Origin of the sequence: Streptomyces sp. NPDC001093, assembly GCF_040298985.1 — a bacterium.
In the GTDB taxonomy this organism is placed as follows: domain Bacteria; phylum Actinomycetota; class Actinomycetes; order Streptomycetales; family Streptomycetaceae; genus Streptomyces.
This window is the reverse complement of record NZ_JBEPBF010000003.1, coordinates 154,780-208,849: the sequence shown is the minus strand read 5'-3', so window position 1 is coordinate 208,849 and position 54,070 is coordinate 154,780. Positions and strand designations below refer to the sequence as shown.

Below are 54,070 nucleotides of genomic sequence, written 5' to 3'. Positions count from 1 at the left end.
CGGCCGCAGACCAACGGCAAGGTCGAACGCTTCAACCGCACCCTGCTCGACGAATGGGCCTACCTGCGGCCCTACGCCAGTAACGACGAACGCACGGCCGCCCTGGCAGACTTCCTGCACACCTACAACCACCACCGCTGCCACACAGCACTCGGCGGCCACCCACCGATCAGCCGTGTGAACAACGCTTCAGATCAATACACCTAGGCTCTGAGGTTGGGGCACTCCCTGACATGGGGGCCCACGACCAGTAGTCGTGGAGCCCCCATGTCAGGCCCGCGGATGCGCGCCTGTGATCAATGGTGGTTGGAGCTGAATCTGTCGTCGATGTCTGGGATCCAGAAGCAGATCTCCAACGTCTTCAGGCGGTCCCAGTGCCGCACACGGCGCCCGTGTCTGACTGCTGCAGTCAGGCTCACGAGTAGCAGTGCCGCGCAGCATCCCGCCAGCACACGATCGGATCCTACGACGAGCTCGATCACCGCGATGAAGAGCGCGAACACCAGGGCGAGGGCCGAGTTCCGCAGCATCAACGCGACGCCTTGAAGCCGAGTGATCTCGCCCGCTGCCTCCTTGTTGTGGAGTTCCACCGCAGCCAGCAGCAGAGATGTGTCAGTGCGCACGAAGGCTCGGTCCCGGGACTCGGGCACTCTGGCCACGAAATCGAGACGAGCGTCCTCGACACTCCAGTTCCAACGCGGTGCCACCTTGTCCAAGAGGGCACTCAGCGGATAGGCGAGATGCCCCAACAGGTAACTGGCAACGCCGACTCCGACCACCTGTAGCGCTGACGGTGCCGAGGCCAGACTTGTGAGATCGATGATCTGCAATCGTGTGAGCACGTAAATGATCAAGGATAGGTGTAGTACTCCTGGTATCCCGTAGGTGAACAGATCGAAGAAACCCACAGCTAAGGTCACGAAGCTCCCCCTTGACCCTCCAAGGCCCCTGACTCTAGTGAGTAGAGGCCGGGCGTGGTTCTGATGAGTCGAGAGCTTCCCTGCCTGGCCATGATGCGAAAGCGCCGCGAGCACCGCTCAAGTCGAGCATGGACGAGCACGCTCGGTTCGAGGGGGCCCGAGGTCGCCGCCCGCGCCCAACCGCGAGCGAAGACGGCATCAGTCGGCTCAACTGCCGTGAGAACGTGACGGTGGCCCGTACCCTGCTCGACCATGCCGCTACCGAGCTGGGTCCCCGCCCCTTGGACGCCTTCCACTTCACCAGCGCCCTCACCCTGGGCCTGGAAGCCCTCCCCGTCCGCCACCGCCCCGCCACCCACGCCGCCCTGACCGCCGCCGGGTACACCGGAACCGACCTGTGGCGGTACATGCACCGCATCCTCCCCGCCGCTGAACTGCCCCGCCTCACCCACTACGACACAGAACCCGCCACCCCCGACACCCGCCGCCTCCTCGTCACCGAGGACGGCAACACCCTCGCCGACGCCACCATCGGAACGCCCGTACAGGGCACCGGGGTTCTGTGGTGGATCGGGGTTGAGCCCGCCGCACGCGGCCGGGGACTCGGCCGCGCCCTCCTCGGCACCGCACCGGACGCGCTCCACCGCATGGGCGCCACGGACGTGATCCTGTTCGTGGACGACGACGCGCCCCCGCGCGACGACCGGGACCGGACCGCCGCCAAAGCTCTCTACGAGTCGTCAGGATTCGAAGAAATCGACCGTCTGTACTCATTCACCATGTGAGTCGGGGGTTGCGCGAGACCGTCGGCGAGATTGATGGTCTGCGGGGGAGTGCCGGTTGCACCTCGTCGTCTGGGCGTCAGTGGCGCAGGTGCGGTGACCTGGTCGTTGACGCTGACGGGTGGTGCTCACTCGTTGCTGGCATGAGTGACGAAGGGCCATGTCATTCTCACGCCGACCACCAGGTCGTCGCCACCGTGCTGCGCGACCCGGCTCGGCACATCGGGCAGGTCTACGAGCTGACCGGGCCGCGCTCGTTTGACATGACGGACTGGCCGCGGAATTCTCTCGGGCGCTGAGCCGACCGGTGTCATAGGTTGACGTGCCGCCGGACAGGTGGGAGTGATCGAGACGGCAGAACGAGCGCGCAACGGGTATGTCGTCCTGGACGAGTTCGGCTTTCCAAGCCGCAGCCGAAGTAGTTCTTGCCGTAGATCAGCGTCTGGCCGGCTGGGCGGCGACGAGGTCCCTGACGTCGCTTCAATCAAGCCGAACTGTCGCTCGTCCACGTGACACCAGTCCCGTAGGCGATGAAGTTCACGCTGCTGTACCCACCACCACCGCCCGGTGGATGAGCGGGGGAGGTAAAGCCAACGCCCAGTACCGCGTCATAGCCAAGGTTGTACGCCTCGATCAGGAGGGCTTCGTAGGCGGCGTCCATCGAGGAGCGCGCGGTGCCCCAAATGACTTTGACCTGTGTGAACGGGCGCGAGTCATGGCAGAGTGTGCTAGCTGTGACGGTTGCCAGTGCCCTTTCACGAAGCTCTCCGGCCGCCTGCCGCCTCTTGCGTGCGTTGTCCATCCACTTCACGATCCGATTCTGAGCGTACTCAGTTCAAATGTCACGACCAGAGATCGGCAACACCTGGAGCCGATCATCTAGACGTCGCGTGAGGGGACACGGGCTGCGAGTTCGGCGGCGAAGTGGGGGCCTGGGCGCCCCAGTCGTGATCGGTCGTGCCGAAGTGCTGCAGGACGTCCAGCAACTGGTGCGCCTCCGTGAGAGTGAGAAGCGGCAGGCGCGGCTCGTAGGCCTCTGGGGCTCCTTGCGCGGTGTTCCGGCACGCCTGTTGACGAGAGGAACTCCGTATGTCTGAGCGTAACGCGAAACGCCGGCCCAAGCGCCCGTTCAGCCGGGTCAGGCGAAGCGCCGAAACCATCCGTCATCTGCGGAAACGGATCGGCCTGCAGGAGCAGAACCTGCTGGGCGAGTTCATGCAGGGAGCGGCGTACAAGCTCGGCAGTGGTGCCGTGAGCCTGATCATCCTGTGGTGGGAGACCCGTCACTGACGTCAGGGGCAGCCGACTCAGGCGAGCCTGCCGTGCCTCAGCAAATCCGCCGTTCATGGGAAGGTCTTTCGCGAGGGCAACTCGCTCGACCTCCTTGCTGGAGGTGCGCCGTGCCCGAGGCAAGCTCTTTACGGGCCTGGGGGAAATTGAGCTTCGGGCGTGCTGGGCTGGTGGGTGATCAGCAGGTGGTGTCGCGGACGAGGACGAGTTCGGTGCTCGTCCGTCGGTGGGTGGCCCGCTGCGCGGATCGGTCGGAGACGAGCGAGACGATCGCGAGATGGGTCTCGGTGTAGGTGTCGCGGCGTCCGTGTGGCCGTCTCCATGTCCGCCAAGGCCGTAAACCGGTGGACAGCTCTCCGGCTCTGGGTGAGCATCACCGCGATGAACAACGAACCTCTCTCCGCCCCCAAACGCGTCCGTTTCGTCGAGCTCAGTGCAAAGGCACTGCGGGCGCTTGCCGACGGTGACCTCGCTGGCGGCAGCGCCGAGGCCGGGGTCGCCCTTGACGAACACTTCGTCGGTGAGCGAGCCCGCTGGATCTTCGGCTACCGCGCCGACCAGCTCGCCAAGGACCCCTCTGCCGCGCCCTGGATCACGCGTGCCGCGGTGTCCGAGCCGGACGGGGTCGTCGTTGGCGACGCCGGGTTCCACGGGCCGCCGGATGAGGCCGGCATGGTCGAGGTTGGCTATACCGTCGTGCCCGGGTACCGCCGCCAGGGCTATGCCCGCGCCATGCTGAGGGCGTTGCTCGTCAGGGCCGCGGCCGACCCCGACGTCAGGACCGTGCGCGCCAGGATCGGATCCGACAACACCGCCTCCCTGGCGTGCATCGAGGGCTTCGGCTTCACGCGCATCGGCGAGCAGGGGGACGAGCGCGACGGAATCACGATCATTTTCGAGGTTCCGGCAGACGCCATTCAGGCCGGGTAGCTTTACGGTCTCGGCGGACATGGTGATCGTCCCGGTCGGGCCGTGACATGAGAAGGGCCGTACGGGTTGGGTGAGTTGTGAAGCTGACCTGGGCCCGTACGGCCTGTTCCCATCCTGCCCTGTCCGGCGTCTCACGCGCACATTCCGGCGAGTTGTTCGCCGAACTCGCCACGGCATGGGAGGCTGCGCGGCAGTCCGCGCTCCGCGAGGCCCGGGGCGGGGAGCGTCGGAGGGCGGAGGGTGCCGGCAGAAAGCCCAAGCTGGTCTTCCTCGATCGGCTGCTGGTCACCCTGGTCCATCTGCGCCATCAGTTGCCGCATGTGGTGCTCGCCGAGCTCTTCGAGGTGGATCGCTCCACCGTCTCCGCGGCCATCCGCCAGGTCCGCCCGCTGCCGGCAGCCCGTGGTTTCGCTGTGCGCGACCGGCCCGGCCTGCGGCTGAAGACGCTGGAGGACGTCTTCGCCTACGCCGAGGCGGAGGGCGTTGAGCTGCGGCTCGACGGGGCCGAGACCCAGGTCCGCCGCCCGCAGGCCGACCGTCCTGGGCGCCAGGCGTTCGTCTCCGGCAAACGCAAGCAGAACACCATCAAGACCACCACGTTCAGCGACGGCCAAGGCCGCCTGCTGCTGTCCGGCTTGGTCCGCCCGGGCCGGATGCACGACCAGACCGCCGTGCGGACCGAGAGCATTGCCGAGCAGTTCCGCACCCGTCCCGGGGTGAAGGCGAAGGTCGATTCCGGCTACCTCGGGCTGGCCAAAGAGTTCCCCGGCCAGGTCAGCACCCCACCGAAGAAGCCCAAGGACGAGGCGTGCGACGGTGACAAGCATGCCTGGCGCGAGACACGGCGACGGCAGTCCTCGGCGAGGATCTGTGTGGAGCACACCAACGCCGAACTCCGCCAATGGGCACCCCTGCGCCGTTTCACCGGACGCCGCGATACCTACGCCGAGACCCATCTCGCGATCGCCTCACTCGTCTCCGACCGATCCGCGCAGCGGGCCACCCGCCGCCGGACTAGCACCGAACTCGTCCTCGTCCGCGACACCGTCCGCTGATCACCCACCAGCCGAACCCAGGCCAGCACGCCCGAAGCTCAATTTCTCCCCAGACCGCCGTTGTCGACGGTCGTGTAATTCCCCACCAGGTGCACCACCCCCCTCACGTTCGAACGAGGCCGATGCCTCTTGCGGCTGGCGATTCGCATGTGGTTCGCTCCGGTCGGCTCAGCTGATAAAAGCTGGCTCGCGCCCCGTCTCGTGCCGCAGAATTCTCGACGTGTCAGACACGAGAACTACCGACGAAGAGACGCCGGACGGGCTGCTGGGCTGGTGCCTGGTGGCCAACGTCGCGCGAGAAACCGCGCGTGGCGAGAGCGGCCTCGACATCCAGCGCGGGACGAAGCACTTCCCCGCAGGCGCCCTGCTGTGGATCCCGCCCATGCGCTGGGACCCCGGCGACGGTCGCTGGCCTGTGGTGGGCCGGCACCGAGGCAACGGCCGCCGGTACGTCAACATGGTCGTGCGCGCGGATGACCTGGAGAACTTCCGGGTCAAGGGTGTCTACAGCGAAGGTCTGGTGCGCAGCCTCAACGGTCACGAGCACGACCCGGCCGCCCCCCGGACCCTGCAGAACCCGTGGTCCCGCGAGCGAGCCCAGAGCTGGGCGGACGGCCGGAACCAACTCCGGGAGGGCATCCTCATCGACGGCCAACGTCACCCGCGGATCTCCGTTCCCAACCCTCCGCCGGCAGAGCTCCAGGTCGGCGGTGAAATCCTGCACCTCGCCCACTACGGCCCCAGGGGGCCCCACTACAGTCGCATGCCCCCTCCCGTGGAATGGGTCCCCGCGACCTGAGCGGGGCGTTCGAACGTCAAGGCGGGGAAGGTGACGCCGCTGGTGGGGAATTACGTGACGTTCCACAGCCGCAGTCGAGGCGCGGGGGAGTGGCGGGATCGGCGGACCTCAGGCGCAGCCTGCCGTTGCGGTCGGGGGCCGATACCGGGAGTCGCTACAGTGCCGCCAGGGCGCCTTGCTGCGGGGTGGCATCAGCCGGGCCGATGCGTCCGGCGGGCAGCACAAGCCTGCACTCCACGGCGGCCGGCCGCGGACTGATCGCCCCCGTAACAGCGTCCGTCGGTCGACCCGCGCCGACCACCACAGGAGCGCGACACCGGCTACCGGCAGTGCGGCATCGATGAGCGCGGGCGCGCGGTGGCCGAGTCCCGCGCTGATCACTACTCCGCCGGGCCAGGCGCCGAGGGCGTTGGCGATGTTGAGGGCGGACTGAATCATGGCCGCGCCAAGAGTCACGGCGTCTCCCGCGGCTTTCATCAGCCGGAATTGGAGGTTGGTGACGAACACCGCGCCCGCCGCACTGATCAGGAACAGCAGCGGCAGGGCCCACCAGCCGTAGGGCACAACCGCCCAGAAGGCCCCCATCAGCACGGCCGAGCCGGCGCCGGCCAGCAGCAAGGACCGGTATACGGACCAGGAGGCGAGTTCTCCGCCGACCCACGTTCCCACGGTCATGCCGACGGGGCAGCCTCATCGCCCTTGTTACGTACTCGCCCCACACGGAGACGCGGGTAGGTCCCGATACGCCTCTTCACCTGGAAGTGCCTCCGACGGGTGCGGGAACAATGGCCTCAGCAATCCCTATTCTCGCTGGTCATGGGAACTTTCTGCTACGTGATCACGTGCTGGACAGCTCACCTCGTGAAAGCGCGAGGCTAGTCGGCGCGGCCCGTCGCTGCCACGGCCACACCCAAACCGATCATCGCGAAGCCGCCCGCCCCGCCGACCATCGACAGGCGGCGGTCCGAGCGGGCGAACCAGGAACGGGCCGCCGAGGCACCCAGTCCCCACAGGGTGTCCGTGATCATGCCGATGGCCACCGGGACCAGCCCCAACACCATCATCTGGAGGGGGACTCGGCCCGCCGAGTGGTTCACGAACTGCGGTAGCACCGCCGCGAAGAAGATGAGGCCCTTCGGATTGGTGAAGCCCACGAAAATTCCGTCCAGGACCGTGCGCAGATCGCTGCGCCGCTCACCCGCGGGGGCCTCCATGTCCGTCGCGCGCATCTCCTTGCGGTGCCGGAAAGCTTGCACGCCGAGGTAGACGAGATAGGCGGCGCCGGCCAGCTTCACGCCCGTGAACATCGCTGCGGAAGTCTCCACCAGCGTGCCCAGGCCCCACGCCACAGCGGTTACCAGGAGGTACGAACCGATCAGGTTGCCAAGGACGGTCGCGAGCGCCGTGCGGCGGCCGTGTGCCAGGGCCCTGCCGATCACGAACAGCACGCTTGGCCCCGGAATCACGATCACCACCAGCGACATCGCCGCGAACGCGAGAATGCTCTCCGTGGACACCATGCGTTTGCCACCTCCTGGATTGCCTTTCAGAGGTCATACAAACAGGTGGCGGACCGCTCGCTCTAGCCTCGCGCTTGCACGAGGCAGGGCGTCCTCCAGGTGAAGAGGCGTATCGGGACCTGCCCGCGTCCGCGTCGAGAGCGGCGGCTGCGGGGTCGTGTCCCAGGCCGGCGGTGGACTGCTGGTGGAGACGGTCCGCAAGTCCGGTCCCGATCGGGCGAAACACGCCGCAATCACGTGCGCATCAAGCGCATGTTGCAGGACTGCGACCCGGACTCCGTCAGCGCGGAGGAATGGAACGAACGTCGTACACAGAACGTCCGGCGGCACACCGGGGACGGGGACCGCTAGAGGTTGTCCCGTATGGGGCGTGAGTTATCCGGTGAGGGCCAGGTTGTGGAGCCGGGCGATGCCGAGCATGGCCTGGTGCACGCCGTGGCCCTTGAGCCGGCAGTCCCGCAGGGGCAGATTGCCGGGTGCGGTCATCGTGCTGATCTCCTTCGGGCTTCGACACCTCGAAGATCAGCCGGTGGCCGTTCATCTATGCGGGCATCATCCCGACGCCGGAGCAAACCCCCGGATCAGGTCGAACCCGTACACCATCTCCATGGACGCAACCCACCCGTGCTCACCCCTCCCGTGCTGACTTGGTGCTGACTACGCTCCGTTGTACTCGGACATCTTGTGGCTGATCGGATCGGCTTAGCACCGTTGCGAAGCCGGCCCGGCTTCGACGCCTGGCTCTGCGGCCACGGACAAGGCGCTGCGCCTGGGCGTGGTGCGCGTTCGTCCTGGCAGATTCTTGGTCTCCTTGTGGTACACGACCTCACCCGCTTCTGACCTTCCGGGCGGGTGTGCTGCAGCTCCGGCGTCGGCACCGTTGTCCTCGGGTTCTCCGCCCTGCGCCCTCGCGTCGAGTGCTCGGCAAATCGGGCCGGGGTCCTTGGCGACCAACAGTCATAAGCTTCGCCCCTGCAAAGTCGAACGCTTTCCGGGAGGTGTCTGAGGCGATGCCTGCCCCCGCCGAGGGGCGCACGGGCTTCTCGTCCGCAGGCTGTTCATGGTCGCGGAAGCTGCGACCTGTTCCGCCTGATGGACGCTGCCGACCGACATCGTCCGCCCCCTGCAGGCCCGCGAGGTGCGGGTGGACCGCGAGACGCTCGCTCTCGGGTACGCGGGCGTGTACTCCGGTTTCCTGCGGCGCGCCGTTGCCGCGGCACGCCGTCACGGTTTGGACGCCCGGGGCGATCCTTGTCGAAGCCGGCCGGCGCCGGATGGTCGGTGGCCAGGCGGGCATGATCACGGACATTGCGCTCGACCTCGCGGCGGTCGGTTGCGCCGACTGACGCGAGTGATCGGTGCGGTGGCTGTGGCGGCCCGGCGGGGCCGGTGCCACCGCTGTCCACGTCAGAGGACGGACGGCCATATCAGCGGCTCGTGTCGGCGTCACCTTCGTCATTCGGAGGGCCTTCCTGTCTCCTGTCGCCCGGAGGGGAGCCGTCCCCGTGCTCTTCCAGCAGCTCGAGGAGCGCGGCGTCCGCTCTTTTCTGGTCTTCCTTCGTCAGCTCGACGGGTGCGTTGTTGTAGACGGTGTAGCGACCTGGATCGATGATGTTGGCGGCCCTCAAGATGAACGTCAGCAGGGGGCGCCACCCCTTGCGGTGGCCGACCCGAACTTGTAGCTGGGCCTTGTAGTCACGGGCCTCCGGGAGGAATCCGGAAAATGGTGCCTCGAACTCTAGGAAGAGTTGTTGCGCTTCTCTGCCGGGCACGACGAATCCGGCGGGCAGCTTCGCCTCCTCGTCCGGCCCCGGTTGGAGGCGGGACGGGGAGGATACCCACAGGAGTGGCAAATGAGAGGCGGGCTCATCGGGGAAGGTCAGGATGAGGTCCTGCACGACGATCGGTTTGGGACCGGTGTTGTGCAGGACGAGCGGCAGTCGTAGGCGTGCCGTGGAACCGTGGACGATCGCCGCGAAGGAATGAGGTTCCCACGCCTGCAGGCGTCCCTGTCGGGCGTTGAGCCACCAGAACGACGCGACGGTGAAGAGCAGTGCGCAGGCTGATACCACACTGGCGCCGGTAAGCGATGAGGACGCGATCTGATCCGCCGCGACCATCAGCGGAACCACAGATTCAGTCTGCCAGCCCCGCCGTGGGCTCGCTAACAGGACGAGTGGCCGCCAACGGTCTCCCGGAACGGGTCAGAGGCCGGCGAGGAGTACGAGATACCAGGCGACCAGGGCCGCGCATGTCACCGCGGGGAGGAGCTTGGGCAGCCCGTCGCCCTTGCGTACGTGCGTGGTCACGGCACCGACGAGCAGCATCAGCAGCCCGATACCGGCCAGCCCGCCGCACAGCGGTACGACCGGACCGAGGGCCACGCCGATGGCGCCCGCCAGCTCCAGCCCGCCGATGACCCGGTAGGCCGCAGTGGTGAAGCCGGCGTGGGCGGCCAGCTCGGGCATCGGACCCAGGGCCAGAATCTTGGCCGCGCCCAGCAGGGCGAAGATCAACGCGATGAGACAGGTCAGCAAGGCGGAGAGGATCACGAGACGCCTTCGGGGGTGTGCGGACGACGGGCCTGGCGGCGTTCGGCGCCCAGGCCGGCGAAGTAGGCGATCAGTTCGGGGTTGTCGACCGCGGAGGGGTTGAGGACCTGCTCGGCGGGTGCGCCCTGAAGGAGGCGCTTGACCGGGACCTCGAGCTTCTTGCCGGTCTTCGTGTGCGGGACGGCCGGTACGGCGAGGATCTCGTCGGGGACGTGGCGGGGTGAGGCGCCGGTGCGGATCGCGTCGCGGATCTTCTCGCACAGGGACTCGTCCAGACCGACCCCGTCGGCGAGGACCACGAAAAGCGGCATCCAGTAGCCGCCGTCGGGTTCCTCCGCGCCGATGACGAGGGCCTCGGCGATCTCAGGGAGGTGTTCGACGATGTCGTGGATGTCGGCGCTGCCCAGGCGTACGCCGTTGCGGTTGAGCGTGGCGTCGGAGCGTCCGTGCACCATCACCGAGCCGTGGGAGGTGAGGGTGATCCAGTCGCCGTGCCGCCACACGCCCGGATAGGCGCTGAAGTAGGCGTCGCGGTAGCGGCTGCCGTCCGGGTCGTTCCAGAAGTACAGCGGCATCGACGGCATGGGCCGGGTGACGACCAGTTCGCCGACCTGGTCGACGACCGGCCGTCCCGTGCCGTCGTACGCCGCGAGCGCCACGCCGAGGTTGGGAGCCGACAGTTCACCCGCCCACACCGGCGTGGTGGGGGCGCTGCCGGCGAAGCCGGAGACGACGTCCGTGCCGCCGCTGGTGGAGGCCAGCTGGACGCCTGCGCCGACGTGGTCGCGGACCCAGGGGTAGGCGGATGCGGGCAGCGCGGAGCCGGTGCAGCCGATGACGCGGACAGACGAAAGGTCGTGCGTGCGGGGTTCGACGCCCAGTTTGGCCATGGCCAGCAGGTACTGGGGGCTGGTGCCGAAGACGGTGACCTTGTGGCGGGCCGCCAGCTCCCACAGGACGTCCGGGCGCGCCACCGGCGCGGGGCTGCCGTCGTAGGTGCAGGTGGCGGCGCCGGTCAGCAGGGTGGAGACGACCAGGTTCCACATCATCCAGTGGGTGGTGGTGTACCACAGCAGGCGGTCACCGACGCCCAGGTCGCAGTGCAGGCCGAGGATCTTGAGGTGTTCCAGCAGGACGCCTCCGTGACCGTGGACGATGCCTTTGGGCAGCCCGGTGGTGCCGGAGGAGAAGACGATCCACAGCGGGTGGTCGAACGGAACCGGGGCGATGGCGAGGTACTCGGCGCGGCCGGCCGCGTCCTCCCAGGGAACCGTCAGCCTCGCGGCCCGGGTCGCGGGCCACGCAAGGCCCAGGTGATCCACGAGGACCGTGGCCTTGAGCGTGGGAAGGGCGGCGGCGAGGTCGAGGGAGGCTGCGCGACGGTCGTGGCGGGTGCCGTTGAAGAGGTAGCCGTCCGCGGTGATGAGCACGCTCGGTTCGAGCTGGGCGAAGCGGTCGGCGGCGGCCTTGGGTGCGTAGTCCTGGCCGCACACGGACCACACCGCGCCCAGGCTGGCGGTGGCGAGGAAGGCGATGACGGCGTGGGGGGTGTTGGGCAGGTAGCCGACCACCCGGTCGCCCTGTCCGACGCCCAGGTCGCGCAGGGTGGCCGCGACGGAGGCGACCTGGGCGCGCAGCTGTCGGTCCGTGATCTCGTAGGCGGCTCCGGTCTCGTCCAGCGCGGTGATCGCGGGGGCGTCCGGGTGCAGGTTGGGCAGTGCGTGGTGGGCGTAGTTGAGGGTGGCGCCGGGGAACCAGCGGGCGCCGGGCATGGCTTCCTCGGCCAGCACCCGCTCGTACGGAGTGGTGGCGTCGATGTCGAAGTACTCCCACACCGCGGCCCAGAATCCTTCCAGGTGCGTGACGGACCAGTGGTGCAGGGCCTGGTAGTCGGTCGGGTCCGGAATCCCTTCGGCGCCCTGGTGCCGGGCGGCCCAACGGGCAAAGTCCGCGATGCGGCTGCCGGCGGCCGCGTGGGGGTCGGGCGGCAGGAAGGGCTCCGGACAGGGCGTGGAGTGCGGGGTGGTCATGGTGTGGTGTTCCTCGTCAGGGTGCGGGCCGGGCTTCGGCGGGGCGGCGGGCCGTGTGCAGCAGGGGAGCCCAGGCGGCGGCGTCGGTGAAGTCGCCGGTGCCGGTGGGGACGGTGTCCATCACGACGCGGTCGGGGCGCAGCAGGACGGCGTCCGCCCGGCCGCGTGCCAGCCAGGCGGCCAGCGTGCCGTCGTCGTCCAGGTCGCCGACATGGATCACGGATGCGCCCAGGGCCGTGGCCACGCCCGTCATCCGTGCCGTGGGCGGCAGGGCGGTCAGCACGGCGAAGGAGTCCCCGAGTATGTCGTCGAGGCGCTCTCGCCTGCCGTCGACGATCACCCAGGGTTGCGGGCAGAAGGTGCCGGCCAGTGAGCGGCCGGTCAGCCGGGGGCGGCGTCGTACCAGCGGATTGGCGGCCAGGGCGGGGCTGAGGTCGCGGCTCACCGCCGCGATCACGCCGGGGATGCGGCAGGCCGCGCCCACCACGGCCCGGCGGATGGCCGCACCGCGGTCCTGTCCGCCGGTCATGGCCCAGCCGACGGCGACCGCGAGACGGATCATGTGGCGGGCGTGCGGCTTGCGCTCCTGCTCGTAGGTGTCCAGCAGCCGTTCGTCTGCGCCCTGCTGGAGGACGCGGGCGAGTTTCCAGGTGAGGTTGCGGGCGTCGCGCAGGCCCGCGCACAGGCCCTGCCCGATGAAGGGCGGGGTGAGGTGGGCGGCGTCGCCGAGCAGGAAGACGCGTCCCCGGCGCCACCGGTTGGCGAGGCGGGCCCGGAAGGTGTACTGCGCCTGCCGGATCACCTCGAAGTCATCGTCCTGCGACCCGTCAGACGGCAGGTCCACCCAGGGGGCGACGAGCCGGCGCAGGCGTTCCAGCCCCTGCGGGCCGTCCAGGGGCTCGCCCTCGGCCAGCCGGAACTCCCAGCGGTAGCGGTCCTCGCCAACCCGCATGTAGGTGGCCGGGCGGGTGGGGCAGCAGATCTGCTCGGCGCCTTCCCAGGTGCGCACCGGAAGGCTGGTGCGGACGTCGATGACCCGCCAGCTCTCCTCGAAGTGCAGGTCCTCCCAGACGGCGCCGATGGCGTCACGGGTGATGCTGCCCGCTCCGTCGCAGCCGAGGACGGCATCGGCCCACAGGTGCTCCTCCTCGTCGCTGCCGTCACGGCGGAAAGTGACCCGGACCGGACCCGTCGGAGCGTGTGATCCGTCGGTGTCCTGGGTGACCGACACGACCTCCAGCCCGCCCCACAGCTCGCACTCGGGGCGGCGCTTGAGGGCGGCGCGCAGCAGGCGTTCCAGCTCTGGCTGGTCGAACATGCTGGTCTGCGGGAAGCCGTGGTGGCCGTGCAGGGAGCGCGGGAACTCGGCGATCACGCGGCGCCGGGGGTCCAGCAGCCGCAGGCCCGGTGCCGGGCGCGCGACGGCGGCGAACTCCTCGTGAACGCCGACGCTCTGGAGGATCCGGCGGACCTCGTCGTCCACGACGACGGCTCGCGGCAGGGGGTAGATGTCGCTGTGGCGTTCCAGGAGCACGCTGGGCACTCCGCGCTGGGCAAGCAGGAGCGCGGCGGTGACCCCCACGGGCCCCGCGCCGATGATCACCACCGGCCTTCGGCTTTCGGCGCTCACCTCGCGTCCGCCACAGGGGTCCGCTGCTCGCCGAGGTCGATCCGCCCGTCCGGGGTGGCGATCGTTGCGGTCACGACGTCACCTGCACGCAGGTAGAGGGGGTTCTTTTCCTGCCCCTTGAAGAACGCCTTCCACTTCACCGCGGGAGGGAGCAGCGCACTGATCTTCGCGACCGGTGCGGGCGGAGCCTTCAGTGCGGTGCCGCCGGGGGTGCCGGTGAGCAGCAGGTCGCCTGGGTCGAGGGTCTGGAAGCGGGCGAGCAGGGTGAGGGCCTGGGCGGGCCGTACGATCATGTCGGCGAGGGTGCGGTCCTGGCGCGGTACGCCGTTGACGTTCAGCCGCAGCCGCAGGTTCAGCAGGTGGGTGAAGTCGTCGGGCTCCAGCAGTGCCAGGTACGGACCCGTCGGCGTGAAGGTCGGGTAGGACTTGCTCTCGTAGAACTGGGTCTTGGTCAGCTGGACGTCGCGGGCGCTGACGTCGTTGGTGAGGACGAGCCCGGCGACGTACGAAGGAAGGTCCTGCTCCTTCACAACTGTGCCCACCGGGAGCGTCGCGCCCATGACGAGGCCGAGTTCGACTTCGTAGTCGAGGAAGTTCACGTGTGCCGGGCGGACGATCGTGTCGTGCGGGCCGCTGACCGATCCGGACGCCTTGCGGAAGAAGGTGGGCGGTATGTCGCCCGTGAAGCCCGAGTCCTTGGCGTGGCTGCGGTAGTTGACCATTTGGGCGACCACCCGGCAGGGGGTGGTGACCGGGGGCAGCGCCACCAGTTCGGCGACGGGTGTGCCGCTCTCGCCGGAGGCGGCGGCCTCGCGGACGGCGGCCCGGTCGGCGAGCAGTTCGGCGGTGGTGACCGCCTTGGTCTCGATGCGGACGGCGCGCTCGTTTCGGACGGCCCACCAGCCGTCGGGGGTGCGCAGCACGTTGGTGCTCATGAGCTCATCGCTTTCATCAGGCCCAGCAGGCGTGCGGGGTCGAGTTCGTTGTCGTCGCGCAGGGCCGTCATGACCTCGCGGAGCTTGGCGGGGGAGGGGTTGGTGCCCAGGAAGTCGCGGGTGACGGGCGGCCCCCACTGGGCCAGGCCGCTCGCCGACATGGGTGCCCAGCCGGGTTCGAGGTCGCAGGCGAAGAGGTCGCCGTCGGCGAAGTGCTCCAGCATGAAGCGGTCGGGGTCGCGCCAGTAGTCGAAGAGTTGGCTGCCCTGGATGTGCCGGCCGATTCCCCAGCTGCGCTGGTAGCCGCGCTCGGCGAGGTACTCGCCGCCGGCGGCGATCGCGTCGAGGTCGGTGACCTGGTAGGCGGAGTGGACGTAGCCGGTGCCCGGCCCGAGGTGCAGGGCGAGGGTGTGGTGGTCGACGGCCAGGCTGCCCTGGTCGCAGCGGATGAATGCCATGGTCGGCCCGCGCTGGCGTTGCCCGTCGAGGAACAGGAAGTCGGACACGATCATGCCGAGGGTGTCCAGGTACCAGTCCAGGGTGCGGGTGAACGTCCGTGTCTCCAGCACCACATGGCCGAGGCGCTGGATGCGGGACGGCTCACGGGGCGGGCGCTGGGTGGTGTTCGTACGACGGCCTTCGATGCCGGTGTTGAGGATCACCGGCTGCTGCTCGGGCAACGCGGGCAGCGGTTCGGCGCAGTGCACCACCCGGACCGGGAGTCCCGAGGGATCGAACAGGGCGACCGACCGGCCGCCGCCGGGGACGTCGATGTCCCGGACGGTGTGTCCGACGGCGGCGGCCAGCCGGTCCACATCGGTCCGTTCGGCCGCGCGGAACGCGGGCCCGAGGAAGCGGGAGGCGCGGCCGCGCCGGATGACCATGCAGGGCGAGCCCGCGAACGTGCCGCGCAGCCACAGCTCGTGATCGGTGCGGGCGGCGATCGCGAAGCCGAAGTCGCGGGCGAACACCTCGGCCCGGTCCAGGTCCGGCTTCTCGAACTCCAGCCAGGCCAGATCCGCCACTTTGATCACGGGATTCCGGGCTCGTCCGGGGTGCTCACCGCGTAGGGCGCCCTGCTCACTGTGGAGGTCTTGGTGGGGCGTCAGAGGACCGCCCTTGTTAACGGGGATGTGGGACATGGTGTCCTCCAAGCAACACTGCCGTAATGAGGAAATCATCAACTCTGTCGTTTCTCATCGTCAATAGGTGCAGCACAAATAATTGAGGATCTCATCAGTAATGGCAGGATCATCGTCGCGGCGGTTACACTGGGCCGTATGCCGACGTCAGCCCCGCCCAAGAACCGCTTCGAGCGCCGCCGCGCCGAAACCCGTCACGCGCTCGTCCGGGCGGCGCGGCAAATCCTGGCGGAGACCGGGGACACGAGCGCGAGCATCCAGGCCATCGCCGAGCGCGCGGACGTGGGTTTCGGCTCCTTCTACAACCACTTCGAGTCGAAGACGGAGCTGTTCGACGCGGCGGTGACGGACGCCCTGGAGGAGTTCGGGCAGGTCATCGACGCGCGCGTGGTAGGCATCGACGATCCGGCCGAGCTGGTCGCGGCCGGCTTCCGGCTCACCGCCCGGATGGCCGACTCCCACCCGGAACTCATGCGGATCCTGCGCGACCGCGGCTTGGTCCACATCCACTCCGACCGCGGCCTCGCCCCACGCGCCCTGCGCGACCTGGAGATCGGCATCGCCTCAGGCCGTTTCACCTGCGGCAACGCGACCACCGCCCTGTCGGCCCTGGGCGGCACCCTGCTGTCCCTGGTGGCTCTCCGGCTGGACCGCCCGGACCTCGACGGCGACGAGGCCGCCTCCGACCTGGCCGAGATGGTCCTGCGCATGCTCGGCCTCGCTGCGGACGACGCCCACGAGGTCACCCGTCGCCCGCTGCCCGATCTCGCCCGATGACCTCCTGCACCTGAAGCGCGGCCCTTTGTGGTGCTACGCCGGCGGCGACGAGGAACGCGGTTGCCGCGGCCTCACCGGTGGGGTCCGCCCACGGGCATGCGGCGTTCTCCTCGGCGAGGGCCAGCATGAGTGCCTCCAGTGCTTGGGCGAGGACGGGTGCTGGAAGGTGGTCCGCGAAGACGCCTTCGCGCTGACCGCGCCGTAGGGTTACGACGGCTTCTGCGCGGGCCGGCGCCAGGATGGTGCGGATCTCGTCCTCTCCCAGATGGCGCCGTCTCAAGGCGATGAGCACGCGATAGTGGTCGCCCACCGTCCATGCCGCCAGCACCATCCGTGTCATCGCCTCGACCGGGTCGGCATCCGCGGTACGGGCTCCGGCGAACGCCTGCCGGAGTTCATGGCCTGCTTCCTGTGTCAGGTCGGCGATCAGCGCATGCCGGCTGGGGAAGTGTCCGTAGAGGGTGCGCCGGGCGACGCCGGCCGCCTGAGAGATGCTGTCGAGACTTGCGTCGGGGTCGTCGCGCAGTTTCCGCCGAGCGGTGGCGAGAATGCGTTGACGGTTCGCGCGAGCGTCGCTGCGCTGCGGTGCGCGGCCCGGGGCGTCGGTCGTCTGCATGGTTCTGTCTCTCCACGGTTGCCGGAAAGCCGTGGGCGCCGGTGTTCCCTCAGGCACCGGCGCCCACTCACCCCTGCCCAGGGTGGCTTGTCGTCCTGCTGACGGGCGTCAGGGGACGAGGATGAGGCGGATCGGGTCGCCGATCTTGTTCTCGAGACGGTGGACGGCGTCGGCCGCGTCGATGAGCGGGATGTGGTCGGTGATGGAGGGGGCGAGGTCGAGGCGTCCGGCCGCGGTCAGCTGTACCAGTTCGGAGACGGACTCGGGGAAGCCGCCGTAGTGGCCGCGCACCTGCTTCTGCAGGTAGTTGAAGGTCAGGCCCTCGGTGATGGTCAGTGGCCGGGGTGTGATGCCCACCAGGATCAGGGAGCCGCCCAGGCCGAGGACGGAGGCGGCCTGGTCGCGGACGGCGGGGACGCCGGCGCAGTCGAAGGCGAAGTCGAGGCCGCGTCCGCCGGTGGCTGCGTGGATCTGGTCGGCGAAGTCGGGGGCTGCCGGGTCGAGCGCGAGGTCCGCGCCGAAGGCCAGGGCACGCTCGCGGGCGCTGGGCAGCGGGTCGACGGCGATGATCGGGGCGGCGCCGACCAGGCGGGCGAGGCGTACGTTGTGGGCGCCGACTCCGCCGACTCCCCAGATGCCGACGGACTGGGCGGCCCGGACGCCCGCGGTGGCGACGACGGCGGCGTAGGGGGTGGAGACCGCGTCGGGGATGATCGCGGCCTGGTCGAAGGGGAGGCTGTCGGGGATGGGGATGAGGGTGTCCTCGCGGGCGATGACGTACTCGGCCCAGCCGCCGTCGTAGTCGATGCCGGCGGTGAGCATCTGGGTGCAGGGGCGGTGGCGCACGCATCCGGCGCACGTGCCGCAGGTCTTGCCGGCCTCCAGGGTGACGCGGGTGCCGACGGGCAGGCCGCGCTTGAGGTCGGGGCCGAGCGTGTGGATGACACCGGAGACCTCGTGGCCGACGGTGATGGTGTCGGAGGTGGCGAACAGCGGGACGAGGGAGCCGTCGAGCAGGTGGACGTCGGAGAGGCAGACGCCGGCGGCCTTGACCTCGATGAGGACCTCGCCCGGGCCCGGCACGGGGATCGGGACCTCTTCCACGGCGAACTTCTTGCTGTCCAGGTGGAAGCGTCCGGCGAGCATGGTGTCCATGAAGATCTGCTTTCGGTGAGCGGCACCGCCCGGCGGTTCGGGCCGGAGGGTGCCATGTGGTGTCTGGAGGGCTTGTGGTGGCCGGGAGGCGTGGGGGGTTGCAGGACGGGGCCGCACGCCTCCCGGCGGCTGAGGGGCACACGCCTTGACGGCGTGCGACGGTCAGGCGAAGACGTCCTGCTGGTAGCGCTCGTCCGCTTCGAGCCGGGCGAGCCACTGCTGGGCGGCCTCGTCGTCGCAACCGGTCTTCTGGCGGTGGATGGCGGCGAGTGCCTCGCGGACGGCGGGGGCCATGCGGCGGCCGTCACCGCAGACGTAGATGTACGCGCCGTCCTCGATGGCCTGCCACACCGTGTCGGCCGCATTCGCGATGGCGTTCTGCACGAACCGGGCCGGGTGGCCGGTCACCGCGGAATAGGCGGTGTGGATCCGCGCGATCCCGGCCTGCTCCCAGTCCTGCATCTCCTGCTGGTAGAAGTAGTCGTGCTCCGGGTGGCGGCAGCCGACGAAGACCTGCGACGCGCCCACCTGGGTGCCGTTCGCGTGCTGGGTCGCCCGCTCCTCCAGGAAGCCGCGCAGCGGCGCGATGCCGGTGCCGGGGCCGATGAGGATCAGCGGCGTGGCGGGGTCGGCGGGCGGGGCGAACGTCGGGGAGGGGACGCGGACGTAGCCGTAGACGACGTCTCCGGGCTCGAGGCCCGCGATGTACGCGGAGCAGGTGCCGCGGTACTGGCCGTCGCCGGACAGGGCCGGGCCCTCCAGCAAGCCGACGGTCAGGCGCACATGGCGCGGGTTGGCCGACGGGGCGGAGGAGATGGAGTAGAAGCGCGGGCGGATGGGGCCCATCATCTCCAGGAACACCGCCAGCGGCAGCTCGACGGCCGGGAAGCGCTCCAGCAGGCCCAGCACCGAGATGCGCTTGCCGAGGATCTCCTTCTGGTAGCGCTCCTCGGCTTCCTGGGTGTCGGCGGTGTACGCCTGGAGCTGCGGCCGGGTCCACGGGCACTCGGTGTGCTCGGCGAGCGTCTGGATCTGGGAGCGGGTGGCCACGTCCTGAAGCTCCAGGAACTCGGTGAGCAGGATGCCGGCGGTGACCGGGGTGCCGACCGGCAGGTGGGTGCGGCCACCGGCCGGCTGGTCGAGCCGGAGCACCTGGTCGTAGTCGACGCCGAGCCGCCTCAGGGCGCGCTCCACCAGGGCGAGTTCGTTCTTGGCGAAGACGGCCAGGTGGTTGCCGGTGTCGTAGGTGACGCCGTCGGGCAGCTCGAAGGTGATGGACTTCGCCGACGGGCGCGGCGGCTCGATCTGGAAGTCCCACAGTCCGGTCGCGTCGGCCACCAGCTCCTCGTTGGCCACCACCGTGAGCGCGTACGCCTGCTCGGAGACGATGGCGGGACGCACGTCGGACTCGGTGAGCAGCTGGACCTCGTAGCGGGGGCCGCTCGCCTGGGAGGTGTCGGCGGCGTACTCCTCGGCCAGAGTGGCCCACAGGGTGTTCATCCACCGCGTGGCCATGCCGTCGAAGTCACCTGCGGCGTCCGCGATGCCGCGCTCGACGACCGGCGTGGCGCCGGCCGCCAGCAGACCTTCCTCGATCCGCTTGGGGAACGCCTGGTAGGTGGCCACCCACTGGGTGTTGCCGGCGCCCAGCAGCGCGTACCGCACGTTCGCCAGCGAGCCCTCGGGCAGCCCGGCGGCGAGCAGGTCGTCGAAGCGCTGGGCGTTGTCGGGAGCCTTGCCGTTGTAGCTGGCGGCGACGACGGCGAGCAGTCCCTCGGTGGGCAGGTTGTCGCCCAGCTCGTCCAGGCTCACCAGCGTGGTGCCGAAGCCGGAGCGCTCGCCGCGGTCGGCGATGGTGCGCGCCAGGTCCTCGCAGGAGCCGAGGCTGGAGCCGTAGGCGACGGTCAGGTTCACCCCGACACCGCTGACCGCTGCCTGGGCCTGGGTGTCGCCGGGCTGCAGGTCCGCGGCGCCGAAGACGGTCCGCTGGTGCTCCTGACGGCGCCGGACGATCAGCTCGAAGTTGCCGGGCTTGCGCGTCAGCGCCTCCCGCACGTCCATCGCGTAGTCGCTGGTGTCCGAGAACTTGAACTTCTGCAGCACCAGTGTCAGGGCCAGGCGGGCCTCGGTGAGCGCGAACTGGCGGCCGATGCAGGCACGAACGCCGTTGCCGAACGGCTTGTAGGCGTGCGGGTGCTGCTGGACGCGGTTCTCCGGCAGCCAGCGGTCGATGTCGAACTCGTCTGGACGGTTCCATGCCTTGGGGTGGGTGTGCAGCGGGCCTTCAAGGATGCTGACCCGTGTGCCCTTCTTCAGCTCGTAGCGGCCGCCGATGACGGTGTCCTCGATGGGCGCCTTGGCGATCATCGGGATGGGAGCCCACAGCCGCAGGGTCTCCTCCAGGATCCGCGGGATGACGTCCAGCTGCATGATCGTGTCGTAGTCCGGCACGGTGTCACCGGGCAGCAGGCGGTCCACCTCGGCGTACGCCTGGGCCAGGACGTGCGGGTTGCGCATCAGCGAGTAGGTGGCGAACGACAGCAGACCACTGGTGGTCTCATGACCGGCGATCAGGAACGTCAGCACCTGGTCACGCACGTTGTCGACGTCCAGCCGCTTGCCGGTCTCCGGGTCGGTGGCCTGAAGCATCAGGCCCAACAGGTCGTCCTCACCGCTGCCCTTGCCCTCCTGGCGCTCCTTGATCACGCTCTCGACCAGCTCGCGCATCACCTGGATGTTCTCGCCGTACTTCTTGGCATCGGCCCTGCGCAGCTTGGTCATCATCGGCAGCTCCTGAGAGCGCCGCATCGACTCGGTCAGCGCGCCCAGCATCGCGTTGAGGAACGGGTGCAGCTCCTCCTTGTCGAAGGAGTCGAACCGGTAGCCGAACCCCGACAGGGCGATGGTGTCCAGCGTCAGGCGGGTGTAGTCGTCGGTGATGTTGACCGGCTGACCCTCCCGGCGCTCCCACTTGCCCGCCAGGTTCTGGGCGATCTCCAGCATCTGCCCGAAGTAGTTCCTCATGGCGCGCTGGCTGAAGGCCGGCAGCAGGATCCGGTGTGCCCTGCCCCATTCCTCTTCGTGCTGGTGGGCGGTGAACAGGCCGGCGCCGGCGAAGTCCCGGATGTGGTGCAGCGGCGTCTTGTCGATCTGCTTGAAGAACCGCGTCTCGTCGCTGACCTCGGCCACCAGGTCCGGGTCGTAGACGAAGACCTGCTCGATGCCGGCGATGTCCATGCCGTAGATGCCCTCGGGGAACTGCTTGGACAGCTCACCGAAGTACTCCACCGGGTTGGTGTCGGGGATCTGCGGCGTGTGGCCGAGGAGGGGGATCCCGCGCGGGGACCGGATGGGGTGAAGGTCGTTCGCGGAGTGCGTGGTCATGTCTTGCTCCTCTGCGGAGGGGGGAGGGGTTGGGCAAGGGCGCGCTGCGTAGGTCGATGCCGTGGCGCCGTACGGAAACATACGCTGTATGGAATTGGAACCATACGTGGTACGGAAAGTGGAGTGCAACCCCGGGAGTCCAGGTAACGCTGTGGTGAAGCTCATTTCCATACCGTGTACGGAACTGGTACCGTACGAGGTATGGAAAAGAAGGTGAGACGTCCCCCGCGGGGAACAAGGAAGAGAGACGTGCCTCTGACGGAGGCCGGGATCTATACCGCCGCCCTGCGGCTTATCGACGAGGACGGCGTCGAGGCGCTCACCATGCGCAAACTCGCCACCGAGCTCGACGCGAACCCGATGTCGCTGTACCACCACGTGCCGAACAAGGAAGCCGTGCTGCGCGGCGTGACGAGAATGGTCGGAGCGCAGTTCCGCACCGTGACACTGGAGGACGCTCCCTGGCAGGAGCGGATCCGTCTGCTCGCCACGGACTTCCGGACCCTGGCGCACCGTCACCCCAAACTGCTGGCGTACTCGTTCAGCCACCAGCCGGACTTCATCCAGCCCAACGACCCGTTCTGGACCGCCCTCACCGCCATCGTGGCCGCTGCCGGTGTGCCGCAGTCAGAGGTCTCGGAGATCGCCGCGCTGATGGTCGCCGTCGTCATCGGCGTCCTCACCGCGGAACTCAACGGCGCACTCCACCAGTGGTCGACCCTCAAGCCCCACGGCCCTGAAGCCGACGAAGACGGGGCCGCGGACGCACACCCTGGCTCTACGGGTGCGGCCCCCGAAGGCCCTGACCAGGACCACATGTTCCGTCTCGTGATGGACACGCTGATCACGGGCCTGGAAAGCCGCCTCACCGCCGGTCGTGACGGCTGGCACGCCGGCCATTGAGCCAGTCAGCCTGAGACGCTGCGCCCCAGGCGCTGGCGGCTGAGGCGCGCCCGCAGTCGGGCGATCTCAGGCTGCGACACACGGGAGCCACCCCGTCACATCGGGTGAGACCGCCCGGCGGGGCGGCTCCACATCCAGCCTCTACACGGCAGCCGTATGCCGACGCTGAACCGTGCAATGACCATGGTCGTTGGCTTGTTCCTGGTCTCCCTCCTGAGGGGGGAGACCGTCGGCCTCGTCGAGCTGAATCACCCACGTCATCCGTTCACCGAGGCGGCTACGCCGCCGAGTGCTCCCGCCCGTGAGCGCGAAGTGTCGCCCCGTATCGGATGAGACCTACCCGATCTCTCGATCCGTTCTTTTCTCTCTTCCTCCATCGCCCATTCGCTTCCTCCATCGCCCATTCGCTGTCCGGAGGGCTGCCCCCATGTCCCAGAACGCCACCGTCGCTGCTTGCGGCGCCGAGACCGCAGCTGAGAATGTGCCCGACCTGTCGCACCGGCGTCGCTGGTGGATTCTGTTGGTCATTTCCCTGTCGATGCTGATGGGTGTCCTCGACGGCACCATCGTGAACATCGCCCTGCCGTCCGCCCAGCACGACCTGGGCTTTTCGGACGCCGACCGGCAGTGGGTGGTCACCGCCTATGCGCTGGCCTTCGGCAGTCTGCTGCTGCTCGGCGGCAGGGTCGCGGACCTGGTCGGGCAGAAGGTGATGTTCCTGGTGGGTCTGGCCGGCTTCGCGGCCGCTTCCATGGTGGCAGGCGCGGCGAACGGTTTCGCCATGCTCGTCGTCGCGCGCGCCGTCCAGGGCCTGTTCGCCGCCCTGCTGGCCCCGTCGGCCCTGTCGGTCCTGATGACCACCTTCACCGATCCGCGCGAGCGGGCGAAAGCTTTCACTGTCGCGGGATCGGTCGCCGGTGCAGGCGGAGCCATCGGCCTGATCCTCGGCGGCGTGCTGACCCAGTACTTGGACTGGCGATGGACCATGTACGTCAACGTGGTCTTCGCGGTGGTGGCGTTCGTCGGCGGGGCGGCCCTGCTGCACCGCACCCCGCGTGACACGTCCTCCAGGCTCGATGTCCTCGGCACTCTGCTGGTTTCCATCGGCCTGTTCTGCCTGGTGTACGGGTTCTCGAACGCCGAGACGCACGGCTGGGGCTCAGTGGCGACCTGGGGCATGCTGGCGGCCGGTGCTGTACTGGTGGCCGTCTTCGTGTGGTGGCAGAGCAGGGCGGCGTCTCCGCTGCTGCCCCTGCGGGTCCTGCTGGACCGTAACCGCGGTGCCTCCTTCGCCGCCCTCTTCGTCACCGGCGCGGGCATGTTCGGCGTGTTCCTGTTCCTGACCTACTACCTGCAGCAGAGCCTCGGCTACAGCGCTCTGAACACCGGCTTCGCCTTCGTGCCCCTGATCGTGGCCTCGTCGTCCGCCTCCGCCGTGGCCAACAACGTCCTGGTGGCGCGCATAGGACCGAAGCCGGTGGTCCCGCTGGGCATGGCCATTGCGGCCGCCGGGCTGATCTGGATGACCAAGCTGGACCTGAACAGCGGATACGTGACGCAGGTACTGCCCCAGCTGATACTCGTCGGCATCGGGCTGGGCACGGTCATCGCGCCCGCCATGAGCCTGGCGACCTCCGGCGTGGCGGCCGCCGATGCCGGCGTTGCGTCGGCCGCAGTCAACACGCTTCAACAGGTGGGCGGCTCCATCGGCATCGCCTTGCTCAGCACGATGGCATCCGACGCAGCCACCGGCTACCTCTCCGGCCGCAACCCCAAGAACCCCGGCGTCCTGGCTCAGGCCGGCCTCGCGGGCTATTCCACGGCCTACTGGGGGTCGGCGGCCGTCTTCGTCACCGGCCTGGTCGTCACCTCCCTCCTTTACCGCCGGGGTGTGCCCCAGCAGAACGAGAACGCCGCACCTGTCGTGCACATGTAGCGGGACAAGCAGTGCTTTGAGGGCCCGCCTTCGAGGGGGGCGAACAGACTCTTTGCGGCTCCCCTCCCCTGCTCAATGGATGTCCCATAGTGGCTGCGACTCGGGTTCTATCAGCGGAAGGTGTACCAGGTGGAAGATCGAACAGATCCGCGTCTATTGCGCAGTCGTCAGGCCATGGTCGCGGCGGCCACCGCGTTGCTCACGGAAGGTGGGCTGGAGGCCGTGACACATCAAACGGTTGCGACTCGTGCCGGCGTCGGCAGGGCAACCGTCTACCGGCACTGGCCGAGCCTTCTCGACCTCCGCCTGGCCGCGCTGGAGGCCGGCATGCCCCCTCTCCCTCCGGTACCCGAGGAGCTTCGGGCCGCTTCGGGCAACGATCCGCGAGCGGAGCTCATTTACCGTCTGAACGTGCTCGCCGAGCGTTGGGACGACGAGCAATCGGGGGCCGTCCTTGCCGCGGTCCTCGGGGGCTCACGGCACGACGAAGGCATGCGCCGCCTCCGGGAGTCACTGCTGAACCAGATCGCCGACGCCCTGCGTCCCGCGGTTACCACAGCCGTCGAGCGCGGCCAGCTCCGGCCCGACGTCACCCCCGAGACATTTGCCATGGCCACCGCCGGGCCGCTGTTCTTCGAGCGTTTCTTCGTCGGGAACAACCTGGGGCGCGACACCGTGGACGCCGTCGTGGACGCCGCTTTGCGAGGTTGGTCCTAGTGCCGCATCAGGCAACTTTTGCCCTGTCAACTACCTCGCAGAGGTTTTCGTTGGCAGTTTGTATGTTTCCGCCAGATGGCGAAGCGGCGGATCATGCTGCCCTGCTCCCTGTGGCTGACATGGTCGGTGCTGTCCAGCGCGAAGTAGCGCAAGGCGGTGAACTGGGCCTCGATGCGGTTCAGCCAGGAGCTGTTGGTTGGTGTGTAGGCGAACTCGATGTTGTTGGCCGCGGCTCAGTCGCCGACCCGGGTGTCCTTCCTCGTGGTCAGGTGCGGGGAGAAAATGTCGAGCACGATCGCGATCCGGGTCTCGGGCGGGTAGAGGCTGCGCAGGTAGCGGCAGAATTCCAGGAACCTCGTCCGATTCTTCTTCGGCTTGATGTGGCCGTAGAGTTTGTCCCGGGCCAGGTCGTAGGCGGCGTCCAGATGCCTGACCCCGTGCGGGCGGGTGTAGGTCGCCCGTCAGCGGGGCCGGGGCTCCCGGTTGGGGTCCTTGTGCTGTCCACCACGCTCAGCCCGCTGTCTCCCGTGATAAGGCTGGAGGTTGAGCGGGCCGAACTCGTCGAGGCATAAGACGACGTCCGGATCGCCGTCCTCAGGTATGACCTCGCTGTCGGCAATCGCGTAGAGGTGCTCGATGCGGGCCTTCTTGGCGGCGTAGTCGGGGTCGCGGGAGGTCTTTCAGGTCTTCACGCGTTGAATGGACACGCCCTCCTTGCGGAGCAGGGCCCGCAGTCCCTCATGGCTGATGTCGTGGACCACCCCCTCGGCGACCAGGAAGTCGGCCAGCTTTGCCAGGCTCCAGGTCGAGAACGGCAGGCCGTGCTCGGCCGGCTTCGACTTGGCGATCTTCTTGATCTCCCGGCGTTCCGGCAGGGCGAAGGTCTTCGGTCGCCCACCTTTGTACTTGGGGCAGAGCAGGTCGAATCCGTCGGTGTTGAAGTTGTGGATCACGTCCCGGACCCGGTTTGTGTTGGTGAACGTCACTTCGGCGATCGTCGCCACCGGCATGCCCTGGGCGGACAGCAGCACCATTTGGGCCCGCCGCCAGGCCACCACCGAGCCGGTGCGCCTGCGGATGATGCGCAGCAGGCGCTGTCCCTCGTCGTCATCGATCTCGCGGACACGTACTCGTTCTGCCACCCGGACAGCCTGGCGGGACGGCGCTTGCCGGACCAGTAGGTGACTCCGGTTGGGCAGTCTGCTGTCGGGCTCTGCCGACCTATGCTCGCGTGAACCCGTGGCTCCGCTCCACTTTCGCTACATGCAGCGTGTAGCTCTGGTACCACTCGGCTCGCCCACGCTTTTGTGCCGCGCGGTGCTCGGCGTTGCTCCGCCACTCCGCGAGGGCGTCGGCGTCACGGAAATACCCGACAGTGATGCCCAGCCCGCCAGGAGTCTGCGCGTGGTCCATCCCCAGGAACCCAGGGACGTCCTTCACCAGGTCTTCCATGCGTGTGTTGGTCTCGCTGTAGCCGCTCTGGTCCTGGGTTCGCACCGTGGTGAAGACCGCCACGTAGTAGGGGGGTTCATACGTCTCGACGGGCGCGACAGGCGCTTCCGAGTGATCGCTCATGTCGTCACCGTAAGGCGCGATGCGCCCAACGATCCAGCGTCTTTGCCGGACGGGATACATGAGGGATCGGGCTCTTGACCGAAGCCATCCGAACTCTCCGCCAGCTCCGGGAAACGGCGGCGAGCCTTCCGGCTCGCAGAACGGTGCCAGGGACGGGAAACTCCAGGGCGAGCGTTGCCTGATGCGGCACTAGGGAGCGCGGGAAGGTGGGCGATGCGACGGAGGCTGCCCTGACCGAGGCTGGCTTCGGCCCGGCCGCCCTCGACGCCACGACTGCGGACAGCCACTCACCATGGCGGTGAACACCGAGGCGCAGACGTCCGTGTGCCTGCCTCAGGTCGCCCCCTGACAGGACTCACCTTTCGGCGAGGAAGTGCGCCAGCAAGCGGTCGAAGTCGCTGTGGCCGAGCTCGGCCCCCCGGGGCACCACTGCCTCCGTTTCCTGCAGGAACGCCTTGAATTCCTGCGCTGGGGCCTTGAGCAGGGCCGTACCGGACGGCGGGTTGAGAAGGATGTACAAGTCGCGGCAGCCTGCCTCGCCGGTGGGCCATATGCGAACGTCTCCCTTGCCGGCGGGGCCCTCCAGGCCGTCGATCAGCAAATCGCGTCCGATGATCCATTCCACCGGCTCGTCGCTGTCGACATCGGTGGTAAATGCGGCATGGACCACGTAGGGATCACTCGGCTCGTACCGCAGATTCATGATCATGGGCAAGGACGTCGCATGCACGCCGACAAGCCTCACAGGTAGCCCCTGGATCACAGTTCTCAATGACTTCATTGGTCTTACTCCTGGTGCTTCGAGTCATTCGGGGAGGGCCATCGGAAGGGCTGTCGTCGGATTCAAAGGGGCTGCACAGAGAAGCGGTTACTGCGAGGACCGGTGGCGGTCGGCACGAGGACACCCGCAGGAGCAGTTCTTCGTGCCGTCGCGAGGGCGCCCGGCCGACGGGAGCAGGCGAGGCCACCACTGCCGGCCGGGGCCATCACGGAGATGTGGCCAACGGTGGTTGCCGGACAAAGGGCGCCCTTGGTCTCAGCGATCGACGCTGTACCGGTCGTGGTGGTAGTGGACCGACTCGTCACGGTCCCCACCTCGACGCCGGCCGTGGTTGTCGTCCCACACGTAGCTGACGCCGCGGCCCCAACCGCAGTCTGTGTAACGGTCCCAGCAACTGCAACGAGACTGAGACAACCCCTGACCGGAAGGGCTCGACTGCAAAACCGCTCCGTAAGGTGTTTGGCGGTCCGGAAGAGTGGGGTGTGGCTCTGAAGTCGCTTGCCCGCGGTGGCTCCGGTGGAGTGGCCGCCCCGCTCTTCGGGACGACCGGCGGCTGACTGAAATGTGCGAATCGGCCGCCGTTTACGGAGCTGACGGCGGGGTGTCCTTGGACCGGAACGGCACGTTGTCCGAGTCCGAGGCGACGCACATGACCACACATGTGCCCTGCTTATGGGTCGGTATCGATGCCAGCAAGGGCCACCACTGGTGGGTCGCCATCGAAGACACCGGAACCACCATCGCAGGGCCGCCGGATACCGGCCCTTCTGGCCGCGTCACTCGTCGCAGGCCGACCGTCAGCGCAAGGGTGAGTCCACGGTGGGCGTCAGGAGGGTCTCGTCGAGGCCGACGATCTGGCTGATGTCGAAGCCCTCCATGTCCGCGCGGAATTCTGGACTCGACAGGTATGCCTCCAGCCGCTCCTGCACGTCGTCGGCGTCCTTGTAGGAAACGAGGGCGTACAGCCGGGGAGTGTCGCTTCCGGGCGCCGCGGGCACCGTCCAGACGCCGTGGGTGGTGATCCGGTGCTTGGCCATACCGGGAATGTGCTGGGCCCAGATCTTCTCGTAGGCGGCGAGCGCGTCGGAGCTGCGCAGGGCGTAGACGCGAAGCTGGTACTGGGACATGACACTGGTTCCTTTACTTCTGAGCATGGATGGTCGGCGGTCAGCCTTGGGGGAGGAGGTGTGCCAGTTCGGCATCCCAGTCGATGAGTCCGGACTCGGTCCCCTGTGGCACCAGAGCCTGGGTGTCCAGAAGGAAGGACGAGATGTCCTGCACGGGGACCTCGAGCAAGGCGGTGCCTGCGGAAGAACCGAGGGCGATGTAGATCGACTCGTCACCCCGCCCTGCGGCCGACCAGATCCGGACATCCGCGTGGCCTGCAGAACCCTCCAGCCCGTCAGCCAGAAGATCCCGCCCCAGGATCCATTCGACCGGCTCATCACAGTCGACGAAGAAGGCGGCACGGACGACATAGGGATCAGCGGGCTCGTAGCGCAGACGTACGCAGAGGGGCAACGAGTAGACGTGCGAGACGACCAGTCGCACGGTCACCCGCCGTTCTACGGCTCTCAAGGACTTCTTCATCGGCTTCCGCTCCTGGGTATGGCTCGGCGGTGCCTCACACCGGCCTGTGGCGAAGAGGCAGCGCGGGCGGAGGCGGGACAGCAGGGCGCGGGCGCCGGACGGCACCGGCGCACCCCATGATGGGTCGCGCTGCACTCACTCGGCCGGCAGTCGGGGACGCCGCCCCCCGACCGCCAGACGGATCTCCGCCGTCGGCAGGGACAGGGCCGAGGGGAACTGCTTGTGCTCATGGCCGATACCCGTCTCACCGGTCGTCGCGGCCCAGGTCATGGTGGTGCCTGCCCCCGCCGTCGTGCTCGCAGCGGTTCCCGTCGTGGCGGTAGGACCGGTCGGACGTCCAGCCGTGTCCCTCGCCCTCCCAGCGGTAGAAGTGGCCATCGCGGTAGTAGAGCCCGTCGCAGTCGTGCCGGGTCGAATCGCTGCCGTGGCGGTCCTGGTGCCAGCCGCGGGTCTCGTCGCAGGAGTAGCCCCGCTCGAGCAGGTAGCCGACACCGTGGTCCCAGCTGTAATCAGCGGCCACGGCCCCGTCGGTCGGGTGCTGGGCGTGCGTGGACGCAAGGGGCGCGGCCGAAGCGGTGCCACCGGCACCGAGGACGGCGGCACCAGCGACCGCGACGGAGGAGACAGTGAGGGCGATGCGCTTTGCGAGCTTCTTCATGATCTTTCCTTTACGCGGGGTGATCTGCGCCAACGGCGGTTCTGCCAGGCGATGTGTGACGCCCGGTGTGATCCGAGCGAGCAGTTCCATACGTCGTATGGAAGCGCGCTTTCATTGTTACCATACGTCGTATGGAAATGTCGAAGTGACGAAGGCAACCGTTGACCGGCTGGCGCGAGCGCGAGCAGATGTCGCTCTTCAGCGCGAGCTGCCCGTCGCCGGCCCCCGGCACGCTGGCCTTCCTTGCCTCGGCCGCGGCGGTGTGTGTCCACCCGGCGCACGCGCCAGGACGCGGTCGGGTTGGCCGGACAGCGGGACGGCGGCCGGAGCGGGACCTGGCGATCGGTGGCTGCACCGGCCCGGAGATGCCTCAGCCCGGGGAGTGAGGGCTCGAAGTCACGGATGGCATCCAGTTCGCCGTAGTGGCGGGTTTGCGATCGCCGGAAGGCGGGACGAGTATTTTTTCAGGGCGTAATGACTGGGGCGCACCGTGATGCCGACACCGTCGATGCAGCGCCCCCTTTTGGTTACGCCCACGCTCACAGCCGACAAGGGTCACCGTGAAGGAAGCGGCGCAGCGAACTGGACCGAACCTGCTCATTCGGTGGCCTGGCCGGGGCGGCGGGTGGGGCATCCAGCCCCGTCGCCTTGACGGGACTTTAGAAACCGGCCGATGGCTTCATGACCGAGGCTGCATGACCGGGTCGATGGTCGCCGCAGCGGGGCGAGCGGCAGAACGGAAGGAGTCTGCCCATGCGGATCGTCGTGGACCTGAATCGGTGCCAGGGGTACGCGCAATGCGTGTATCTGGCGCACGAGGTCTTCAGGCTGAACGGCCAGGAGGCGCTCACCTATGAGCCGAACCCCGACGACGAGCGGCGCCTGCAGGTCGAGCGAGCCGCTGCGGCGTGCCCGGTGCAGGCCATCGTGATCGACCGCTTGGACGGCGCGAAGCGGGGCGAGGCGCCATGACTCTGCGGGCAACGGTCGCAGAGCTGGTGCGGGAGTTCCGGGCCAGCGGCCGGATCGTCATCGTGGGTGCTTCTCTGGCCGGGCTGCGGGCCGCGGAGACGCTGCGCGAGGAGGGCTTCACCGGTTCCCTGACCATCATCGGTGACGAGCCGTACGAGCCCTACGACCGTCCCCCGCTGTCCAAACAGGTGCTCAAGGGCTGGGTGCCGGCCGATCACACCAAGCTGCCCCGTATGCGGGAATTGGATGCGGACTGGCGGCTCGGGGTGGCCGCCGTCGGGCTGGACCGGGCCACCAAGCAGGTACGCCTGGCCGACGGTGAGCAGGTGCCGTACGACCGGTTGCTGATCGCCACGGGCACCCGCGCGCGGCAGTGGCCGAACCCGGCCGAGGCAGCCCTGCACGGGGTGCACACGATTCGCTCGCGTGATGATGCCGCGCAGCTGCAGAAGGAGCTGGCCGAGCCGCAGTCGCGGGTCCTGGTCATCGGTGCCGGGTTCATCGGCTCGGAAGTGGCCTCTGTGTGTCGGGAGCTCGACATCCCGGTGACCGTCGTCGAGCGGGGTTCGGCGCCACTGGTCGGCGCACTCGGCGGGGTGATCGGGGAGATCGCCGCGCAGATGCAGCGCGATCATGGCGTGGACCTGCGCTGCGGGCTGGGCGTGTCGTCGCTGGATGGCGACCCCGAAGGGCATGTGCGGCGGGCACGCCTGTCCGACGGCACCACTGTCGACGCCGATGTGGTGGTGGCCTCCCTGGGATCGATCCGGAACGTGGATTGGCTGGAGGGCTCCGGGCTGGCGGCCGGTTTCTGGGGTGTCGGCTGCGATGCCGGTGGTCGTGCCTTCGACATCAACGGGGTGGTCACTGACAGCATCTACGTGGCAGGGGACGTGGCGCGTGCGCCGCATGTGCTGTACGAGTACCAGTTCCTGGCGATGGAGCACTGGGACAACGCTGTTTTCGGTGCGGAGGTCGCGGCGCACAACATGGTGAACCTCGAACCCCACTATCGTCCGCATCTGCTGCTGCCCGGCTTCTGGTCCGGTCAGTTCGGCGTGAACATCAAGTCCGTCGGGGTGCCGCCTTTCGGTGACGAGATCGTCTTCACCCAGGGGTCCGTCGAGGAGCGCCGTTTCGCCGCCGCCTACGGCCGCCGAGGCCGCATCGTCGCGGCCGTCACCTTCGATCACGGCAAGTGGCTCGAGTACTACGGGAAGCTGATCGAGCAATCAGGTCCATTCCCGCCTCCGCCGCCGGGCTGGGACCAGCCGCCCGACATGAAGCCGACGCCGGCCGAGTTCCCGGACCCCAGGGTCCCGACGGCGGTCCCCGACGTCGTCCTGACCGGCCATGCCCCGAGCGAGCGGACGGCCGAGTTCCGGTCCCGGCGCCACTGACCCGGGCCGCCGGGCCGTGCGTGCAAGCGGACAGCACCGACAGGAAGAAGGAGGGGAGCCTCGTGGCCGAGGAAACCCCCTGGCAGCAGGCGCTGCGCTACGCCAACCGCGCCAACCCGTACCCCTTCTACGAGGAACTGCGCAAGACACCGGTGGCGCGGCAGCCGGACGGAACCTATGTCGTCAGCACCTACCGGGAGATCGTCACGCTGCTCCACGACCCCCGGGTCAGCTCGGATCCACGCAAGTGCCCCGTTCCGGCCGCCACCCCGGCCGAGGGAGCGGCGGAGGCGGAGGCCGAGCCGATCACGGAGGCGGTCATCTCCTTGGAGCCGAACATCATCACCCAGGATCCCCCCGAGCACGATAGGGACCGCCGGACGATGATGCCGCATTTCGTCGGGCCTCCCCGTTCCCCTCACCTGATCTCCGACCTGGAGCCCGAGATCCATCGCATCGTGGCCGGGCTCCTGGACGGCATGAAGGGCAAGAACCGGATCGACGCCGTCGACGACTTCGCCTACCCCCTGCCGGTGACGGTGATCTGCAAGGTCCTGGGCGTGCCGCTGGAGGACGAGCCACGCTTCCACCACTGGATCGAGACCGCCCTGGACGCCCTGGACTTCGGCCCCGAGGCCGCGTCCGAAGAGATCCGGAGCCGGCTGGCCGGCGGACGGCGGGCCGTGCAGGACTTCGGGCAGTTCGCAGCCGACCTGCTCGACCGGTACGCCGACCAGCCCGGCCCGGGCATGCTTTCGGCCATGGTGAACGAGGACGGCACGGAGGGACGGATGTCCAAGGGCGTGCTCGCCAGCAACGCCCTGCTCCTGATCTTCGCGGGACACGAAACCACCGTCAACCTGATCGCCCACAGCGTGCTCACGCTGCTGAGGCACCCCGAAGCGCTGGAGGAGCTGCGCCGCCGTCCGGAGCTGATCGTGCCCGCGGTGGAGGAACTGCTGCGCTTCGAGTCGTCCGTGCAGTTCTGGCACACCCGCTCCGCACTGGAAGACATCGACATCGCCGGCACCACCATCCCCAAGGGGGCTCCGATCTTCCTGGCGTACGGGTCGGCGAACCGCGACCCGGAACGGTTCACCGACCCCGACCGGCTCGACCTCGAACGCCGCGACAACGAACACCTTGGGTTCAGCCAGGGCATCCACTTCTGCTTCGGCGCCCCGCTCGCGCGACTCGAGGTTCAGATCGCGGTCGGCGAGTTCGTCCGCCGGGTACAGAACCCCCGGCTCGTCGAGGATCCGCCGCCGTACCGCCACAACCAGATCTTCCGCGGACCCCGCCACGTCCTCGTCGACATCGACGGCATCCGCGACTGACCAGCGTCGCGTAAAGGATCGCCATGCGGGCTTTTCGACTCGTCGGCTGGCGGCAGCCGCCCGAGCTGCGCGAGGTGCCGACACCGGAGCCCGGGCCGGCACAGGTCCTGGTGAAGGTCGCGGGTGCCGGTGCCTGCCACTCCGATCTGCACATCATGCAGGCACCCGGACCGCTGCCCGGCTTCACGAATCCGCCCTTCACGCTCGGGCACGAGAACGCCGGGTGGGTGGAGCGGCTGGGACCGGGCGTCACTGGGTTCGTGCCCGGGGACCCTGTGATCGTTTACGGCGCCTGGGGCTGCGGAGGGTGCGCCAACTGCCGTGAGGGCAGGGAAAACTACTGCCAGAAGTGCGCGGGTGAGGGACCGGGCCTGCGCGGTGGACACGACGGCGGCATGGCGGAGTACCTGCTGGTCCCGGCGGCGCGCTACCTGATTCCGCTCGGCACCCTCGATCCCCGCCAGGCCGCCCCGCTCAGCGACGCCGGACTGACCGGCTATCACGCTGTGAAGCGGTCGCTGCACCTGCTGGGACCGGGCTCGACCGCGGTCGTGATCGGGGCCGGCGGTCTGGGCCAGATGACCATCCAGATTCTGCGCGCGCTCAGCGCGGCGACCACCGTCGTCGCCGTGGACACCGACGCCGGCAAGCTGGAGACCGCCCAGCGCTTGGGCGCCGAGGAGGCTCTGCTGTCGGGCGACGAGGCGATCGCGCGCATCAGGGACATGACGGAGCAGCAGGGCGCTCAGCTCGTGCTGGACATGGTGGGCATGGACGCGACCCTGCGGATGGCTGCCCGGGTGGCCAGGATGCTCGGGCACCTGACCATTGTCGGCCTCGGCGGCGGAGCCCTGCCCGTCGACTTCTCCAGCCCGCCGCACGAGTGCTCGGTCGCCTCGCCCTACTGGGGGTCCCTCACCGAACTGATGGAAGTGATCACCCTCGCCCAGCAGGACAAGATCAAGATGCTGGTCGAGCACTTTCCGCTGCAGCGCGCCAACGAGGCTTACCAGCTCCTGCACGACGGCAGGATCCAGGGACGCGCCGTCATCACCCCACACGTGTGAATGCCGTCGTCAACCCGAACGGGACACCACGACTGGGCCTGGCCGCCGGCATCGGACGGTCCGGCGGATACGCACCCCGGCTCCCGCAGGGCGGAGGAGTTTGCCCGGAACACCTCATGCGCCACGGTCCCCTGCCCTTTCCGCCGAGCGACATGAGGCTGATGGGGTGACGATGGACATGTAGTGACGTGGCCATGCTGCTCGCAGAAGGAGGTAGGTGCCATGACATATCCTTCCGATTCCTCCGGTTCCGTTCCGCCACGTGGCACCGACCCACAAGAAGGTCCTGCGGCCGAAGGCATCGCCGCTCTGGCGAACATGGGCTGGCAGTTCCTGCTCACCATGGGCCTCGCCACCATCGCCCTGGGCGTCATCGCCCTGGTCTGGCCGGGCGAGACGCTCCGCGTCGTCGGCGTGCTCTTCGGCGTCTACCTGCTGGCCACCGGTGTCTTCCAACTCGCCGCCGCCTTCGGCACCCACGTTCCCCGGCATCTTCGCGTACTGCACTTCATCACCGGCGCGGCCTCCATCCTGCTGGGACTGGTCTGCCTCCGGGGCCCCCTCGAGTCGGTCTTTCTGCTCGCCCTGTGGATCGGCTTCAGCTGGCTGCTTCGGGGCACCTTGGAGACGGTCGCGGCGGCCTCCGACCAGACCATGCCGGCGCGCGGCTGGCACGTGGCCTTCGGCATCATCGGCACCATGGCCGGCATCGTGATGATCGTCATGCCGTTCGCCTCCATCGCGACACTCACGCTGGTAGTGGGCGTCATGGCCATCGTCGTCGGCCTGACCGAAGTGGTCCGTGCCATCAGGACACGCGTCGAGATCGGCCATCTGGCTGCCGGCACGGCCCCCCAGCGGCGCCCCCTGTTCCACGCACGTCCGCACCCCCAGCACTGACCGGCCGAGCCGGATCGACCGGACGCGGCGAGCAGCGACATCGCGCGACGTCCGCGGGCCGTCGGCGGCGAGCGGTCCTTCACGCTCATCGCAGTGGACGCGGCCGTGATGGCGACGCTGGCGTCGTGCGGCGCGCCCAACTGGGCAGGGCGATCTCGGGCATCGGCTCATTCATCAGGGCCGCACCCACGTTCCGCCCGAGCCGGAGAAGCGGAGAAGCCCTCCCGGTGACCACCGCAGCGGCAACCGAGGTGTTTGGTCAGTCCGACGTCCAGGGCCGCTCGAACACTGACCGTGTCTGCCTGTCAACCTTCTTTCGCCTGACGGAGAAAGGCGCAGTCGTCGACCTGAGCGAACTGCTCGTTGCGCTTGGGCTGCCGGATTCCGTTAGGCCGTTATTCGGGGGCGTCGGAACGGTCGGCGTTCTCGGGGTTGTTGTCTGTCCGTGTCGGCAGCCCCAGTGTCCGACCGCCGCGGTGAGCCCAGATGTCACCGAGGACGACCTGGACGATGCCGGTGACGGGAATCGCCAGCAGGGCACCGAGGATCCCGGCGACTTCGGCGGCGATCAGGGTGGCCAGCAGCACGGTGAGGGGGTTGAGTTTCACCGTCCGAGACAGGATGACCGGTTGCAGGAGGTGGTTTTCGGCCTGCTGATAGACGATGAAGAAGATGATGGCCCCGATGCCGGCCGGCAGGGAGTGGACGAACGCCACTGCGGAGGCGACGACAGCTCCTATGGTGGCTCCCACCAGGGGAATGAGGTCGGTCACGGCGACGAAGAGGGCCAGCAGGCCGGCGAACGGCACTCCGGAAACCAGCAGCACGACGTAGGTCAGAAGCCCACAGATGACGCTGATCAGCAAGTTCCCGGTCAGATAGCCGTTGACGGTACGGGCGCACGCGGCTCCGACGCGGCGTATGCGGGCCGCGGGCGCCTCGTCCACGAGGGCCAGGGACCGGTCTATGGCCTTGGGGCCCTCCAGCACCATCAGATAGGCCAGCACGAAAATGGTGAGAGCGCCCGCCGCGGTGCTCGCTGCACCGCGGAGGAACTTCGCGACGGGCGTGCTCAGTCCGGTGGCGAATGTGTGGATCTGCGCCTGATGGTGCTGGACATACTGCAGAGCGTGCGTCCGTTCCAGCAGGTTGCCGACTGGCCCGCGGCCGGCCTGGGCGTCCCTGATCATCGCGGGCAGGCGACCGGCGAACCGGCTTCCCTCCTGGGCCAGGGGGATGACGAACAGGGCGATCACCGCGCCGACGGCCGCGGCCGCAGCCAGGAAGACCAGCAAGGCGGCCACCGACCGTCGGCACCGCGGCGCCCGTCGCTGCAGGGCTTCGACCGCCGGATGAAGTGAGACGGCCAGGAACAACGCGATGACCGCCCAGATCAGGACCCGTCGAGCCTGGACCACCAGCTCGAGTACGACGTAGGTGGCGAGCACCAGGCCAATGGTGGCGAGGATGGTTCGCACCGGAACCGGACGCGTCGCCATGGGCATCGGGTGCCCAGCCCCGGTCACGGGAAAACGAGGAGACCTCTTCGCCCGGTGGGCGATATTTCCCGGCGCTATCCTACGTGACCCCCGTCTACTTCGGGCTGCGGTAATGGATGCTTCGGCCGTCCCCAACGGATCGCCCCCGAGGCTGACGCGTCCGTCACTTCCTGGGCGTATTCGCCTCGGTGCGGCTGGCGCTGGAGAAGGGCCCCGGTCGGACTCTCAACCGGGGAGACGGCGTCGGCTCGGGGGTGGTGAAGGCGTTCGCGGCACCGCCGTATCCCAGGTGCGGATCCCCAGGCCGAGCTGCAAGCTGATGCCGTAGGCCGTAACTGTCGAAGGAAGTGTCATGGTGGCGGTGGCCGCAGGCGCAATCGCCGGACCGTCGGCCCGGTGGGGGAGGGAGCCGTCAGCTGCGGGCGTGATCGCGGCAGTCGTGCTGTCGCCAGTGAGGTGCGCCCGGTTGATGCATGCGGCTTTCGGGTACGCGCCGTGACCGAGAGCGCGCCGCGGCCGACGACTGGCGCGCGGCGGCCCTGCCTGGTCGTGAATCCGCGTTCGGGTGGAGGGAAGGCGAGCCGGTTCCGGATCGCGGAACGCGCCCGCACGCTCGGAGCCCAGGTGGTCCTGATCGATCGTTCCCTCCCCCAGGACCTGGCGACGGTAGCCCGACGCGCGGTGGACGACGGTGCGGATCTGCTGGGCGTGGCCGGCGGAGACGGTACCCAGGCGCTTGTCGCCGAGGTGGCCGCGGAGAGCGGCCTGCCCTTCGTGGTCATTCCGGCGGGTACCCGCAACCACTTCGCCATGGATCTCGGCCTGGACCGTGGGGACCCCTCGGCTGCGCTGGAGGCCCTCACGGATGGCGTCGAGCTGCGCGTGGATCTGGGGTACGCAGGCGAGCGGGTGTTCGTCAACAACGTCTCGTTCGGTGCTTATGCCGCCCTGGTGCAGGACCCGGCTTATCGGGACGACAAGCTTGGCACGGCAGTGCGCATCCTTCCGGAATTCCTGGCCCGGCACGAGGGCCCGGAGCTGGTGGTCCGCACCGGGCTGCTCACCGTTGACGGGCCGGATGCCGTGCTGGTGAGCAACAATCCCTACCAGTTCGATGACCCGGTCGGGCTCGGCAGGCGGGCGCACCTCGACTCCGGCCTCCTGGGAGTACTGGCCGCCAGGGCGGAGACGCCCGCCGAGACGGCCACGAGGCTGCGCAGCGGGCAACCGCACGGCCTCACCCGTCTCGCCACGCCCGACGACGTCGTCGTCTACGCCGACGTCCCGGCCCTCCCCGCCGGGCTGGACGGCGAAGCCGTCAGCCTGCCGACTCCCGTGCGGTGCCGCATCAGCCCTCGGGCACTCCGGGTATGGGTTCCCCGGCATCGGCCCGGCGCCGAGCCTGCCGAGCGATCGCCAGGGTGAGCCGCCATTCGCCGGGTGGTCTGAACCTTGGGGAGCCGCTCCCGCCCGCCGCGCATGCTCGGCGGAACCCGCTACCCGTCTATTCACCTGCGAAGCCGTGACCTGGAGCCCCAGCATCTGACTTTTCGATCACCTATGAGGGTCTTGACGTCCAAGCCATTACATCTGATGATTTCATCAGAAAGAGCGAATTGCTCTGATATGACACATACCGCACCGTGTGCCGCTCACCGGGACATCGCTGTTCACCACCGCTGCACACAGGGTCGCCGGACCACATGCCGACGCTCCTACTTCCGCACCGATGGGATGGACCGCGATGACCAACACTGACCACACCCTCCTCGCCGAGCCGGTGAGCCTCCCCGAGGTGCCCGATGCCGCGATAGCGATGATCGATGCCGAGGGCATCGTCGTGGGGTGGACGCACGCCGCCCAACAGCTCGTCGGTTATGCCGCCGGGGAGGTGGTGGGCCGGTCCGCCGTACACGTGCTGCCGCCTCCCGAGGACGCACGGCGGGCTTCGGCGTTCGCCGAGCAGTGCCGTGCGCGGGGCGGCTGGTCCGGCACCGTCGCGATACGCCGCCGCGACGGCCACACGCTCAGGATGACGCTGCGGGTCTCGCTGCTACGGGGACCGGGCGACGACACCCGGTGGCTGGCGTCCGTGACGGACATAGGATCTCTGTCCTCGGGGGCGACCGGGGGACCGGTGCGCGAGTCGCTCCTTGCCCGAGCCCCGATCGGCATCGTCGTCTATGACGCGCAGCTGCGCTGTGTCTGGGTGAACGACGCCATGGAGCGGCACGACGGCGTGCCTCGTCACCGACGCTTCCGGCGCGGTCTGAAAGACTCACTGCCCGCCGTCGAGGCCGAAGCGCTCAAGGTCGTGATGCGACAGGTGCTGGAGAGCGGTACGACGACGGTGCACGAGTACCGTGCGTGGCCGCCTGCGGACCGGCCCCGCGAGCACGCGTTCTCCGCCTCCTTCTTCTGTCTCCAGGGCGCGGACGGCACCCCGTTGGGCGTGTGCTCCATGACCGTGGACGTCACCGGAAACAAGCGGGCGCGCGAGCGCCTCGCCATCCTCAGCGAGGCCAGCACGCACATCGGCAGCACCCTCGACGTGATGCAGACCGCCCAGGAACTGGCAGAGCTCACCGTGCCCCTGCTGGCCGACCACGCCGTCGTCGACCTGGTGGAGTCGGTTCCGTTCGGACTCGAGCCCGCCGCACGGATCGGCACGACGAGCGGACGCCGCCCTGTGTTGCGCCGTGCCGGGGTGGCCTCCGTCGACCAGGGTGTCCTGGAGATGCCAGCGGTGCGTGAAGAGGTGATCCACGTCCCCCCGACCTCGTCGTTCGCCGCCGTCCTGCGCACTGGCAGATCTCACCTGGAACCGGTGCTGGACACTCATGCCGGCCCCTGGGTCGACCACGATCCGACGCGTGCGCAGAAGGTACGCGACAGCGGCGTCCACTCCTTGATGGTCGTACCCATCCGTGCCCGGCGCTGCGTGCTGGGACTGGCGCTGTTCGGCCGTTCCACGGAACAGACGCCGTTCCAGGAGGACGACCTGCTCCTCGCCGAGGAGCTGGTCACCAGGGCCGCGCTCTGTTTGGACAACGCGCTCCAGTACGCGCGCGAGCGCACCGCCGCTCTTGCGCTGCAACGCGACCTGCTCCCTCACCGGGTGCAGGGCGGTGCTGCCATCGAGGTCGCCTCGCGCTATGTGCCCGCCGACATGGACCACGGTGTGGGGGGCGACTGGTTCGATGTGGTCGAGCTGTCCGGCGCACGGGTGGCCCTGGTCGTCGGCGATGTGGTGGGACACGGCATCAACGCCGCGGCGACCATGGGCAGGTTGCGCACCGCCGTGCGCACGCTTGCGGACCTCGACCTGCCCCCGGACGAACTGCTGGCGCACCTCGATGACACGGTCCGGCGACTGAACGACGAGGACGCCGACGACACCGACCGGCTTCCCGCGGTCGTCGGTGCCACCTGCCTGTACGCCGTCTACGACCCGGTCTCCCGACGGTGCACGCTGGCACGGGCCGGGCATCCGCCGCCCCTGGTCGTCGACGCACAGGGCGGGGTCACCGTCCCCGACCTGCCGGCCGGAGCCCCGCTGGGCCTCGGTCTCGGCCTGGTGCCTTTCGAGTCCGTGGAACTGGAACTGCCCGAAGGAAGCGTGCTCGCCCTCTACTCCGACGGCCTGGTGGAGTCCCGCGGCGAGGACATCGACGTCGGCCTGCGGCGTCTGGGCGCCGCCCTGGCACAGCCCGGTGCCGCCCTGGAGGACCTGTGCTCGCGGGCGATGGAGACCTTGTCGGCGCAGGCACCGGCCGACGACGTCACCCTGCTCCTTGCGCGGACGCGCGCCCTGCCACCCGCCCAAGTCGCGTCCTGGGATCTGCCGAACGAACTCGTCACCGTCCCGACGGCCCGGCGTCTGGCCGCCCGTCAACTCCTTGAATGGGGTCTGGAGCCGCTGGTGACGGCCGTGGAGTCGCTCGTCAGTGAACTGGTCACCAATGCGATCCGCCACGGCGACGGCCCGATCCTCCTACGGCTCATCCAGCACCGGGTGCTTACCTGCGAAGTCTCCGACACCAACACCGGTCAGCCACGCTCCCGCCATCCCGGCAATCTCGACGAGCACGGCCGCGGCCTTCACCTGGTCGGTCGGCTGTCGCGCAGGTGCGGTTTCCGCTCCGTGACAGACGGCAAGGTCGTCTGGGCCGAACAGGACCTGCCATCCCCAACAGGTGCCCGCTGAGCGCCGACAGCCGCCACAGGATCCCCATCTGCCGTAGTCGCGGAACCTCGTAATGAAAGCCAGAGACATGGACCCATCGGATGTTGAAATCGCCGACCCGGCAGGCGCCTTTCGAGGTGCGACGAGCGTCTTCGGCGCCGACCCCGGCGGCCGGCCGCCCGCCTTCGACGGTCTGGCCGCGGCAGTGCTCGACGATCGGGGCACGGTGGTGGGGTGGACCGGCACAGCACAGGACCTGACCGGGTTCTGCGCCGACGAGGTTCACGGCCGCCCCGTGCGGGAGCTCGTGGCCGACCTCCCGCACGACCCGCGCAGTGCCGCACAAGTGCCGGCGACCGGCCGGGTACGACTGCGTCACCAGTGCGGCAACACGATCGACGTTACATTCCGGACCACACGGGTGAGCGGCTCGGCGGACTTCCTCGTGCTCGCAGCCCCCACTCCTCACGTCGCCGACCACCGGCACGGCGCAGCCCTCCTGCGCGCACTGACCGCGCAGAACCGGATCACGATCGCCCTGCACGACACGGATCTCACCACCGTGCAGACGAACGCCATGCCGGACACTCCCGACGGCCGTCCCATACAGCCCGGCGCCCGACTGAGCGACGTGCTGTGGGCCGAGGACGCCGAGACCATCGAAGTGGTACTGCGGCAGGTGCTCGAGACGGGCGTCCCGGTGATCCACAGGCACCAGCGAGTGAGCTGGCGACACCATCCGGCGCGGCGACACGCGCTGTCGCTGTCCGCCTTCCGACTGGAGGACGCGCGAGGACGCCCTGCAGGAGTCGCAGCCCTGTACATAGACGACACCGACCAACTGCGTGCCCGCCGACAGCTGGATCTTGCCCACGCGGTCGCCGAGCGGGTGGGGGGCTCCCTGGATGTCTTGCGGACCGCCCAGGATCTCGCGGACGCCCTTGTACCCACCTTCGGTGATCTCGCAGCAGTCGACCTTGCGGAAGCCGTCTTTGACGGTGACGAACCCGCCGAGCGGCTGGGCGGAGGAGATCCACATCGACGCAACGCGGCCCTGGCGCCGGCCACCGCGGACTGGCCGCCCGGCATCCAGCGCGGCAACCTCGTCCCATCCCTGTCCGACCACCCCCTCCTGCGCCGCTTCCAGCACGGCGAGACGGTCGTCTACGACCGGGACGACTACATCGCCCTGATCGGCGGTCCACATTCGGCCGAGCAGTTCCTCCCGCACGACGTCCAGGCGGTGATGGTGGCACCGCTGCACGCCGGCGGCCTCACCCTCGGAGCGATCGTGGTCTGGCGAACCGGCCCCTCCGAACCGTTCACCGCGGACGAGGTGGATCTCATGAGGCAGATCGCCTCACGGGGAGCACTCGCCATCGACAACGCCCGCCGATACACGCGCGAGCACAGAGCGGCCATGGCCCTGCAGCAAAGACTCCTTCCCCCGGCCACGACCGACACTCCGGCAGCCGAGACCGCCGGCGTCTACCTGCCCACAAACCGTGGGGGCGGCACCAGCGGCGACTGGTACGACGCCATACCCCTGCCCGCTCTCCGGCTGGCTCTCGTCGCCGGAGACGTGATCGGCCGCGGCATACCCGCCAGTGCCACCATGGGCCGTCTGCGCGCTGCCATCCAGACCCTCGCCGACCTCGAACTGGAGCCGGACGAGTTGCTCACGCGGATCGCCGACCTGGTTCAGCGCCTCGCGGCGGAAGCACCGCCTGGCGACCACGACGGCACGGGCGCTACCTGCCTGTACGCGGTCTACGACCCGGTCACACGACGCTGCGCCATGGCCAGTGCCGGGCACCCGCCGCCCGTACTCGTACGGCCCGACGGTAGTGCCGAAGCCGTCGACATCCTGCCGGGGCCACCCCTCGCCGTCTGCGGCATGCCGTACGAGACGACCACGATCGATCTCGAACCGGGCAGCGTCCTCGCGCTCTACACCGACGGCCTGGTCCACCGAGGTGCGCACGACGTCGGCGACGGGCTCCAGCGGCTGACCGATGCGCTCGCCACCTCCTGCCGCCCGGACCGCGCCCTGGACGAGACCGGCAGGGCCCTCCTCGACAACCTGGTGGACGCAGCACCGCGTGACGACGCGACCCTGCTGCTGGCACGTACCCGCGCCGTACCGGCCGAGGACACCGCTCACTGGCGGATATCGGCTGATCCGGCTGCCGTCTCGGGCGCTCGGGCATGGGCGACCCGCCAACTTACCGCGTGGGGGTTGGACGACCTCCTCTTCCCCACCGAACTCATCGTCAGTGAACTGGTCACCAACGCGATCCGCTACGGTCGTCCGCCGGCGGAGCTGCGACTGATCCGCCACCACGTTCTGGTCTGCGAGGTCACCGACTCCAACACCGCCCAACCCCGTCTGCGCCGCGCTCACACCACCGACGAGGGTGGACGCGGCCTGTTCCTCGTCGCCCAACTCGCCGAGCGCTGGGGCTGCCGCCACGGCCAGAACCACAAGACCATCTGGTCCGAACAGCCCATAACGCGCGCCCACTGATCACGCCCGGAGCCGGCTGACGTGGCTGCAAGCCGGATAGACAGAGAACACCAGGTGGGTGCTGCCCTACGGTGGGGTCTGACTCCTGAGATCGCCGGTCCAGTGGAGCCTTCCTTTCAGCGCGGTCCGTGGAAGTGCGGGCAGGCCGGACCGTGACGCTCGTTTGACGCTCCGAGAGATGGTCGATGGAGGGCGACCGTAAGGCGGCCCAGACCGCTGTCCGCCATTGCCGGTCACGAGTGGGCGGGCAGTCAACTCATTCTCAGCCTGCTCCGGCCAGGTTGGGCATTGGTTCGGGCGAAGCCATCCGGCTGTGGTCGGGACGTGCCGATGCGCCGGGATCGATGGGACGGTTGCGCGATGCCGTCCCGGACGGGGGTCTGACTCTTGAGATCTTTGACCGAAGTGTCCAGTCACAGGCTTGTCGACCGTCGTTGCGGGATGGCTTCTGCTGTCACCGAGCCACAGGGCGTGTCCCAATAGGGGCCCTGCCGAGTTCCAGGCGCCATCACGGTTCAGACCGCCCGAGCGGGCCGGTGCCATCCACCCAGCACGTCACCACGTGGGAGGCGAACCACCATGACGACCAGAGAGCGCAGTACCTCCAGCACGGATCCGCCCAATCGGAGTGAGGTCGTCCTGGGCGTGGACACGCACGGCGAGGTTCACGTCGCGGCCGTGGTCTCCCCGCTGGGGAAGGTCCTGAGCACAGAGTCCTTTCCGGCGACGGCCGTTGGCTACCGTCGGCTGCTCGTGTGGGCCCGCAAGCGGGGGACGGTGCGCCGGGCCGGTGTGGAGGGCACCGGTACCTTCGGCGCGGGCCTGTCCCGCTACCTGCTGACCCAGCAGATCCAGGTGTTCGAAGTGAACCGGCCCGACCGCACGGCCCGCCGTCTGCTCGGCAAGTCGGACCCGCTCGATGCGCAGGCCGCAGCGCGAGCCGTGCTCAGCGGTCGCACCCGGGCCCAGGCCAAATCCGGCGACGGACCCGTGCACAGCGCCCGGATCTACAAACTCGCCAAGGACTCCGCAGTCAAGGCCCGCACACAGGCGATCAACCAGCTCAAGGCCGTCCTAGTGGTCGCCGACCCCGCCCTGCGGGAACGGTTGTCGAGCTTGGGCAATGCCGAGCTGTTCCGCACCTGCGCGACCCTCAGCCCACCCGATGGTGGGGGAGACGAGGACGCGGTGGCCCAGGCCACCCACATGTCATTACGCATGCTCGCCGAACGCATCGAGCAGCTCACCGGGCAGATCAACGAGCTGAACCAACGCCTGACCCGGCTCGTCGAACGCCACGCGCCGCAACTGCTCGTACCGATGGGCATCGGCCCGGACAGTGCCGTCACTCTCCTGATCACCATGGGGGACAATCCCGAGCGGCTGTGCTCCGAGGCGTCCTTGGCTGCCCTTTGCGGAGTCAGCCCCATCGAATACTCCTCCGGCCGGCGGAGCACGCGCCGGCTCAACCACGGCGGCGACCGGCAGGCCAACGCCGCCCTGTACCGCATCGTGTTCACCCGCCTGCGCCACGACCCCCGCACCCAGGCGTACTACGAACGCCGCACGAAGGAGGGCAAGACGCGACCTGAGATCATCCGATGCCTCAAACGGTATGCCGCCCGCGAGGTCTTTAACCTGGTCAGACCGGTGCCCAGCACCCCCGCGTTATAGGGGCGTCTGTGAGAGCGGCACTCGATGAGAAGCCCCGCGGGTGCGGCCTGGCGGGGCTTCTGAACAGGTGGGTTACAACGCCGGACACACGACCCAGGGACTTGATGCGATCAATGACGGGCTGCCAGTTCTCGTTGCCAGGCAGGGGTGGGTGCGGCCAAGACGCGCGGTGGGGGCGGGCGGGCTCAGGAAACAGCCCGGGCGCTACGGCGTGGGCGGCTTGCTTGGCGGTTCCCAGCCCTGGGTGAGGATGTCGAAGATTTCCTCGACGGCGGCCCGGCGGTCCTGCCGGCCGCGAGCGAGAACCGGGATCTGGAGTACGAATCGAGCAAGAGCCGCACATGCGAGGTTGTCGTGGTCCACGCCGATCTCGTCGGCGATGGCTGCACTGAGGCCGTCGGTGTGCCGGGTCCACATGCGTTCGGCGTACTCGCGTAGCGCCGGCGTTGAGTCGACCAGGTTGGTGAACTCGGCCATCTGTGGATGCGCCGCGATCGGCAGCCAGGTGTCGAGGACGTGCTGTCGGAGGGCATCGAGGATGCTCTGGCCGGATGCCCGCTGCCGCACTGCGGCGGTCAGTTCTGACTCCCGGTCCTCGTCCTCGTCGAACACCAGCGCTTCCTTGCCGCTGAAGTGCTTGAACACCGTAGCGGTCGACACGTCGGCGGCGTCGGCGATGTCACGGATGCCCACCTGATCGTAACCGCGCTCCAGAAAGAGCTGCAGCGCGGCGTCGGCGATCGCCTGTCGGGTGGCCGCCTTCTTGCGTTCGCGGCGGCCGACGGGGGGAACGGTCATGACTTGAGTGTATCCGATAGTCGAACCATTAGAAAAGTTGACTCGTTGCACTTTTTGATTTGATCTGCTTTTGTGGGTGTGGCTGTTGGCCGAGCGGCACATCCTCGCCGGCATGCAGATCGCCTGCACCGCACAGTTGGTCGCCGTCTCGTTCATCAAGGGCACCCCCGCTGCGGGGCCCGTCCGAGACCGAGGTCGACCCGGAACGCCCTGGTCTGCTCGCCCGATGCCCCCTCTTCGTCGACTGAAAGGAACAACCATGAACTCCCCAGAGCCCGCCCGCGCCGGCATCAGCATCATCGGCGCCGGACCCGGCGGCCTGACCTGCGCCCGCATCCTCCAGCAGCGCGGCATCGCGGTCACCGTCTACGACCGCGACCCGAGCCCCGACGCACGCAACCAGGGCGGAGCCCTCGACCTGCATGCCGACAACGGTCAAATCGCCCTGCGCGAAGCCGGGCTGCTCGACGAGTTCTTCCAGCTGGCCCGCCCCGAAGGGCAAGAAATGCGCCAGATGGACCCCACCGGCCAGATCACGTCCCATGAAGTCCCCGAGACCGACGAGCTCTTCAAGCCGGAAATCGACCGCGGCCAGCTGCGCAGCCTGCTCCTCGACTCCCTGCACCCGGGAACCGTGCACTGGGGCCGCGCCCTCGACACGATCAGCGGGCCCACCGACGGGCCGCGGCAGTTGCGCTTCGCCGACGGTACGACCATCGAGACCGATCTGGTCATCGGCGCCGACGGCGCCTTCTCCCGGGTACGCCCGGCCGTGTCCCCCGCCGTCCCCCAGTACACCGGGGTGAGCTTCCTGGAGGCATGGTTCTCCGACGTCGACAACCGGCACCCCGATATTGCCGAGCTGGTCGGTTGGGGCAGCGCCCACGCAGCCGACGGCAAGCGTGGCCTGTTCGCCCAGCGCAACAGCGGAGACCACATCCGCGTGTACATCATCCAGCGAGTCCCGGTCGACTGGATCAGCACGAGCGGCCTGACCACCGACGACACTCACGGCATCCGCACCGTGCTCTGCGACGAGTACGCCCACTGGTCGCCCCGCATGCGCCGGATGATCACCGAAAACGACGGCCCCTACGTCCACCGCCCGCTCTTCGCCCTCCCGGTGCCGCACACCTGGGAACACAACCCGACGGTGACCCTGCTCGGCGACGCCGCCCACCTCATGCCCCCGCTCGGCGTCGGCGTCAACCTCGCCATGCTCGACGCCAGCGAACTCGCCCTCGCCCTCGCCAACGCCGCCACCGTCGACGAAGCCATCCGCACCTACGAGAAGACCATGCTCCCCCGCTCCACCGAGACGGCCAAGGTCCTCGAACACGGCGCCGAGCACCTGCTGTCCACTGACGTACCCGACTTCGACAGCGACAGCGACAGCGACGCCCCGCCCCAAGGACCGGGATCACAGTGAGGTCTTCAGCCGACGCCAGCAGATGATGGCGCAGCCAAGGGTGGCGAAGGCTTGGTGGATGTCGTCGCGAATCTCCCAGCGGCTACGCAGGCGCCGGAACCAGTGCAGCAACGCGACCGCGCCCTCCACGACCCAGCGGTGGATTCCGAGACCGGAGCCGTGCCCGGTGCCGCGTCGAGCGATGATTGGGGTGATTTCCAACCGGCGGACCCGGCCACGGTGCACGTCATGGCCGTAGCCGCGGTCGGCGTAGAGGCGCCGGGGGCGACGCAGCAGTTGGCCGCACCTGCCGTGGATCGGTGGAACGGCCTGGATCAGCGGGATCAGCTGGGTGACGTCGTTGCGGTTTCCGCCGGTCAGGGTCACCGCCAGAGGGATGCCATGCGCGTCGACAATCACGTGGTGCCTGCTGCCGGTCTTGGCCCGGTCCACCGGGGAGCGTCCGGTGGCCGGCCCGCCTTTCAGTGCGCGTATCAGTGCGCGTACGTGCGAAGAGCCGACGGCGGCCCGGGAGAAGTGCAGCATCCGGGCCGAACGTAGTTCGGCGAGCAGCAACTCGAGCAGGCGCTGCCACACCCCGGCATCGTTCCAGTCCCGCAGCCGCCGCCAGCAGCTCATCCCCGAGCCGAAGCCGAGCTCCTGCGGCAGGTGCCGCCACGGGATGCCGGTGTACAGCAACGAACAGGATCCCGCACGGCACCCGGCGGTCACCGATCCGCCGCCGCCCCGGATACCGGAAACGCCGCTCGACCACCGGCAGCAGCGGCTCGATTCGCTCCCACAGCCCGTCCTGGACCAGCCACGGCTTGCTCCCACCACGCGTCTCGGCCGCACCCGCCCCCTGCATGGCACGCACAACGAACTGACAACCCGTCATTCCCCAGCCGCGAACACGTCATTCTGATCCCAGTCCTTAGCCGAGTCTGCATGGCTGCAAGCACCTCCGCTCGTCCAGACAACTCCTGCCGATCAAGCGGTGAGTCCGGTGCCTGTGAGGCTTCCTTCGACGAGACCGGGTCGGTACCGGACCTGGCACGGGATTCGTGGGGTCACTTCATCGGTGTTCGGTGAGCAGCGCGGTGAGGCTGTCGGTGATCTGGTCGCGGGCGGCCGGCGGCAGTGAGGCCAGGCGGTGTTCGATCTCCTGGTCGAGGGTGGTGGCGGCGGCGTCCAGGAGCGCGCGTCCCTGCGCGGTGAGTTCCACGATGGAGGAGCGCCGGTTGGTGGGGTGAGGCCGGCGCTGGACGTGGCCGGCCTTTTCGATCCGGTCCACGGCTTGGCTGGCGCCGCCGCTGGTGATGGCGAGTTGGTCGGCGATGTCCTGGACACGGCAGTGGGGGGTCTGGGCGATGACGCGCATCGGCAGGTAGTGGGCGAGCGGCAGGTCATGGGTCGTGCGCAGGGCGGTGTCTGCTTCGTTCCACAGGTGGATCTGGGCGCGCACCACAAGCCGCAGGAAGTCCTCGTTGTTCACCGATCCGCTCCTCAATGCCTTGCCGTCATGGTTCATAGTGCTTAATATCTTAGCTCTAATGAACCTGGCTTCCAACACTGAGGACGACAGCCATGAGCACCATCCAGATGGACAAGGTCACTGCCCTGCTGCGCGGCTCTCCGCTCGACCTGGCACAGGATCCGCTGAAGATGCGTCCGGTGTACCGCGCCATGCTCACCGCCGCTCCGGTACCCGCCGACGTGCAAACCGAGCCGACCGTACTCGGCGGGGTCCCCGCTCTGCGGGTGCGTATCGAGGGGACGGTCCCGACCGCCACCATCGTGCACTTCCACGGCGGCTGCTACGCCGTCGGCTCCCCGGAGACCAGCCTCAACCTGGTTGCCAACCTCGCTCGCCGCACCGGCGCCGAGGTCATCTCCGTCGACTACCGGCTCACCCCTGAGCACCGCTACCCAGCCGCCGTCGACGACGCCCTCACGGCCTACCGTGCATTGCTGGACGCCGGAGGCGACCCGTTGCGGATCGCCGTCGCGGGGGAGTCGGCCGGGGCCGGTCTGGCGATGGCGACCCTGCTGGCCGCCCGGCGCGCAGGGCTGCCGCAACCCGCCGCGGCCCTGCTGCTGTCACCGTGGGTGGATCTGACCCAGTCCGGCCGCAGCCTGGAGTCCAAGGCCGAGGTCGACCCGTCGATGACGGCCACCGCCCTGCGCGTGCGGGCCGCGGACTACCTGGGCGACGCCGACCCGCGCGGCGAGCTGGCCAGCCCTGCCCTCGCCGATCTGCGCGGCCTCCCACCGATGCTCGTCCAGGCCGGCAGCCACGAGGTCCTGCTCGACGACGCGGTGCGCCTGGCCGCGCGTGCCGCGGAGGGCGACGTCGACGTCACCCTTGACGTCGTGGCCGGGGCACCGCACGTCTTCCAGGCGTTCGCCGCCGTCCTGGACGAGGCTGCCGCGGCACTCGACCGCGCCGCGGCCTTCCTGCGTGACCGTCTGGACCCGGCCGCCTCGCCGACGCAGGTCGTGGCATGACCGGCCGGCCCACGGCGCTGGTCACCGGAGCCAGCAGCGGCATCGGTGCCGCCACAGCACGGCTGCTCGCAGCACAGGGCTACGACCTGATTCTGGTGGCCCGCCGCGAGGACAAACTGGCCGCCGAGGCCGAGTCCTTGCGCCAGGCGGGAAGCCGGGTCGAGATCCTGCCCGCTGACCTGGCCGACCATCAGGGCCTACGCACCGTGGCGGACCGCGTCCAGGACGGCCCGGTGGACCTGCTGGTCTCCAACGCCGGTACCAGCGCTTACACGCCGCTGGCCGACCTCACCCCCGACGACGTCGACCACCTGTGGAGGCTCAACGCCACAGCGCACATCACCCTCACCCGGGCGGTACTCCCGGCGATGCTGCACACGGGCTCCGGCGGCATCATCACCGTCGCTTCCCTGCTGGCCTTCAGCGCCGGCCTCGACATGGGCTTCCCGCGCACCCTCTACGTGGCCGCGAAGTCCGCCGTCGTGGGCTTCACCCGAAGCCTCGCAGGCGAACTGCGCGGGACCGGGGTCAGTGCCACCGTCGTGTGCCCCGGCCTGGTCGACACCGAATGGTCCGGGGGCGCCAACCACGGCGACCCGCGGGCCATGCCCGCCCCCGACGTCGCCCAATCCCTCCTCACGGCCCACCGGCAGGGCGAAGTGCTGTGCGTTCCCGGCATCGAGGACCGCGACGTGATCCGACGCTGGACAGACACCGAACCCACCCTGCTGCTCCAGGGCAACCATGCCGAACTCGCCCCCAGATACAGGCGCCCAGCCCCGTGAACCGGGCTCAGGCACCGGCGGGCAGCTGGATCGGCCAGCTGACGGGCGGGTCGGCGAGCGGGCGAAGCCGAAGGTGGAGAAGCTCGCAGACGCTGCTCCGGTACCCGGCCGACAAGGCGGCGCCGATGAAACGGGCGGCGGGGCGTCGTTGGGCAGCTGGAAGGCACTCTCGGGCAGGCCCGAGCCGGTGTCGTCACCGACGCCCTCGGGCGGAGCGGTGACGATGGCGGGGATGTCGGCGACCGCCCAGTGCCAGAACCCCGACCCGGTGGGGGCGTCGGGGTCGTAGACGGTGACGGCGTAGCTCTTGGTGCCTTCCCTTCCAGGGCGCCGCTCCAGGAAAGCTACGGGGAGACATCCTTCCCGCCCGGGACGCCGAAGATCCCGGAGAACTGCTCGGGCGATCCGGCCGCGCCGTCAGTGACGGTGGCGCTGATGACGGTGAAGGGAAGCCGCCTCGGGGAGCCGGGTGAAGGGGTCGGTGGCGATCATCGCGTCGTTTCTTTCATGCCGTGTTGTGTGGCGGGGTGGCGATATGCGGCCGACAGGGACCCCAGCGTCGTGCAGAGCACCATGGCCTTCAGGCCAGGCCGAGCGTGCCGAGTTGTCTTCCATCCCATCCCGGTATGCCTGGTGGATGATGCCCTTCTTGCCAAGGCAGATGCCGCGTGGCAGCTTCCGGCTCGACTCCTGGACGGTGAGCTGCTTGTGCATCAGCCGCCGGTAGGTGTCGTCGGCAGGGTCGACGACGGCCGTGCGGCGTTGGCGTAGCGCACGGCGAGTGCGGCGAACGCAGTGGCCAGTTGGGGTGGGCCGATGACTTGGATGTCGGTGTCGAAGCGGCCGATGGCGGCGGCGAGACCGGTCCATGACCAGGAGCCGAGGGTGAGGCGGAAGCGGTCGGGGCCGGGTTCTTCGACGATTCCGTCGTGCGCGAAGGGGACCACGGCCTGGGCGGGGAGGTTGAGGATGACTTCGCCGTGGCAGGGCCAGTCGGCGGTGGAGCCGTCAGTTCCCCGGAATCGGCCGGTGATGAACGCGGCCACGTCATCGGCGGCGAGATCGCGTGGGGTGAAGCGTGGGCCGGTGGGGGTGCGGGGGCGTATGCGGTCGACGCGGAAGGTGCGCCAGTCGTCACGGTCGAGGTCCCAGGTGATCAGGTACCAGTGGCCGGGCCAGGTGACGAGGTGGTGGGGCTGTGTCCGGCGGGTTTGCTCGACGGGGCCGGTGGCATCGTGCCCGTAGTCGAAGCGCAGCTCCTCGCGGGCGTGGACGACACGGCTCAACTCCGCGAGGAGCTGCTTGCCGATCCTGGAGGCGTTTGGGCGAACTCATTGTCGCCGCCCTCATCCCGATGGCCCAGCTTCCCCCACGCGGTCTGTGGGAGACGACAGCCGGCGTGCGGAATCTGCCCCTGACCAGCTGGCTCGGACGAGACATCGTCCCGCTGCCCGACGACGCCGACGATCCTGTCGGACAGCAACTGGGTGCGCCGCTACCTCGCCGCATGCGGGCCCGCCGCCGCGGCGGACATCCGCGCCTGGAGCGGTCTGGCCGGGCTCCCCGCCGCGGTCAAAGCCATCAGGGACGAGCTGGTCACCTTCCGCGACGAACGCGGCCGAGAACTCCTCGACCTGCCCGACGCACCACGCCCGGCCCCGGACACACCCGCCCCCGTCCGGTTGCTCCCGGCATTCGACAACGCGATCCTCGGCCACCACGACCGCGGCCGCATCATCGACGACGCCCATCTCGGCCTGTCCGTCGCAGGCCAACGCGCCGTGCTCGTCGACGGACGCGTCGCCGCCACCTGGACCATGCATGACCAGCAACTCCGCATCACGCCACTGCAGCCTTTCTCCCCCCAGGAGCAGGAAGCGGTCGAAGAAGGGCATACGCCCTGACCACCTTCCTGGATCAGGGCATCGACCATGTAGAGATCACAGTTACCGCGGCACTGTCCGACCTGCGGCAGCAGCGGTGAGGCGCCAAGGCGCTGTGGAGTTCAGCCGCCTCACGCTCGGCAGGCGTACGACAGGTACATCGAGGTCGGCGCCGCGCTCTACCGAAGCGGGCCGTGTCCGCACCCGCCCCAGCAGCGGACGCGAAGGTGACGAGGGCGCGGTCGAAGACGGTGATCTCGCCCGGGGCCGCGAAGTCCGAGGTGAGGGCGGTCCGGTCAGCCGGACGTGCCGGCCGGGGTCCAGAACGTCGATGCGCCACCGCCCGCCCTCGTGGCCGCCCACACCCTACGTGCAATGCACACATCACACCGACCGTCGGCCTCCCCGGCCCGTGGTCACGTGGCCGGTCAGCCCTTCCCAGTTGCCGGAGCCGATGGCGGCTTTCTCCGCCTCAGTGAACCGTGCCTGCTCGAGGAACGAGCGCGCGACACCACCACTGGTGTCGAGGTACGGGAAGCCGCCGGGCCGGGTCCCGAAGGTGTACGGGTAGTCGGTCGAGTACAACATGCGGTCGGTCCCGACCACCTCGGCCGTCCACCGGAGGTAGCGCTCGCTGACCGTGCCGCTGCCCGCCACCCAGAAGTTCTGCCGGAAGTAGTCGGCCAGGGGCCGCTCCAGCTTCGCCATGTCCTGCAGGACGCCGATGTGGTCGAGGTAGAAGAGAACGACCTCGCCCCAGTGGCCGGCGATGACCTGGAGTCCGGGGTGGCGGTCGAAGACGCCGGAGAAGATCATTCGCAGATACTGCACGCCGAGGTCGTAGTACCAGCCCAGTCCGGCGGTCGCGAGCGCGCGTCCGACTCCGCCTGGCAGACCTGAGTAGTACGCCTCCTGGACCGCCGGCACGGGGGTCTGCGGGTGGAAGTGCAGCGGCACCCGCAGGCGCTCGGCGGTGGCGTAGAGGTCGTCGAACTCCGGCGCGTCGGCCGGCTTGTCGCCGGTGCGCCCGTAGAGCATCGCACCGCGGAAGCCGAGGTGCGTGACGGCGCGCTCCAGTTCCGCCGCCGCGGCTTCCGGCGAGGGTGTCGGGATGGCCGCGAACGCCTGGAACCGCTGCGCGTTGGCATCGACGATCTCGGCGAGCGCGTTGTTGGCCTCACCCGCGACGTGCACGGCGTCCTTGGCCGCGAGGTTCTGCACGCCGGGTGAGGCCAGGGACAGCACCGCGACGTCCAGGCCCTGGTCGTCCATATCGGCCAGGCGGCGCTCGCCTACGTCGCGCAGTCGCTGGGCGAACGGCTCGTCGCCGTATCCGAGTTGCGGAATCCGGGGTACTCCCGCTCGCGCCCAGGCATCGAGTAGGACCGGCAGGGCCACGTGTTCCTCGAGTCCTACGATGCGCAGCTTCTCGGGCATGTCACTCTCCTC

45 protein-coding genes and 8 pseudogenes are annotated in these 54,070 nt (G+C 68.9%); 25 read left to right on the top strand and 28 right to left on the bottom strand.

The genetic code is table 11. The features are described 5' to 3' along the window. Positions 1 to 207: integrase core domain-containing protein (locus tag ABT288_RS03535; RefSeq protein ID WP_351602325.1), on the top strand; the 207-nt coding region annotated here is incomplete at its 5' end. An 89-nt stretch (positions 208 to 296) separates the two neighbouring features. On the opposite strand, the gene ABT288_RS03530 is transcribed toward ABT288_RS03535, so the two are convergent. Beyond that, positions 297 to 854, bottom strand: coding sequence for a hypothetical protein (locus tag ABT288_RS03530; RefSeq protein ID WP_351602323.1), 558 nt, complete (start codon positions 852 to 854; stop codon positions 297 to 299). Between the two features lie 290 nt (positions 855 to 1,144). Here ABT288_RS03530 and ABT288_RS03525 point away from each other — a divergent pair, with 290 nt between their 5' ends. Continuing rightward, positions 1,145 to 1,705 (top strand): GNAT family N-acetyltransferase, encoded by a 561-nt coding sequence (locus ABT288_RS03525; RefSeq protein WP_351602321.1) that lies wholly within the window; start codon positions 1,145 to 1,147, stop codon positions 1,703 to 1,705. Positions 1,706 to 2,186: 481 nt separating this feature from the next. On the opposite strand, the gene ABT288_RS03520 is transcribed toward ABT288_RS03525, so the two are convergent. Continuing rightward, positions 2,187 to 2,513: a hypothetical protein gene (locus tag ABT288_RS03520; protein WP_351602319.1), complete on the bottom strand. Its 327-nt coding sequence runs from the start codon at positions 2,511 to 2,513 to the stop codon at positions 2,187 to 2,189. Positions 2,514 to 2,791: 278 nt separating this feature from the next. Here ABT288_RS03520 and ABT288_RS03515 point away from each other — a divergent pair, with 278 nt between their 5' ends. The 4 genes from ABT288_RS03515 to ABT288_RS03500 all read left to right on the top strand — a co-directional run bounded on the left by ABT288_RS03515 (position 2,792) and on the right by ABT288_RS03500 (position 5,776). After that, entirely contained in the window at positions 2,792 to 2,992 is a 201-nt protein-coding gene (locus ABT288_RS03515) for a hypothetical protein (RefSeq protein WP_351602316.1), read from the top strand. 381 nt (positions 2,993 to 3,373) lie between these two features. Next, complete coding sequence (locus ABT288_RS03510; RefSeq protein ID WP_351602314.1) at positions 3,374 to 3,922, top strand: GNAT family N-acetyltransferase; 549 nt, start codon at positions 3,374 to 3,376, stop codon at positions 3,920 to 3,922. Positions 3,923 to 3,999: 77 nt separating this feature from the next. After that, complete coding sequence (locus ABT288_RS03505) at positions 4,000 to 4,977, top strand: transposase family protein (protein WP_351602311.1); 978 nt, start codon at positions 4,000 to 4,002, stop codon at positions 4,975 to 4,977. 220 nt (positions 4,978 to 5,197) lie between these two features. After that, a complete protein-coding gene (locus ABT288_RS03500) occupies positions 5,198 to 5,776 on the top strand; it encodes a hypothetical protein (protein WP_351602308.1) in 579 nt (192 codons plus the stop codon). A gap of 108 nt (positions 5,777 to 5,884) precedes the next feature. Here ABT288_RS03500 and ABT288_RS03495 read toward each other — a convergent pair whose 3' ends face one another. Continuing rightward, positions 5,885 to 6,451, bottom strand: a complete 567-nt coding sequence (locus ABT288_RS03495) for an MFS transporter (RefSeq protein ID WP_351602305.1) — start codon at positions 6,449 to 6,451, stop codon at positions 5,885 to 5,887. Between the two features lie 200 nt (positions 6,452 to 6,651). Continuing rightward, on the bottom strand, positions 6,652 to 7,296 hold the full coding sequence (locus ABT288_RS03490; protein ID WP_351602302.1) for a LysE family translocator: 645 nt from the start codon (positions 7,294 to 7,296) through the stop codon (positions 6,652 to 6,654). Between the two features lie 99 nt (positions 7,297 to 7,395). Between ABT288_RS03490 and ABT288_RS50095 the strand changes: the two are divergent. Further along, a pseudogene (locus ABT288_RS50095) lies at positions 7,396 to 7,534 on the top strand (IS1380 family transposase); the annotation flags it as partial. A 137-nt stretch (positions 7,535 to 7,671) separates the two neighbouring features. Here ABT288_RS50095 and ABT288_RS03485 read toward each other — a convergent pair. Continuing rightward, positions 7,672 to 7,758 (bottom strand): annotated as a pseudogene (locus tag ABT288_RS03485) (IS5/IS1182 family transposase); the annotation flags it as partial. A gap of 612 nt (positions 7,759 to 8,370) precedes the next feature. Here ABT288_RS03485 and ABT288_RS03480 point away from each other — a divergent pair. Further along, positions 8,371 to 8,642 (top strand): annotated as a pseudogene (locus tag ABT288_RS03480) (4-hydroxy-2-oxovalerate aldolase family protein); the annotation flags it as partial. 81 nt (positions 8,643 to 8,723) lie between these two features. On the opposite strand, the gene ABT288_RS03475 reads toward ABT288_RS03480, so the two are convergent. From ABT288_RS03475 to ABT288_RS03450, 6 genes are all read right to left on the bottom strand, one after another. Further along, positions 8,724 to 9,428 carry a hypothetical protein gene (locus tag ABT288_RS03475; RefSeq protein WP_351602300.1) on the bottom strand — a complete coding sequence of 235 codons (705 nt, stop codon included), beginning with the start codon at positions 9,426 to 9,428 and terminating at the stop codon, positions 8,724 to 8,726. Between the two features lie 72 nt (positions 9,429 to 9,500). Beyond that, complete coding sequence (locus ABT288_RS03470) at positions 9,501 to 9,848, bottom strand: DoxX family protein (protein ID WP_351602298.1); 348 nt, start codon at positions 9,846 to 9,848, stop codon at positions 9,501 to 9,503. Then, on the bottom strand, positions 9,845 to 11,878 hold the full coding sequence (locus tag ABT288_RS03465) for an acetoacetate--CoA ligase (protein ID WP_351602295.1): 2,034 nt from the start codon (positions 11,876 to 11,878) through the stop codon (positions 9,845 to 9,847). The genes ABT288_RS03470 and ABT288_RS03465 overlap by 4 nt, the downstream gene beginning before the upstream one ends. Before the next feature lie 16 nt (positions 11,879 to 11,894). After that, on the bottom strand, positions 11,895 to 13,508 hold the full coding sequence (gene mhpA / locus ABT288_RS03460) for a bifunctional 3-(3-hydroxy-phenyl)propionate/3-hydroxycinnamic acid hydroxylase MhpA (protein ID WP_351602292.1): 1,614 nt from the start codon (positions 13,506 to 13,508) through the stop codon (positions 11,895 to 11,897). Then, positions 13,505 to 14,443, bottom strand: coding sequence for a fumarylacetoacetate hydrolase family protein (locus tag ABT288_RS03455; RefSeq protein ID WP_351602289.1), 939 nt, complete (start codon positions 14,441 to 14,443; stop codon positions 13,505 to 13,507). The genes mhpA and ABT288_RS03455 overlap by 4 nt, the downstream gene beginning before the upstream one ends. Next, on the bottom strand, positions 14,440 to 15,585 hold the full coding sequence (locus ABT288_RS03450; RefSeq protein WP_351602286.1) for a VOC family protein: 1,146 nt from the start codon (positions 15,583 to 15,585) through the stop codon (positions 14,440 to 14,442). Before ABT288_RS03450 ends, ABT288_RS03455 begins: the two co-directional genes overlap by 4 nt. Positions 15,586 to 15,723: 138 nt before the next feature. On the opposite strand from ABT288_RS03450, the gene ABT288_RS03445 reads away from it, so the two are divergent. Then, complete coding sequence (locus ABT288_RS03445) at positions 15,724 to 16,362, top strand: TetR/AcrR family transcriptional regulator (protein ID WP_351602283.1); 639 nt, start codon at positions 15,724 to 15,726, stop codon at positions 16,360 to 16,362. Here ABT288_RS03445 and ABT288_RS03440 read toward each other — a convergent pair. The 3 genes from ABT288_RS03440 to ABT288_RS03430 all read right to left on the bottom strand — a co-directional run bounded on the left by ABT288_RS03440 (position 16,328) and on the right by ABT288_RS03430 (position 21,517). Continuing rightward, positions 16,328 to 16,978 carry a TetR/AcrR family transcriptional regulator gene (locus ABT288_RS03440; protein ID WP_351602280.1) on the bottom strand — a complete coding sequence of 217 codons (651 nt, stop codon included), beginning with the start codon at positions 16,976 to 16,978 and terminating at the stop codon, positions 16,328 to 16,330. The genes ABT288_RS03445 and ABT288_RS03440 overlap by 35 nt on opposite strands. A 108-nt stretch (positions 16,979 to 17,086) precedes the next feature. Further along, positions 17,087 to 18,133 (bottom strand): zinc-binding dehydrogenase, encoded by a 1,047-nt coding sequence (locus ABT288_RS03435; RefSeq protein WP_351602277.1) that lies wholly within the window; start codon positions 18,131 to 18,133, stop codon positions 17,087 to 17,089. 162 nt (positions 18,134 to 18,295) lie between these two features. Next, on the bottom strand, positions 18,296 to 21,517 hold the full coding sequence (locus ABT288_RS03430; RefSeq protein WP_351602274.1) for a bifunctional cytochrome P450/NADPH--P450 reductase: 3,222 nt from the start codon (positions 21,515 to 21,517) through the stop codon (positions 18,296 to 18,298). Positions 21,518 to 21,766: 249 nt separating this feature from the next. Here ABT288_RS03430 and ABT288_RS03425 point away from each other — a divergent pair, with 249 nt between their 5' ends. From ABT288_RS03425 to ABT288_RS03415, 3 genes are all read left to right on the top strand, one after another. Further along, on the top strand, positions 21,767 to 22,420 hold the full coding sequence (locus ABT288_RS03425; RefSeq protein WP_351602271.1) for a TetR/AcrR family transcriptional regulator: 654 nt from the start codon (positions 21,767 to 21,769) through the stop codon (positions 22,418 to 22,420). A gap of 427 nt (positions 22,421 to 22,847) precedes the next feature. Continuing rightward, positions 22,848 to 24,356 carry an MFS transporter gene (locus tag ABT288_RS03420; RefSeq protein ID WP_351602268.1) on the top strand — a complete coding sequence of 503 codons (1,509 nt, stop codon included), beginning with the start codon at positions 22,848 to 22,850 and terminating at the stop codon, positions 24,354 to 24,356. Between the two features lie 120 nt (positions 24,357 to 24,476). After that, positions 24,477 to 25,073, top strand: coding sequence for a TetR/AcrR family transcriptional regulator (locus tag ABT288_RS03415; protein ID WP_351602265.1), 597 nt, complete (start codon positions 24,477 to 24,479; stop codon positions 25,071 to 25,073). Positions 25,074 to 25,080: 7 nt separating this feature from the next. Here ABT288_RS03415 and ABT288_RS03410 read toward each other — a convergent pair. From ABT288_RS03410 to ABT288_RS03385, 6 genes and pseudogenes are all read right to left on the bottom strand, one after another. Further along, positions 25,081 to 26,215 (bottom strand): annotated as a pseudogene (locus ABT288_RS03410) (IS630 family transposase). Between the two features lie 79 nt (positions 26,216 to 26,294). Then, positions 26,295 to 26,648, bottom strand: coding sequence for an antibiotic biosynthesis monooxygenase family protein (locus ABT288_RS03405; RefSeq protein ID WP_351602262.1), 354 nt, complete (start codon positions 26,646 to 26,648; stop codon positions 26,295 to 26,297). A gap of 355 nt (positions 26,649 to 27,003) precedes the next feature. After that, positions 27,004 to 27,357, bottom strand: a complete 354-nt coding sequence (locus ABT288_RS03400; RefSeq protein ID WP_351602259.1) for an SsgA family sporulation/cell division regulator — start codon at positions 27,355 to 27,357, stop codon at positions 27,004 to 27,006. Between the two features lie 869 nt (positions 27,358 to 28,226). Further along, positions 28,227 to 28,556, bottom strand: coding sequence for an NIPSNAP family protein (locus ABT288_RS03395; protein ID WP_351602256.1), 330 nt, complete (start codon positions 28,554 to 28,556; stop codon positions 28,227 to 28,229). Positions 28,557 to 28,596: 40 nt separating this feature from the next. Then, positions 28,597 to 29,019, bottom strand: coding sequence for an SsgA family sporulation/cell division regulator (locus ABT288_RS03390; RefSeq protein ID WP_351602253.1), 423 nt, complete (start codon positions 29,017 to 29,019; stop codon positions 28,597 to 28,599). Positions 29,020 to 29,263: 244 nt separating this feature from the next. Beyond that, positions 29,264 to 29,677, bottom strand: a complete 414-nt coding sequence (locus tag ABT288_RS03385; protein ID WP_351602250.1) for a hypothetical protein — start codon at positions 29,675 to 29,677, stop codon at positions 29,264 to 29,266. Between the two features lie 753 nt (positions 29,678 to 30,430). Here ABT288_RS03385 and ABT288_RS03380 point away from each other — a divergent pair. The 5 genes from ABT288_RS03380 (at position 30,431) to ABT288_RS03360 (ending at position 35,353) form a co-directional block, all read left to right on the top strand. Continuing rightward, positions 30,431 to 30,649 carry a ferredoxin gene (locus ABT288_RS03380; protein WP_225835830.1) on the top strand — a complete coding sequence of 73 codons (219 nt, stop codon included), beginning with the start codon at positions 30,431 to 30,433 and terminating at the stop codon, positions 30,647 to 30,649. Beyond that, positions 30,646 to 32,049, top strand: coding sequence for an NAD(P)/FAD-dependent oxidoreductase (locus ABT288_RS03375; protein WP_351602246.1), 1,404 nt, complete (start codon positions 30,646 to 30,648; stop codon positions 32,047 to 32,049). The genes ABT288_RS03380 and ABT288_RS03375 overlap by 4 nt, the downstream gene beginning before the upstream one ends. 62 nt (positions 32,050 to 32,111) lie before the next feature. Beyond that, positions 32,112 to 33,386: a cytochrome P450 gene (locus ABT288_RS03370; protein WP_351602243.1), complete on the top strand. Its 1,275-nt coding sequence runs from the start codon at positions 32,112 to 32,114 to the stop codon at positions 33,384 to 33,386. 23 nt (positions 33,387 to 33,409) lie between these two features. Continuing rightward, positions 33,410 to 34,453, top strand: coding sequence for an NAD(P)-dependent alcohol dehydrogenase (locus tag ABT288_RS03365; RefSeq protein WP_351602240.1), 1,044 nt, complete (start codon positions 33,410 to 33,412; stop codon positions 34,451 to 34,453). Between the two features lie 222 nt (positions 34,454 to 34,675). Continuing rightward, a complete protein-coding gene (locus ABT288_RS03360; protein WP_351602237.1) occupies positions 34,676 to 35,353 on the top strand; it encodes an HdeD family acid-resistance protein in 678 nt (225 codons plus the stop codon). A gap of 395 nt (positions 35,354 to 35,748) precedes the next feature. Here the strand turns inward: ABT288_RS03360 and ABT288_RS03355 are convergent, their stop codons facing one another. Next, positions 35,749 to 36,852 (bottom strand): AI-2E family transporter, encoded by a 1,104-nt coding sequence (locus tag ABT288_RS03355; protein WP_351602234.1) that lies wholly within the window; start codon positions 36,850 to 36,852, stop codon positions 35,749 to 35,751. A 396-nt stretch (positions 36,853 to 37,248) separates the two neighbouring features. On the opposite strand from ABT288_RS03355, the gene ABT288_RS03350 reads away from it, so the two are divergent. The 4 genes from ABT288_RS03350 to ABT288_RS03335 all read left to right on the top strand — a co-directional run bounded on the left by ABT288_RS03350 (position 37,249) and on the right by ABT288_RS03335 (position 45,239). After that, the gene (locus ABT288_RS03350) at positions 37,249 to 38,277 is read left to right on the top strand and encodes a diacylglycerol/lipid kinase family protein (protein ID WP_351602231.1); all 1,029 of its coding nucleotides are present in this window, start codon (positions 37,249 to 37,251) and stop codon (positions 38,275 to 38,277) included. A 319-nt stretch (positions 38,278 to 38,596) separates the two neighbouring features. Further along, a complete protein-coding gene (locus ABT288_RS03345) occupies positions 38,597 to 41,059 on the top strand; it encodes a SpoIIE family protein phosphatase (protein ID WP_351602228.1) in 2,463 nt (820 codons plus the stop codon). Positions 41,060 to 41,126: 67 nt separating this feature from the next. Continuing rightward, the gene (locus ABT288_RS03340) at positions 41,127 to 43,565 is read left to right on the top strand and encodes an ATP-binding SpoIIE family protein phosphatase (protein WP_351602225.1); all 2,439 of its coding nucleotides are present in this window, start codon (positions 41,127 to 41,129) and stop codon (positions 43,563 to 43,565) included. A gap of 579 nt (positions 43,566 to 44,144) precedes the next feature. Then, complete coding sequence (locus ABT288_RS03335; RefSeq protein ID WP_351602222.1) at positions 44,145 to 45,239, top strand: IS110 family RNA-guided transposase; 1,095 nt, start codon at positions 44,145 to 44,147, stop codon at positions 45,237 to 45,239. A gap of 204 nt (positions 45,240 to 45,443) precedes the next feature. Here ABT288_RS03335 and ABT288_RS03330 read toward each other — a convergent pair whose 3' ends face one another. Next, on the bottom strand, positions 45,444 to 46,037 hold the full coding sequence (locus ABT288_RS03330) for a TetR/AcrR family transcriptional regulator (RefSeq protein ID WP_351602347.1): 594 nt from the start codon (positions 46,035 to 46,037) through the stop codon (positions 45,444 to 45,446). Between the two features lie 259 nt (positions 46,038 to 46,296). Here ABT288_RS03330 and ABT288_RS03325 point away from each other — a divergent pair, with 259 nt between their 5' ends. Next, positions 46,297 to 47,466, top strand: a complete 1,170-nt coding sequence (locus ABT288_RS03325; RefSeq protein ID WP_351602219.1) for an FAD-dependent oxidoreductase — start codon at positions 46,297 to 46,299, stop codon at positions 47,464 to 47,466. On the opposite strand, the gene ABT288_RS03320 is transcribed toward ABT288_RS03325, so the two are convergent. Together ABT288_RS03320 and ABT288_RS03315 are read right to left on the bottom strand one after the other, a co-directional pair. Further along, positions 47,458 to 48,313 (bottom strand): IS5 family transposase gene (locus ABT288_RS03320; RefSeq protein WP_351602346.1). Its coding sequence is split into 2 segments (ribosomal slippage): positions 47,458 to 48,141 and positions 48,143 to 48,313, totalling 855 coding nucleotides; the frame shifts between segments, so codons are not numbered across the junction. The genes ABT288_RS03325 and ABT288_RS03320 overlap by 9 nt on opposite strands. Before the next feature lie 207 nt (positions 48,314 to 48,520). Further along, positions 48,521 to 48,940 carry a MarR family winged helix-turn-helix transcriptional regulator gene (locus ABT288_RS03315; RefSeq protein WP_351602216.1) on the bottom strand — a complete coding sequence of 140 codons (420 nt, stop codon included), beginning with the start codon at positions 48,938 to 48,940 and terminating at the stop codon, positions 48,521 to 48,523. A gap of 92 nt (positions 48,941 to 49,032) precedes the next feature. Here ABT288_RS03315 and ABT288_RS03310 point away from each other — a divergent pair, with 92 nt between their 5' ends. Both ABT288_RS03310 and ABT288_RS03305 read left to right on the top strand, forming a co-directional pair. Then, on the top strand, positions 49,033 to 49,953 hold the full coding sequence (locus ABT288_RS03310) for an alpha/beta hydrolase (RefSeq protein ID WP_351602213.1): 921 nt from the start codon (positions 49,033 to 49,035) through the stop codon (positions 49,951 to 49,953). Next, a complete protein-coding gene (locus ABT288_RS03305) occupies positions 49,950 to 50,738 on the top strand; it encodes an SDR family NAD(P)-dependent oxidoreductase (RefSeq protein ID WP_351602210.1) in 789 nt (262 codons plus the stop codon). Before ABT288_RS03310 ends, ABT288_RS03305 begins: the two co-directional genes overlap by 4 nt. 100 nt (positions 50,739 to 50,838) lie before the next feature. On the opposite strand, the pseudogene ABT288_RS03300 reads toward ABT288_RS03305, so the two are convergent. From ABT288_RS03300 to ABT288_RS03290, 3 pseudogenes are all read right to left on the bottom strand, one after another. Continuing rightward, a pseudogene (locus tag ABT288_RS03300) lies at positions 50,839 to 51,230 on the bottom strand (YbhB/YbcL family Raf kinase inhibitor-like protein); the annotation flags it as partial. A 65-nt stretch (positions 51,231 to 51,295) separates the two neighbouring features. Continuing rightward, positions 51,296 to 51,554, bottom strand: a pseudogene (locus tag ABT288_RS50090) (Tn3 family transposase); the annotation flags it as partial. Next, positions 51,452 to 52,060: pseudogene (locus ABT288_RS03290) on the bottom strand (helix-turn-helix transcriptional regulator); the annotation flags it as partial. The pseudogenes ABT288_RS03290 and ABT288_RS50090, both read right to left, overlap by 103 nt. Here ABT288_RS03290 and ABT288_RS03285 point away from each other — a divergent pair. Beyond that, positions 52,054 to 52,722 (top strand): annotated as a pseudogene (locus ABT288_RS03285) (DNA glycosylase AlkZ-like family protein); the annotation flags it as partial. The pseudogenes ABT288_RS03290 and ABT288_RS03285 sit on opposite strands and share 7 nt — an antisense overlap. 283 nt (positions 52,723 to 53,005) lie before the next feature. Here ABT288_RS03285 and ABT288_RS03280 read toward each other — a convergent pair. After that, complete coding sequence (locus ABT288_RS03280) at positions 53,006 to 54,058, bottom strand: amidohydrolase family protein (RefSeq protein ID WP_351602207.1); 1,053 nt, start codon at positions 54,056 to 54,058, stop codon at positions 53,006 to 53,008. Positions 54,059 to 54,070: the final 12 nt, after the last annotated feature.

Excerpts from the sequence above, each read along its gene's own strand:
- ABT288_RS03515 (WP_351602316.1), top strand. The coding sequence starts at position 2,792 with ATGTCTGAGCGTAACGCGAAACGCCGGCCCAAGCGCCCGTTCAGCCGG.
- ABT288_RS03510 (WP_351602314.1), top strand. The coding sequence starts at position 3,374 with ATGAACAACGAACCTCTCTCCGCCCCCAAACGCGTCCGTTTCGTCGAG.
- ABT288_RS03495 (WP_351602305.1), bottom strand. The coding sequence starts at position 6,451 with ATGACCGTGGGAACGTGGGTCGGCGGAGAACTCGCCTCCTGGTCCGTA.
- ABT288_RS03490 (WP_351602302.1), bottom strand. The coding sequence starts at position 7,296 with ATGGTGTCCACGGAGAGCATTCTCGCGTTCGCGGCGATGTCGCTGGTG.
- ABT288_RS03465 (WP_351602295.1), bottom strand. The coding sequence starts at position 11,878 with ATGACCACCCCGCACTCCACGCCCTGTCCGGAGCCCTTCCTGCCGCCC.
- ABT288_RS03455 (WP_351602289.1), bottom strand. The coding sequence starts at position 14,443 with ATGAGCACCAACGTGCTGCGCACCCCCGACGGCTGGTGGGCCGTCCGA.
- ABT288_RS03450 (WP_351602286.1), bottom strand. The coding sequence starts at position 15,585 with ATGTCCCACATCCCCGTTAACAAGGGCGGTCCTCTGACGCCCCACCAA.
- ABT288_RS03445 (WP_351602283.1), top strand. The coding sequence starts at position 15,724 with ATGCCGACGTCAGCCCCGCCCAAGAACCGCTTCGAGCGCCGCCGCGCC.
- ABT288_RS03440 (WP_351602280.1), bottom strand. The coding sequence starts at position 16,978 with ATGCAGACGACCGACGCCCCGGGCCGCGCACCGCAGCGCAGCGACGCT.
- ABT288_RS03435 (WP_351602277.1), bottom strand. The coding sequence starts at position 18,133 with ATGGACACCATGCTCGCCGGACGCTTCCACCTGGACAGCAAGAAGTTC.
- ABT288_RS03430 (WP_351602274.1), bottom strand. The coding sequence starts at position 21,517 with ATGACCACGCACTCCGCGAACGACCTTCACCCCATCCGGTCCCCGCGC.
- ABT288_RS03420 (WP_351602268.1), top strand. The coding sequence starts at position 22,848 with ATGTCCCAGAACGCCACCGTCGCTGCTTGCGGCGCCGAGACCGCAGCT.
- ABT288_RS03405 (WP_351602262.1), bottom strand. The coding sequence starts at position 26,648 with ATGAGCGATCACTCGGAAGCGCCTGTCGCGCCCGTCGAGACGTATGAA.
- ABT288_RS03400 (WP_351602259.1), bottom strand. The coding sequence starts at position 27,357 with ATGATCATGAATCTGCGGTACGAGCCGAGTGATCCCTACGTGGTCCAT.
- ABT288_RS03395 (WP_351602256.1), bottom strand. The coding sequence starts at position 28,556 with ATGTCCCAGTACCAGCTTCGCGTCTACGCCCTGCGCAGCTCCGACGCG.
- ABT288_RS03390 (WP_351602253.1), bottom strand. The coding sequence starts at position 29,019 with ATGAAGAAGTCCTTGAGAGCCGTAGAACGGCGGGTGACCGTGCGACTG.
- ABT288_RS03385 (WP_351602250.1), bottom strand. The coding sequence starts at position 29,677 with ATGAAGAAGCTCGCAAAGCGCATCGCCCTCACTGTCTCCTCCGTCGCG.
- ABT288_RS03380 (WP_225835830.1), top strand. The coding sequence starts at position 30,431 with ATGCGGATCGTCGTGGACCTGAATCGGTGCCAGGGGTACGCGCAATGC.
- ABT288_RS03375 (WP_351602246.1), top strand. The coding sequence starts at position 30,646 with ATGACTCTGCGGGCAACGGTCGCAGAGCTGGTGCGGGAGTTCCGGGCC.
- ABT288_RS03365 (WP_351602240.1), top strand. The coding sequence starts at position 33,410 with ATGCGGGCTTTTCGACTCGTCGGCTGGCGGCAGCCGCCCGAGCTGCGC.
- ABT288_RS03360 (WP_351602237.1), top strand. The coding sequence starts at position 34,676 with ATGACATATCCTTCCGATTCCTCCGGTTCCGTTCCGCCACGTGGCACC.
- ABT288_RS03355 (WP_351602234.1), bottom strand. The coding sequence starts at position 36,852 with ATGGCGACGCGTCCGGTTCCGGTGCGAACCATCCTCGCCACCATTGGC.
- ABT288_RS03345 (WP_351602228.1), top strand. The coding sequence starts at position 38,597 with ATGACCAACACTGACCACACCCTCCTCGCCGAGCCGGTGAGCCTCCCC.
- ABT288_RS03340 (WP_351602225.1), top strand. The coding sequence starts at position 41,127 with ATGGACCCATCGGATGTTGAAATCGCCGACCCGGCAGGCGCCTTTCGA.
- ABT288_RS03335 (WP_351602222.1), top strand. The coding sequence starts at position 44,145 with ATGACGACCAGAGAGCGCAGTACCTCCAGCACGGATCCGCCCAATCGG.
- ABT288_RS03330 (WP_351602347.1), bottom strand. The coding sequence starts at position 46,037 with ATGACCGTTCCCCCCGTCGGCCGCCGCGAACGCAAGAAGGCGGCCACC.
- ABT288_RS03325 (WP_351602219.1), top strand. The coding sequence starts at position 46,297 with ATGAACTCCCCAGAGCCCGCCCGCGCCGGCATCAGCATCATCGGCGCC.
- ABT288_RS03310 (WP_351602213.1), top strand. The coding sequence starts at position 49,033 with ATGAGCACCATCCAGATGGACAAGGTCACTGCCCTGCTGCGCGGCTCT.
- ABT288_RS03305 (WP_351602210.1), top strand. The coding sequence starts at position 49,950 with ATGACCGGCCGGCCCACGGCGCTGGTCACCGGAGCCAGCAGCGGCATC.
- ABT288_RS03280 (WP_351602207.1), bottom strand. The coding sequence starts at position 54,058 with ATGCCCGAGAAGCTGCGCATCGTAGGACTCGAGGAACACGTGGCCCTG.